Genomic DNA, 57,671 nt, shown 5'->3' on the forward strand with positions numbered 1-57,671 from the left:
GGCTTTCTGTGTACTTGTATATTCCTTCGATATCTGCGGATTCGGCTTCGCCTACGACTAGCGCTTCGTTTGGTGGGAGTTCGATTGCTCCGAATTCGGCAGAACCATCTGTGTCTGAAGTCTTCCCGAATGTACATTTATCTAGAACGAGCGTGTCCGTGCTGCCATTGTAAAATTCCACGAAGTTAAATTGCGTTGAATCACTTTTGTTTGCGTTTAGGAAGAATTCGCTTATAACGATGTCGTTTACGTTTGGCGAACGCTTCATGGCCGGAATTGTGAGTGGAATTTGCACATTCACTTCTTTGGCGATGTCAATGGCAAGTTCGATTTTGCTGCGGAGCGATGCAATTTGAAAACTCGGGATGGGCGTGGTTTCGTCGAGCGTAAAGTCGTCCTCCAGGCTGAAAATTGCTTTGCCGTTTTCGTCCAGCATCGAAAGCGAAATGTGGTACTTGCGATTGAGTTTGAGCTTGTCACTTGTGAATGTTACGTTGTCGGAATCGAATACCATGGGGTAGGTGTACGTATCCTCTTCGCTTGTGAGTTCCATCTCGCCGCTCTTAATTCCCGCGGGGTTCCCAAATCCAATCGGAATCTTCACGTACACAAAACCGATAAGTGCGTGCATTGGAATTTTAAGGCTCACAGCGGAACCCGCTTCGAGCGCTGTCGTGACTTCGCCTTCTTGCATCAAGCTTCCGTTGGCGTAGAGCTTGGCGTTAAATTTCCAGTTGTCGCTTGGGAAAAGGTCGAGGTTGAACGACTTTTTATCAATGGAATGCACGAGGTGGAGCGTGTCCGTGCCGTAGCAGTCTAGAACAAGGCTATCGAGCAGCGGAGTCTCGGTGTAGTCCAGGTTGAGGGCTATGTTTGCCGATTCTCCAATTTGGATGGTGTCAATGGGGGACTCTGCCTGCGAATCGCCGGAGCAGTTCCAGCATGTAAGGGCAGTGAGTGCGGTAGCCGCATAACGGCAGACGTGTTTTTGTATTGTAGGACTCATATAACCTCCTGATATTTGGTTGGTCCTACTTATTTAACACGCGTTTTTGGGCCGTTTGGCCCGGATTTTTATTGTAAAATTTTAGAAACCCGGAGCTAGCGCTTACAAGTGCAGTTTGCTTTTGCCGTTCTCGACGCGGTTGCCTTGCAACTTCGCGGCGCAGGCCTTGTCTTGCCTTAGAATCTTCACGAGTGCACTCGGGCTAAGCCCGAAAGCCGCTGCCGCGGCTTTGGTATCGCCATTCTTTGTCGCCATAATGTCAAAGACATGGGCAACGAACAGCGGAAACTGTGGATTGCTCGGCTGGATATGCCCGTTACTGCCCGGGAACTTCATTTCGACTTCGGGCGGTTCTTCGCGTACGTTTAAGGCGAGTGCCATTTGCATGCGATGGAGCGCATGAATCTTGTTCTCTTTTGCGCTCCTGCTTTCGGAAGACTTAATTTCTAAATTATATTGTTGTAACGAAAGATGGACTCCGGTATTGGTCTTGTTCCTGTGCTGGCCGCCGGGACCGCTGCCTTGGTAGCCTTTCAGGGAACAGGCGCGTAAAAGTTCATCTAGATTCATTTTCAGGTAGGTATCGCGATGCATGTTCTGAAAAATAAAATAGTTCTAGCGCTTTTGGTAAGCGTTTTTGCGATTATGTCCGGTTGCGCCGGGTCTTCTAACGGTTCTGCTAATGAATCAACCGAGACTGCCGCCGTTCGTGACGCGAAAGTTAAAGCCCAGGAATCCCAAAAGCTCGCCATGCTTGAAGAAATGTACGATCTTTTCAAGATGTCTGTCGTGAACCGCGCTCCGCACGATGTCTTGCTGGATTTTTTGACGGACCCGTCGGAAACCTGGCTCGATGAAATCGAGAGCCATGCAAAGACTTACGATGCCGCCGCAATGGATACGTGCCAGTTCTACGAGGCCTATGCCATTGTGCTTTACAGACTTTTCGAGCGCGAACATCTTTGGACCGTGCCTGATTACCGCATGCTCTACTTGCTCCTCTACGATAGCGGCTTCCTGGACGTGGTGGATCGCGTGAAAATGGGTCCGTTCGAAGTCAAGAACGACCGTGGAAGCGTTGGACTTGCCTCAAGCCCCAAGGTGCCGATTATGCTCTTTAACTGGGACGATACCAAGTGGAAACTCGACCTGATTGAAACGCTCCCGCTCATTACAAAGGGCATTGAAGCGACTGCCGTCAAGAAAAACTGGACGGGTGCCAAGCTCGCTCTTTACTGGCTCGACAAAAAGTACCACTTGCAGTATTCACGCTTGGACGAATCGCTCTTGGAACCGATCGGTTTTTAACAGTCTTAATATCAAGGTCTAGAATTTATGCGTAAAATTCTTGCGGTCTGTGCGCTTGTTCTCGTTTCGGCGGCGATGTCTTTTGCGGCTCCCGCATCATCAAAGGCAAAGTCCGCTACTGGCGCGACTAAAATCTATAGCGCTATCGAAGCGAAGGAAGGCTTTGTCGGCGGGCGCCTTTTTGACGTGCTTGATTCTGTTGGCGGCACGGGAACGTGGATGGAATGGGATGTAAACGGCGTCCGTGATCCGTCCTTGGTAAAGATTTTGGACCCGCTTCTGAATTCGACGAATAAGCCCAAGATGATCTGGGTCATCACGGAACGCGATAAGCCTTTACTTGCGGTCCTTTTGCCGAAGGGTGCAGGCGAAGTCCTTGTGTTTTATGAAATCGGAAAGCTCGATGCAAAGCCTGTGGCGCTCAAGTTGAACAATGTGCTCACTCCTGACGTTGTATTTAGGGATTACAGACAAGTTTCTGAAAAGGCGTTTGTACACTTGGACCGTCCGAATCTGAAAATCTCCGTGTTGGACAAGTTTATTCGCTTTACGTATGATAATCCCGATGAAACGCCGCTTCGCTATGATCCGGATTTTGCGACCAAGACTCTTGTCGAAAAACGTGCCGAAGTCAACGACTATCTCGGTTTTTTGAAATACGAGTATTCCATGATGCTCCGCGCTTTTGTCCAGTCCACCCGCGGTATTTTCAACTGGCAGCCATGGCACTGGTACATGGAAAAATGGAACTCAAAATACATGATTTCGGCTAAGGAAATCGAGCAGATGCTCTCCAAGGGTGTGCGTCCCGACTATATTACGGTCTTTAAGGCCAAGGCTTCAACCGGTGAAATGGTCGAAATGCGTACAACGGGGAATGGTTTCCTCGAAATGGTCATTACAAGACCCTAATTTTAACACCCAAAAAGATGTTACCATTTGTCATGCCCGCCGCTGAGCGGGCATCTCCATTTCTGTTTTTTACTATTTTAAAATTCGTGAAATCTATCATCAAAAAATTTCAGATTCTTTTTGTTGCCTGTGCAACAGTTTCTAGCTTGGCGTCTTCTGTTATTGAAGATTCCAAGAAGCGTTTTGTCTTTGACGACGAAGTCATGGATGCTTCGACGAAGTCTTGCGAAGATGGCTCGGGACTGCGCTTTGTTCCTGAAAATGCCTTTTACGTGAGTGACGACGGCGTTCCTGTCCGCCATTACCGTGTGGCTCTCCCTTCTAGCTCAAAGCCTTCGGTCTCGGTGACGAATAATCGCCTCGTGTCTCTTGGTGCATCTCCTTGCAAGTCTACGCCTGCAAAAATCCAGTCTATCGATGTCTCGAGCCCGTTCCTCAAGGATAACTTGTGGATGGTCGATGTGTTTGTTCCGCTTTACGTCAAGGAAGGCGGTTCCATTGCGCTTCGTAAGAATTTCCGCTTGAATGTCGAATTTGCTTCTGCCACGGCTAGCGGTCGAAATCCCGGTGCGCGTGCGCTTATGCAGGTCGTGAACGAAAAGTCCGCTGCGCAGTTTGGTACGCCCGTTGCAAGGTCTGTTTTGCGTCGTGAAGCGAGTTCCGAAATTGACGGCATTGTGCAGCTTGCCGAACTCGTCGTAGGCGATGAGAATATGGCTACGTTCAGCGAAGATGGCCAGTATGCCTTCGGATTCAATGCGGTCCGCACGGCGCTGAGTAAAGTTGGCCGTGGTGAAAGCGATGTCAGGGGCATTCCTGTCGAAAAGCTTTGCATTTACGGGGCCTCTCCGGATACGCTCCCCGATATGGGACCGGGTGCAAAACTCCGTAACCCGAACCAGCTCTTTGAACTGCCCATCAAAGTCGATGACCGCAATTCCAATGGCATCTTCGATGAAGGGGACTCGGTCTATTTTGTTGGCTACGGTAACGCATTCTGGAAACGTGTCGATTCAGAACCGAACGAAATTGAGAATGTGTCCAAGACGAACATGGGATATTTCCATTCGTATTCGCCGTATTCCTATTACCAGCATTTTATTTTAGGCTACAAGCAAGTGGGCAAGGGCGCACGCCTGGAAACGCTTGATGCGCCAAAGTCTACGGGCCGCAACATCGAATGGCTTCGCTATGTCCGCGCTGAAAGGGATGAGCTCTTGCGCGATGCCTATTATGGTCAGGATTGGGAAAAGACGACCGGTAAGGAATACTTCTGGAAATGGCGTGAACAGGGCGAAATCACAGAACTGTCTGCCAAGGATTTAGAGTTTAAGGCAACGACGAGCAACTTGCCGGGGATGGTTTCTGACGGAAAGGGCTTTGTGTCTGTCTCGTTCTTCCCGCTTCGCTCGCAGAGCTCCAGCACCATGTTCTCTGATAGCACCTATTTCAAGCGCTACAGCACGATATACTTTAAGCTTTCTGTCAACGGAAAGATGTATTCCAGGGTCCAGGGGGATGAACTCTACTGGAACGATGGCGACATGTTGCCGGGCGGAAACTTTAGCGTGTCGACGGATGCATTGAAAGAGACTGGAAACGAATATGAACTGACTATCCTCGACAATACTTACCAAAACGACCGCTTTGATGGTTATACCGTGGCTTACCAGTGGGACCCGACAAAGGTTTCTATTGATTCTGCGGAATGGATGTTGCCAGCCTTTACGACTGGCGTTGTTAAGATTCCGGTGGGGAAGGATTCCGACCTTCGCGTGATGAAGTTCAAGGACTTTGCTCCATTGGGACTTTTGAAGGTGACCGACGGTGTGGCTCTCGATAGTATTGGAAAAGACGAAGATGTCCGTTACTTGCTCTATCGTGATAGCGACCGTCGAAAGACTTTGACTTTGAAGGGAATTGTGACATCGTCGGAGAACGCTATCCAGAAGCTTGCCAATATCTCTTCGAAGACGGAATACCTCATTATTACTCCCGAGGAGTTCCTTGCTCCTGCAGAATCCTTGGCTGTGTTCCGCTCTAGCGACAAGTCGGCAACTCCGCTTGTGACTGCGGTTGTCCCTGTTGAAAACATTTACAGGCATTACACGGGTGGTGCGCTCTCGCCGATTGCGATTAGAAACTATATCGCGTATGCCCGTAGCGTGTGCCCGGATTTACGCTTTGTCCTGCTTGCCGGGTCCGGCCATTACGATTACCGCGGAACCAAGCATGGCCCGAACTATATGCCTCCGTTCGAGAAGGAATCTTCGGTGACCGAGGACTTCTTTGGTGTTCTCGATTCGGGAGAAGTTGTTCGTAGTGGCAAGGCGTATGATGTCGATGTTGCTGTGGGGCGCTTGCCGGTTTCTTCTGTTCAGGAATTCAAGAACTATAACGAGAAGGCTAGGGATTACGACGAAATCCAGAGGTTCGACCATGGCGAATGGAGATCGACGTTGTTGCTCGCTGCTGATGACAACAAGAACGGCGTATCAGATGACCCGATGGATCATACCATTTACCAGGAAAACTTGGCGACCATGATTGATACGACCGCCGAAGCTCTTGGCTTTAGAATGAACATGAAAAAGATTTACCTTCTGGATTACGAAGCCGATGCTGCAGGTCAAAAGCAGGAAGCTGCAAATGACTTCTTGAGCATTTTGAACCAGGGCGCCTTGATGACCATATTCTATGGGCATGGATCCAAGGTGGCTTGGGCTTCCGAAGGTTTGCTGAAGCTTTCGTACCTTCCGAAGTTTACGAACAAGAATCGTTATACTGTGCTGAATTCGTACTCCTGTACGGTTGGCCGTTTTGATGAAGGCGATACGAGATCGATGACCGAAGCTGTTGTGCTCTTGCCGCAGGCGGGCGCAATTGCAGCCGTAGGTGCCGCTCGCGAAACATACGCAAATCCCAATGAAATCTTTGCGAAGAACTTTGTGAGCCGCGCCTTGCTCAAGAATGGAAACTATCTGGGTGTGGCTTACATGCAGGCTAAGGACAACGTATTCCTGCATAAGAAATCGGAGCCTACCTATTCGAGCAATGTCTTTAATTCGGAACACTACGTGTTTATGGGCGAACCTGTGGTTCGCATGCCTCTTGCCGATTTGAAAATATCGCTTGACAGCCCGGTTGATTCAGTGAAGGCTTTGGACAAGATGAAGTTGTCTGGAAAGGTCTCTGGAATGTCGTCGGGGAGTATCGCCTTGACTCTTAGGGAAGGGCGTTATACCAAGCGTCTCGATATGATTTCGACATCGCATTATGCCGATGTCAAGTACGATGGCCCGCTTATTTATTCCGAAATTGTCCCTGTCGTGAACGGCCGCTTTGAAACGGAATTTGTGACTCCGAAAAAACTGAATATCGGGGATTCTCTTGCGGAACTGCGTGCCTGGGCTTATTCGTCAAAGGATGTTGCTATCGGTCGCTATTTCGAAAAGAATATCAGGATTACCGGCGTGTCGAACTATGCGGATTCGCTGAACGACAAGACCCCGCCGACGATTAAAATCCAGTTGTGCAATTCGGGTGAAAAGACTTCGTTTGCCGACAATCAGCTAATCAAGCTCCAGACTCCGGCATGCTTGCAGGTTGTTGTCGAAGATGAAACCGCCTTGGATTACCGTGAACAGGCTGATGAAGGTATCTCGTTTGAAATGATTGGGCTTGAAAACCCGTATCATCCGGCTCCGTTCCTGGAACAGTCTTCAAAACGCGCTGTAGCCCGCAAGTCGTTGACAACGGAACTTTATCCGCCGGGAAGCTATATCTTCAGGGTCCGTGCCATGGACGTTCTCGGTAATGTTTCTATAAAGACCGTGGTTGTCGATATTACGGAGAACATGCAAGCTGGCCTTGCCGATGTGTTCAACGTGCCAAACCCGATGGGCAAGAAGGGAACGACGTTCTACTTCAAGAACCTCTCGTCTGATTTGGACCCCGATGTGAACATCTTCATTTACAACCAGCACGGTAGACTTGTCAAGGTTATCAAGAATGCGGTGTCTGGCGTAACGCACTGGGATGGCCGCGATAATTTCGGACGCTTGCTTGCTAACGGACTTTATCACTATGTTGTTCGCAGCAAGACGAAGATTTCGAACGATGATAACTCTTCGGAAACCAAAACGAAGACTAAAACTCAAACTTGGACTAAAAAACAAAAACTGTTGATTTCGAGGTAAATAAATGGAATTACGTGAAAAACCGGGCAAAGTGCAAAAGCTTTTGGAACTTTCCCTCCGCTTTCGCCTGATTTTTGTGTTGTTGATGGTTGGCTTTTCTGTGGCGTTCCTCGCGACAGGCTGGCAACAGATGGCATCGCTCCCGCTGGGGGCTTCTGAAGCGCTTGGCATGTGGATTGCAAAGTTCACAAATGTCATGTCGGCATGGAATTCTGCGCAGTACATTTTTGTAGCCGCGCTTTCTATGGTTGTGCTCTACTTTGTATTTGGCGGTGTGCGCGGCGGCTTTGGTGGCTTGCTTGCTCTTGCGGCGTTTGTGGGCTCGCTATTTGCCTTGGGCGGTGACGAGGACATGCTTCTCATGTTCTTTGGCGTGTTTGCAGGCCTTGCCCTTTTGCTTGTGCTCTTTGCCAAGTGGAGTGTCGCCTGTGCTTTGTTCCCGTTTGCGCTTTCATGGCTCTTGCTCACGGGATTTGTAAGCTGGTTCCCGCTGATGATTGGCAAGGCTTGGCTCATGTGGGCGGTACTTAGCGCTATTGCGTTCTCGGGCGTTGTTGCTAGCGCTTTGGTGGCAGGCAAGGAACTCGGTGAAGGAACGCCCTCTGCTGGCGCTCTCGTGAAAGCGGGCAAGAGAATGCTTGCTCCGGTCATGATTGCTTCGCTCTTGGCTCTCTCGGCACTTGTCATCGACATGAGTGTCGTTGTGGACTGGAAGAGGATTGGCTGTGCCGCACTTCTTTGGCTCTCGTTTAACGTGTGGTTCTTCGGTTTCACTTTCGGAACGATGTCCTTTGCTCCGTGGGAACGCATCCGCTCCGGCTCCCGCCGCGTCAAGATGAGTGACAAGAAAAAGAAATCCACAAAGAAAAAGTAATAACCAAAAAGCGCCTCGGGCTATTTGCTCGGGGCGCTTGTTGTTGGAGTGTGGATGTTTTATTCTTTCTATTTATAAGTTAGATTGTTTTAACGACAAAAGCCCTACGAAAGTAGGGCTTTTTATGGATAAAAAATCCATGTTGAGAAATAGCGTTGAGAATTTCCGTGCGTGTTGGACTATGCCACGTTCATGCTCTGTTCGCGGATGCACTCGATCTCGTTCTTGAGCTCGATGGCAAGTGCTGCGATTTCTGCATTCTGGCACTTGGTGCCAAGCGTGTTCGCTTCGCGGCCCATTTCCTGGAGGATGAACCCGAGGTTCTTGCCCTGGGCACCACCCTTGGCGAGCGCGTCGAGGAACAACTTGTTGTGGCTGCGGAAACGCGTGATTTCTTCGTGGATGTCGAGCTTGTCGGCCATGATGCAGGCTTCTTGCAACAGGCGGACATCGTCGATTTCGGAATCCTTCATGAGCGTATTGATGCGTTCGCGGAACTTGATCTTCCACGTTTCAATGCGTTGCGGATCGAGAACTTCGACCTTGTCGATGACTTCGTTCAGGTGTATCACGCGGCGGGTAAGGTCTACGGCGAGGTTCGCGCCTTCCTTTTCGCGCATGGCGATGACGCCGTCCAAAGCCTTGTCGAGTTCAGCCTTCAAGTGCTTTTCCCAGACTTCGTTGTCGCCGTTGCCGTCCGTGAACTGCAAAACTTCAGGGATGGCAAGCACGTGTTCGAGCTTGATGTCGCCTGCAATGCCGTACTTTTTCTGCATCGCCTTCGTGATTTCTACGAACTTTTCCACGGCTGCTTCGTTGTAGCAAACAGGGATGTTCCCGGCGTTGCCAGCGCCAAGCGTAATCGAAAAGTTCACGGAACCGCGGACGAGCTTGTCCTTGATTTGTGCCTTGAAATCGTTTTCGAGGTAGGCGAAGTTCTTCGGAATCTTGCTCGAAATTTCGAGGAAACGGCTGTTCACGCTACGCACTTCGATAACGCACGTGATTCCTTGCAATGTGGATTCGCTCTTGCCGAATCCGGTCATGGAGATAATAGACATTCTAAACCTTTTTCGAAATTGTCGCGATCACGTGTTCGGCGCCAAAGTTCGCGAGCCCAATGGCGGTCAGGAACTTGCTTATCTTGTGTTCATTCTGGAAGTGCAAGTTTTCAATCTTGAAACCTTCCTTGTTGCACAACGTATAGAAGTCCTTGAGCGTAAGCACGCGGATGTTTGGCGTGTCGTACCATTCGTAGGGGAGTTCCTTCGAAATCGGCATACGGCCGTGGAGCATCAGGCTTCCGCGGGCAGACCAGTGGCCGAAATTCGGGAACGTCACGATGACCTGCTTGGCTACGCGCAAAAGCTCGTTCAAAAGGGCGACCGGGTCGCGAATTTCCTGAATCGTGCGGTTGATAATCGCATAGTCGAAACTGCCATCCTTGAGGTCGGCAATGCCGCTTTCGTCCAAGTCGCGCTGGATGACCGGCACGTCTTTTTCGAGGCAGCCCAAGATGCCCTTGATGTTCTTTTCGATGCCAAAGCCAGTGACCTGCTTTGTCTTTCTCAAGTTGTCGATGAGGTCACCTTCGCCGCAACCGAGGTCGAGCACATGGCTCCCTTTCTTCACGAGCTTGCTGATGCGCTGGAAATCGTTTTGGTCGTGGAATACGGGCACTGCCTGCGTTCCGTTCTGCGGGATAATCTTTGAATCGAGGAAACGGCCTACAGCCTTGCCGAGTTCGCCCACTTCAATCAAGAATCCGTCATGGCCAAATTGCGTGTCGAGTTCGAGGCTCGTCACGGTCTTGCCGGTGTTGAGGAGCGCGCTTGTAATGCGGCGGCTTTCGTGCGGCGGGAAAAGCCAGTCGGTCGAAAGGTTCACGTTCAGGACTTCAGCCTTGATGCCCTTGAATGCGTTTTCGATGCTGCCGTATTCCGTTTCGAGGTCGAATGCGTCGGTTGCATGTGCGATGTGCAAGTAGCTGTTCGCATCAAAGCGGTCGACGAACTTCGTTCCCTGATAACGTAAGTAGCTTTCAATCGGGAGGTTCAAGTCGTACGGCGTCGAATAAGTGACGGCGTGGCTTCTGTTTTCCTGGTCTTGGGCACGCTTGAACTTCTTCTCCATGCCAACGGCAGAGAGGTACGTGATGTGCGCGAGCTTGCGGGCGTTTGCAAGGCCGATGTCCGGTCTTGTCTTACCTTCTTCGTAGTAGTCGCCACCGTGGAAGTTTGGGTCTTGCGTGATGACATCGCGGGCCACCACTTCAAAGCCTAGCGCCTGACTCGAGAATCTGGGAGAGCTTGCAATCACGATGATGCGCTTCACCTGTTCCGGGTAGTAAATTGCCCATTTCATCGCCTGGAATCCACCCATGGATCCGCCGATGACGCTGTAGAATTCCTTGATGCCAAGACCGTCTGCAAGTTCCTTCTGGGCGTGAACCATGTCGCCTATCGTAATGGTAGGGAAGGTGCTGCCGTAGGGCTTGCCCGTGCGCGGGTTGATTGTTGCCGGGCCGGTAGAGCCCTTGCATCCGCCAAGGATGTTGCTGCAAACTACAAAGAATCGGTCTGTATCGATAGCCTTGCCTGGTCCGATGAGTTCGTCCCACCAGCCGGGCTTCTTGTCATTTTCGGTGTACCAGCCGGCGGCGTGCGCATCGGCGGTCAACGGCGAACAAACCCACACGGCGTTATCGCCGGCGGCGTTCAATGTGCCGTACGTTTCGTAACGGATGGTCAGGGCCGGGAGCGTCTTGCCGCTTTCCAGCAAAAAGCCCTGTTCACCATAATCCTTGTTGAAATCCTTGGGGATTACGGGACCAAACGATTTATGCAAATATTCACTCATATGCATAAAAAATAGTAAAATGTTTGGTTCTTGGTCGTTCGTCTCGACCCATTAGTTAAATGTCTTTCGATGATAGCTTTGCGACAATAACATTTATCTATTGTTACTTATACCATTGACTAATGACCAATTACTATTGACCATGGACTAATGACGAACAACTCCTTTGTAAATTCTTTTCGTGCGATTCTAGTCACGATTTTCACGCCCTCATTTTTGTAACTTGTTGATTTGTATATAGTTACGGATCCTGATTGGCGAAAAATGGTCAAAAATTCGGATTTTACAATTGATTTTGTCGGATACAGATGAGACGATTGTGTATGCTTTTTTGATGTTTTTCTTCAATCAAAGTAAGTTTTCGTTATTATATTTCTCACACATCGTGGGCTGATTGTGCCCTCAAGCTTTAACTTAAAGGACTAAAATGAAACGTCTCTCTCTCTTTGCTATGGCTCTCGTAGTCTCCGGCCTCGTTGCTTGCAACCAAGCTTCCGCTGGCGGTTCGTTCAACCAGCAGGCTCGCCTCGACTCCCTTGAAAAGGATTTCAAGCAGGTCAAGGAAGAATTTGAAATCTTCAAGTACGCTCTCGAAAAGCGCGGCATCTCGCTCGAACAGGCACGTGCAGAAATGGAAGCCGACAACAAGGTTTGGGACATCCCGGACGAAGACAGCCCAGTCTTTGGCAACACCAAGAGCCCGAAGCTCACGATTGTCGAATTCACCGAATTCCAGTGCCCGTACTGCTCTCGCATCGCTCCGGCTATGCAGGAACTCAACAAGAAGTACCCGAACGAAATCAAGTTCGTCTACAAGCACTTCCCGCTCAGCTTCCACTCCAATGCTAAGGCCGCTGCCGCTTCTTCTATCGCTGCTCAGAAGCAGGGCAAGTTCTGGGAATACCGCTATGCTCTCGCACCGCACTCCCGCGAACTCTCCGATTCCGTCTACCTCGCTGTAGCTAAGGAAGTCGGCCTCAACATCGAACAGTTCAAGAAGGACATGGTTCTCGATTCTGCTATGAACGCTCGCATCGACAAGGACTTCCAGTTGGGCGTCAAGGTCGGCGTTCAGGGTACTCCGAACTTCTACATCAACGGCAAGCGTCAGGACCGCTTCAGCCCGGATCTCGTCGAAAAGATGTTGAAGGAAGCCAAGTAATTACGTTTTCAGGCGTGCACGTTAAATCGATTGACGTGTGCGCTTTTTAATTTCCAAGTTTGTAATTTAAAATCAAAAACAACAAAAGGATGCACATTATGATTAAGCAATCATTGAAAGTTGCCTCGCTCGCCGTCCTCGGCTTGAGCGTTACAGCTGCAATGGCTCAGCCGAAACGTCCGCATCTGGCTGTGTACAAGTTCTTCGATGAACAGTACCGTCCGGGTGGATACGATTACTCTTACGGCGGCACGAGCAAGGGTGTCACCATCACCAAGTCTGGTGGTTACAAGTCCAAGGCTGCCTTGAACATCAAGTTGGACCCGAAGGAATACTCCGGTGCTTCCATCTGCCTTTACAACGAATTCTTCGACTTGAACAAGTACATGCTCGACTCCAAGGTCGAATTCATGATCAAGGGCAAGCATGGTGGCGAAGCCGTTAAGGTCGGCCTCCTCGACGAAGAAGTCTCTGACGGCAAGAAGACTCAGGTCGTGCTCCCGATGAACAAGTACATCGAAGGCGGCGCTGTGACGACGGATTGGAAGAAGGTTTCCATTCCTCTCGTGGACTTCCCGGACCGTGGTCTCTACTGGGACAACACCCGCAAGTCCGAATTCCCGTCTCGTATCGACTGGGACAAGATTGCTGAAATCCGCTTCTCCATTGACAAGAGCGCTGCAAGCGAATTCGAAGTCTGGGTAGATAACATCGAAATCGTGAAGGGCAACAAGAAGGCAGCCCCGAAGAAGCAGATGGTCTACTGGGATGAAAACAACGACATCATCGACGGTCCGAAGAATCCGGAAAAGCTCGATGGCAAGGCCAAGACGCTCGCTACGTTCTATGACAACCAGGTCAAGGGCTTCTCTTACAGCTACGGTGGTCTCACCGCTCAGCGTGAAGCTCAGTCCAAGACTCCGGGCAACAAGAACGTGCTCGCCATGTACATCGATAACAACGACTGGTCTGGCGTGACCTACTCTCTCGGTGAAGGCAAGTTCATTGACCTCTCCAAGGTTCGCGACAAGGGCGGTCTCTACTTCTGGATCAAGGGTAAGCTCGGCGGCGAAAAGCTTTACGTCGGTATCCTCGACAACCAGGGCAACGACATCAAGAGCCAGACCAAGGTCGGCCTCAACGACTGGATCAAGGTCTCCAAGGATTGGCAGCTCGCCAAGATTCCTCTCAAGCGCTTCACCGACAAGGGTAAGGCTTGGGACGCTAACAAGTCCGCTGAAGTCGCTAAGGACATCAAGTGGGACAAGATTCAGGAAATCCGCTTCTCTGTTGGCAAGGGCGAAAACGCAGGCGAACCGGGCAAGCCGGCTCCTGTGACGGTCTTCGTGGACCAGATCACCTTCACGTCCAACATCGACTGGGTGGACCCGGATCTCAAGTGGGATTCCTTCAAGTCCAACGCTCCGGACTACGTGATCTCCGACTTCGAAGGCAAGTTTGCCAAGGACAAGTGGGAACCGTCCACCGGTCCGAAGTCTCAGCTCAAGTTCAAGGTTGAAAACTGCGCCGAATTCAAGAGCAACTGCTTGAATATCGAACACTACCTCCTTGCTGACTGGGTTGACGTCGTGCTCGACATGCAGAAGAATGGCCGTCCGGCTGCTGACCGTGACTGGACCAAGCACTGGGGCCTCATGTTCGACGTGTACTCCGAGAAGGCTTGGCAGTCCATCACCGTTCAGGTTCAGGATGCTGGCAACGAAATCTTCGTTTCCAACGTCGGTGCTCCGAAGGGCAAAACCACAATCCTCGTTCCGTTCCGTACGTTCGGCAAGTTCCCGTACTATCAACCGCCTAACGCTGTTGAAAACGGTCTCTTCGACCTCAAGGGTGTAACTGCTCTCGACTTCAAGCCGAGTGGTGAAGGTACTGCAGGTGGCTTCAAGGTTGACAACATTCGTTTGACCAACCAGCGCGAAGTCAAGGCTAAGGAACGTCCGGCTGTCATCAAGGTCTTGGTGAAGGGCGAAAAGGATGTCCTCAACCCGAATATCTCTGGTGGCTTGTTCGGTATCAACGCCGCTCTCTGGGACGGCGACATGCTCGACAACAAGAACTTCAAGGTTCAGACTCGCGAATTTGCAAAGCGCATCAACCACGGCATTATCCGTTATCCGGGTGGTCTCCGTGCTGATGACGACCACTGGAAGGAAATCCTCGACAACCACGACTGGATGGTCGATACCGACGAATTCCTCGAATGGTTGAAGAAGACTGGCTCTAACGCCATGTTCACTGTGAACTTCGGTTCTGGCACGGAACAGGAAGCCGCTGCTTGGGTCAAGCACACGAACATCGACAAGAAGGCCGGCATCCTCTACTGGGAAATCGGTAACGAAATCTACGGTAACTGGCATCCGTATTACGAAAAGTATGGTAAGGACGGCGGTACCATCTATGGTAAGCGCGCTCGTAAGTTCATCGAAGCCATGAAGAAAGTTGACCCGACCATCAAGGTGGCTGTGCTCGGCGTTCTCGAAGGCGACTGGAACGAAAAGGTCCTTGCTGAAACGGGTGACATCGCTGACGGTCTTATCGTCCACCACTACCCGCAGCACTACGGTGAAGAAAACGACTTCGCTATGCTCTCTGCTCCGCAGACCCTCACTGCAATCTACGAACGTTTGCACAAGGTCGTCGACAAGTGGACTGCAAAGTTCAACAAGAGCAAGAAGATCGAACTCTGGCTCACCGAATGGAACTCTGTTGACTTCAACCCGGGTCCACAGACCTTGTCTGTCGAAAACGGCTTGTTCGTCGCTGACTACCTCGGTATGCTCGCTACTGAAAACGTCGACAACGCTCAGTACTGGGATATCCACAACGACATCACTCCGGAAGGCGGTGACTACGGTTACTTGACCCGTTCTGGTGAAGAATGCATGAACTGCCCGCGCCCGAGCTACTGGGCATTCCAGATGGCTTCCGACGCTCTCCGTGGCAAGCTCATGAAGACCACCATCAAGGGTGACGAAGACGCTCTCCTGACCGCTTACTGGACTGTAAACGGCAACAAGAAGCAGCTCCTCCTCGTGAACAAGAGCCCGTACAGCGAATTCGACATCAAGCTTGACATTCCGGGCTTCAAGGGCAAGGCCAAGGTCCAGACTTTGGACAAGACCTCCGAAAAGCTTAAGGAAGGCTGGGCAAATGACCCGTCCAAGAAGGCTAAGACTGTCGATATCTCTAAGGGTATCAAGGTCGGCAAGCGCACCCTTACTCTCATCACTTTGGAATAAGGTGTTGAGCTAAGGCTCGCAAACTAGATTCTCGAAATCTTGAAAAGGACTCCGCATTCGTGCGGGGTCTTTTTTATATTTAAATTATGAGACTTTGTATAAACCATTTTGTTTGGATTGTTTTTTGTATTCTGCTTGTATCGCATAACGTTTTTGCGGCAGAAGATACCTTGTGGGCAACGGATTCGTTACGTGCTTATGTGCAAGATGAAAAAACTCGTGCCGAAAAACTCCGCTCTGAAATGCTGAAGGCAATTGTAGAAGACCGCAATGAGGACATTAAGCAAATCGCTCGTGATATCGATGATTTTGATCAGTCGTCAATCGCTTATCCGGTATTCCTTACGAGAGAAAAATACCTGTTGAATTATTTCGTCCATAATTTCGATTTTTGGAGCAATGTTGATTCTGTCGATGTCTTGCGCAATATCGATTATGGTATCAAAGATACTTTGTTTGTGCTTTTGCGTTTCCATTATGAATCGGCGAAAATAGAGAAAACCCTTAAGAATGTTGAAAATAAAAGCGACCGTGCGTTTATCTATATCGTGCTGAATAGCCTGTTTGAAAAGCGCGACTTTGCAATGGATCTCTTGCTAAAAAAATACAAGTCGCATTTGACGAATCAAGAACAGCGGACTTATCTTGTTAATCGCTTTGAGATAAATGATCGTTCTGATGAGGATGTTGATGTGTCAAACACAATTTTTGTTGGTGCTGGAATTGTAAAACCAATGGGCGCTATTGCGGATACATTAAGCGTTATCGGCGTGGATATTAGCTGTGGGCAGGACTGGATCCGAAAAAATCTCATATATGAGTTGCTTGCCACTATACATTTTTTTAATACCAAGAAACCGCAGTCCTGGCGCTTTGTGGATTTGGGATTCGATTTTAACTTTGGCTATAAGTTCGTCAGTAAGAATAAATTCAATTTGTTTGGTGCTGCAAACGTAGGTATTGATTTTAATTATCTTGGAGACTTAAAAGATGAAAGTGGCAAAAATGTGTCTCCGATTCAATTTTATCCGACTTTTGGCGCAAATTTGATTGGTGATTTATGGGCAAGTAGTCACTCGGGAGTACGCCTTAGGGTTGGGGTGAGCAATCTCTGGTCCGATAAGGTCGTGAAGTCTTCGGGGGTTCGGCTGTTTGCGACCATCGAGTGGCTAGTTGATCGAGATAAGGTTATTGAGTAGGGTTCGTGGTGTAAACGATGTACAAGCTTTTCTTTTACTTTTTTTGCTTGATTCTGTTTTCTCACGGTGTGTGCGCTGCGGAAAGCGATTTCCGTAAATCCATGAAGCAGGAACAGGAAACGGTCGAGCTTTATCGAGCGCTGATGACGAAGGCTTTGGCCGAAGACCGTATAGACGACTTGAAATCAATTGTGAAAGAAGCGGAATCGTTTCAGAAAAATGCTAGGGCTTATCCGGTGTTTTATGATATGGAAAAAATGTTGCTCAGTTATTTCGTTAAGGACTATGAATTTTTGAGCAATGTGGATTCTGTAAAGGATTTTGTGAAACATGGATACTATTACGACCCCTTTCGGGACCTGTTGTATGCGAAGTTAAAAGCGCTGATAAATTCCGGAAAGCTCAAAGAAACTCTTAAAGATGTCGAAAACGAAAGTGACCGTGCTTTTATTTACCTCTTTCTGAGAGGTTGTTTCGAAAGCAAGGAAACGATGACGCCGCTGGTTGAAAAGTACAAGTTCCAAGTGACTAAGCGGAAACAGCTTACTTATCTAGTGCGTAGGTTCTGGTTCCGGAAGGAGTTTGATTTGGAACATTTCTTGGCTGCTTCTGTTGGGGGAGGCCTGGTTGTGCCCTTTGGGTCGTTATCAGACAAGGTCAATCTTGGGGGAGCGATGGATGTTGCGGTTGACTATATGAGCGATAAGCACTTTTACGAGGGGTTCCTTCTCATAAATGGAAGCGGTGTTGTTAATCCGGATTCCTTGCAGTTCTTTGATATAGGGTTGATTTTTAATTATGGTTATCGGTTTTTCAAAAAGAAATATCTGAACTTGTACGGTTATGGGAGTGTTGGTCTTGGATTTGATGGACTGAACGCTTCTGAAGAAGAGATGAAAAACGGGAATCTCGATTTGCCTTCGCAAGTCTACCCGTCATTGGGTGCAGGGCTTATTGCGGATGTGTTTTTTACGGAGGTGAAGAAGGATGGCAATGGTTCGCTTCATGGAATTCGTTTTAGGGCAGGCGTAAAGAACGTCTGGGCGCACAATGCTCTGAAGGCATCGGGGGCTCGGCTTTTTGTGTCTATAGAATGGATTGTTCACCAGCACTGCGAGGTCCCGGCCAAGTTCGATTACTCGTTTAGAGAAAATTGGACGGAATGAAAAAGAACACCATCTCATTGAGATGGTGTTTAGTGGATGATGCAGGGGTCGAACCTGCGACCCGCTGATTAAGAGTCAGCTGCTCTACCAACTGAGCTAATCATCCATGATTTGGTCGCCTTTCAGCAATGTCATTTTGCAAAAATCAAAAGCCGCAGTTTCAAAGTTCGTTAGATTCCGCTTTCGCTTTCAAAAACGCTTAGCTTTGTCTGACGCTTTTGTATTTGCAATACCTTGCCTTTCGGTTTGGTATTTAGTGGATGATGCAGGGGTCGAACCTGCGACCCGCTGATTAAGAGTCAGCTGCTCTACCAACTGAGCTAATCATCCATGATTTGGTCGCCTTTCAGCAATGTCATTTTGCAAAAATCAAAAGCCGCAGTTTCAAAGTTCGTTAGATTCCGCTTTCGCTTTCAAAAACGCTTAGCTTTGTCTGACGCTTTTGTATTTGCAATACCTTGCCTTTCGGTTTGGTATTTAGTGGATGATGCAGGGGTCGAACCTGCGACCCGCTGATTAAGAGTCAGCTGCTCTACCAACTGAGCTAATCATCCATAGTCGCTTAGGACGGGCTCAATTTTAGAAATATTGAAAGCGATTGGCAAGGGGAAAGTGCGAATTTTTTGAAAAAATTTAAGCACATTGACATGCTAGGCTTTTCTAGTTAAATTTTCGTCAAAATTTCTTTATCCTGAACATCGGGGAAATCATGAAAAAAGCGTTTTCTGCCCTTTTATTCACGGTCTTGATGGCTGTGGGTACATTTGTTGCCTGTAGCAATGAATCTAGCGATGAGACTCTCCCAAGAGAAATCATTACGGAGGTCAACTCGATTTACGAACTTGGAATATGTGGTGATGAAAATGAAGGCGATACAGTTTATGCCAAAAAAGAAGATGCTGATTACTATTGCCACAGCGAAAACTGGATTCCTGTTTCCAAGAAAGATTCTTTAAGTTCTGCAAAATCATCTAGTAGCAAGGCCAGTTCCTCGTCCAAGGGTAAGGACGAACTCTCGAATTTTACGGAACTCTGTAAGGCTTCCGGTGGTACCGCAAAAGACGGGGCTTGCGTCTGTAACAAGGAACTCTGCGACGTCGGTGCAGTCTGTAACACAATCACGGGTGTCTGCGGAAACCGTAGCAAGCCCTCCGATATATCTTCGGATTCCAAAAAAAGTTCTTCTTCTGTAGCCGCTTCTTCTGAATCTAAGTCTACCTCCTCCTCCTCGGCGTATGCCCCGACCTTTACCGACCTGTGCAAGGCTTCTGGTGGTTCTATGAAAGATGGCGCCTGCGTCTGTAAGGGTGATGTCTGTGACGAAGGTGCCGTTTGCAACACTGTCACGGGTGCTTGCGGAAACCAGGTCAAGCTCAGCTCATCCTCTGTAGCCGCCTCTTCTGAATCCAAGTCAAGCTCTTCCTCGGCATCTGCTCCGACCTTCGATGACTTGTGCAAGGCTTCTGGCGGTACCGCGAAAGACGGTGCTTGCGTCTGCAAGGAAACTGCTTGTGACGAGGGTGTTCTTTGCAATATTAAAAGCAAGGAATGTGCAAACAAAAATGCAATTGAAATTGAATGCAGCGATAGTTTCACGAACTCCTGCTCTAATAGCCCTGCAAATATCGGTATCGTAAAAGAATGTGTAAAAGGTGTTATTGTGAACCGCTCGTGTGGCTTGGTCTCCTGTAACGAAAAGGGCACGGATTGCGGCGAATGCCTCGACAACGTGCAGACCTGCACCGAAGACAAAAACTTCAAGGCGACGGTCACCCGCTGCGAAAAGGGCACGAAGGTGACCGAGAGCTGTAACGGAAAATCCTGCGACCCGCGCGACAACGGTTGCGGCGAGTGCACGAACTACGAACACACCTGTACCAACGATGACGAAGGAAAGGGAACCGTCTACGAGTGCGTCGCCGGCGAAGCTAAGAAAGCCGTTTCCATATGCGGCAACAAGTCGTGCCGTACCGACAAGGCCATCTGCGGCGAATGTCTTAACGGCGAACTGAGGTGCGACAACGACATCAACAACAACGCCATCATGTACAGGTGCGTCGACGGGCAATGGGAAAGGCTCCATAACAAGTTCGACCCGCTCGACAAGGAGTATTACAAATGTCCCGTCGCTTGTAGAGAAGGCTACCCTATAGATAAGATGATAGACCAATGCAACACGGATCAATGTTCTGATTGCGATCCTTGCTGGGGACGTTCCGAAAGTGGATGGGACGATTTCAATCCCTGCTACAACGAAGAACGTTGCAAGCAAATTCTCAAGGACGAAGACCCCGACTATCCGCCGTTCAGAAGTTTCGAGACGAAACAGAAATGGAAGGAACTGATTCCTAGTAAAAAGATGGCCGCAAAAACCGTTCACGGGTACAACTGGATGAATCACAAACCAGTTTCCGATCCTAAAGAACGCGTGGAAAATTTCGAATTCGACCTTACTAACGAGACACGCCGCGTATCGTGCAACGCCCTGGGAACCTACTTCGGAGTTTGCCACAACTCCCTCCAGACCTGCATCAACACAAGTTATCACGAAGGCGGATTCATGGTGGTCTGCTCCAACGGGGAGCTTGTCGACACCGATGGCAACAACGACGGAATCGCTTGCAATTGCGAAATAACGGAAAGCAACGCCAAAGGATGTTGCTACACCAGAAGTGCCTGCTTCAAGTCAACCAACTGGGCTACAGACCGCTGCGCTAAGCCCTCAAAAAAAGACGAAGAAGACGTGCTAAAATGAGCCTTAACTCCAACCGTCTAGACGCTTTTCTTTCGCACCTCGGGGTAGAACGGAATCTATCCCCGGTGACGATTCAAAGCTATCAGGAGGATTTGAGGCATTTTATCGCCTGGCTTGACGAGAACTGTATTGACCTTAAGGACCTGCAGCCCGAAAAGCTGGACGAATTCTTGACGCTTACGGCGGGGCAGGAGGAATATTCCCCGACATCTGTCGCAAGGCATTTTTCGAGCTTGCGCGGGTTCCTCAAGTACATGCAGAACCAGGGCGAGTACGACTACAGCACGGAATCGATGCTTTCGACGCCTAAGCTTGGACATTACCTGCCTCAGTACCTGACTCGTGAAGAAATCGACAGCGTTTTTGAGAGTGCAGCGAACGGTAAGAATCCGCTCCGTGATACGGCTTTGATTGAGCTCATGTACAGTGGCGGGCTTCGTATTTCGGAAGCGCTTGGCATCAAGCTTTCGCAAATTGACCTTGAAAATGAATGGCTCATGCCGATTGGCAAGGGCAATAAGCAGCGTCTTGTACCGCTTGGGAGCAAGGCAAAGGAAAATCTCCGAGCCTGGATTGAAGAAGGGCGCCCTTTAACGCATCCGACAACGGACAATATCATCCTGAATGCGCATGGTAAGCCGATGAGCCGTATGGGCGCCTGGAAAATTGTGCAACTGCATACGATGCACTTGAGCAAACAGGTTTCGCCGCATACGTTCCGCCATAGCTTTGCGACGCACTGCCTGGAGGCGGGTATGGACTTGCGTGTATTGCAAGAACTGCTCGGCCATGCGGATATCAGCACTACGCAAATTTACACGCACGTCGATAAAGACTTTATCAAGCAAGAACACCGCAGTTTCCATCCGAGGGAGATGGGCGGGAAGTAGGCTACTTTTTACTAAAACTTTGTATATTTATCGTATGCGAGTTTGTGTAAAATGTTTTGCTTTTTTGAGTGCTTTCACGCTGTTTTTTGTGTGTAATGTTTTTGCCGAGGCATCGACTTCGCGCGATTCAGTGATGAACTTGTTTGTTCATGATTATAGAGAGTCGAATTTCTTGGATTCGTTAAGCGATCTTGAAAAATATGACCCGTCCGAAATGGTAAGGCAAGATATTGACGATGTCAGGTCTTTGCGCATTTCGATGATGAATGCGCTAGAACACGATGATATTGACAGCTTGAAAAAGCTAGTAGAGGCGGCCGAGGCTTTTGAAAAGTCATCATCAACGATTGTGATTCACGATGGCGAAAAGCTTTTGCTGAAATATTTTTTAGGTGACTTTGAATCTCTCTGTAATTTAGACTTTGTATCGCATTACAATAACTGGTATGAACATATTTATGGAGCGTTCCATCAGGCTCTTTACAATAAAATGCACGAAGAACTGAAGTCCGGAAAGCTTGAAGAAAAACTTGAAAGCATAAAAAACGAAAGCGATAGAAATTTTGCTTTTATTGTGTTGAATGGCTACTTCTGTAATAAGGAAAAAACATCAGCGCTGATTGAAGAACGTAAGTACAAGCTGAAAAATCGCAAACAGCTGGAATACCTTGTGGATACGTATTGGCGAAAAGATGTTTTAGATTCGTCTCGTGCTGCTTCATATTCTGTTGGAGCTTCTTACACAGTTATGTTGGGGAATGTCTCGAAAAAAGTGGATAATGCTTTTGGCTTATACGCCGGCTCCGGTGCGATAATAGACAATTATTATCTTGAATTCTCGATAAATGGCCATGTGGGGGATAACAGCGTTCGCGATTCTCTTTATTTTTTCAATGTCGGGATTGAAGCTAATTTTGGCTATGTATTCCTCAATCAAAAAGATACTCGCTTCAGTGGCTATTTAACAACTGGCGTAGGTGTAAATACATTTTCTTTCAAGGGCGATAATAGTAAAGAGAAAAAGAAAAGCGATTGGCCAACTCAAGTTTATCCATCGTTTGGTGGTGGCTTTGCTTTTGATTTTTTCCCCATTGGTTCGTTTGAAAAAAGGGCGGGACTCCGCTTTAGAGCTGGCGTAAAGAATATTTTTAGCGGTAAGACTGTTCACGCTTCTGGCGTTCGGCTTTATACATCTATTGAGTTTGTGGGGTCTTTGGGTATGCATAAATCGATAAAATTTGATTATCCCAATACGGAGCGTTAATGGTTATGATAAGGTTTTTATTTGCGATTTGCTTGATTCTCTTTTCGTACGGATTTTCTTACGACGATGTCATTGTTGATGCCGGATCTGTGGCGAAAAAGCTGGAAACCGCACCTGTAGCATACTATGGATCGCTGGTCAGTGATAATGGATTTAATCAAGATCAATTAATCAAAATAAATTTTGAAAAAGATTATCCGCAAGTCCATAAATCTTTTGTGGAATGGTCGGAACTAAAGACTGCCCGTATAAAGCGCGATTTAGCAGAAGCTCCTGAAATTGTCCGCAAGACTTTTAATCTACTCTTGAAAAAAGAGTTTACTGGATTTTATATTATCCATAAAATCGTTCGTGTCGATAAAGTTTATAACAAGACTTCGAAGACTTGGGAAAATCCAAAACCTGAGGATAAGAAAAAAGTCCTAACGCAGTTTGCGTATATTGGCCCGGATATTGTAAGGGATTCCTCTTCGTTTAAATTGATAGAACGAGTGTTGACGATCCCTTATATGGGTTCTGAAGATGTTCCGTTGAAACGTGTGTTTTTCATAGACGGCGTCTCGGCTCCGGTTGCTTTTTTAGAGGATCGTTATCTTGAAAATGTACAGTTTTTCCCATATCGCTTGAATTACACTGTTGAACCGAACTACGCTATTGAAATCCGTGAACGTATGGAAAAACTCGTGAGTGATGGGGCGTATAAGGCGGCTACACTTTTGGCCGATTCGGCGGACTTGTCTCTACATTCAAAAGCTCTTTTGAAGTTCTTGAGTGAGGATTATGATTTTATTGCAAATGAAGATTCTCTATCGGATTATTGGGTGACTCAAAATAGCTACAATTACGAGGATGGTTTGGATCATCTTTTAAAATGGGTTGGAAAAAGAATTTATCGTGAAAAATTCAGATGCGAAGATTTGCCAAAGTTCCCTGACCGTGATAATGAATTACTTTGCGTCACTATCGAAAATATTGCTTTAGGGAAGTATCCTGGGGAAACTATCAAAAGAATAAACGGGGTTGGAATTGCTTTAGGTGGAGATTTGGGTATTCCATTCTTGGTGGGCGATTTCCCCGATTATAAACCATTCCTTTATTTTGATGTTGGCTTTGGGGTGCGCATATATGATGTTGTCGTAGCCTTTGAATTTACTAGCCGTGCCATGGATGCAAAATGCGATTCCTGTGGTAATTTTGACTATGGAATCCAATCAAGACTTGGCTATCGCTTATTTGAAACTAAGTATTTTGAAGGCGTTGCATTTGTAAATGTTGGTGGCGCATTTTATGTTGTTCCCGATAAAGAAGATGAAAAGCGAAAGAATAAGCAGGAAGGCTATTTCCGCTATGGGGCGGGCGCGTATGTAGATTTGCTGGTCCCGAGTTTTGTCGGAAAACAAATGCCTGAGGGAGACCCGCTTGCGGGGCGTGTCGCATTCCGCTTGAAGGCGGGATTTCATAATATGAAAGCGTCGAAATATGGCCATGCTGATGGAATTTCTCCCTATATTTCGCTTGGCTTATGGATTCGCGGAGATTTTGTGGGTAGTCGTTAGGGATGAATTCAAAATTTTATATAGTTTTGAGTTTGCTTTGTGTGTTGCTTATGCCGTTCGGTATTTATGCTGCCGCGAACTCAGAAAAAACGGTTTCGCTAGATTCGGTAATGAATTTATTTGTTCAGAATACGGATGAATCGACTATAGAACCTGATTCTGCAGTACTGGCCCAAAGAGCGCTTTACCTGAAATTTTTGAAAGAAAAGGCCGAAGCCGATTCGCTTCGAAGTGCGATGCAAGTTACATTAGCCGAGAAACGCTATGGAGATTTCAAGAAGATTGTTGATGAGGCGGAAACCTTCGAACGGGCTTGCCCTCCGCATCAGGTGATTTGGAATAGTGAAAAACTTTGGGTAAAGTATTTTGCCAATGATTTTGCATTTTTAAGTAATATCGATTCGGTGGATTCTTATAAGCACACCACTTCTCGATATGGCTTTTACGCTGATTTGTTTCGTTCTGAGATTGAATTAGGAATGTTTGATAAAAGCCTTGAAGAAATCGAAAATGAAAGCGACCGAACTTTTATACGTCTTTTGCTTTTGAAAATGATAGATCCCAAGAGTAATATTTCAGATTTGATTTTAAAGAATAAGTCGAAAATTACAAAAACAGATCAAATGCATTATCTTGTTGAAAATTATTGGGATATGACTGCTCTTGATGAACGTAGCTATTTTGGCATTTTTCTAGGTGTTCCTTATTCGCTGTATTTGGGCAATATTTCAAAACACGTTAAGTCTAGCTTTGGAACCAAATACGGCTTGAATGGCTCTTTAGGCTTTGATTTTGTCTTTGATAACTTTTTACATGAATTGAGTATAGACTTTAATTATGGTGGATATAAGGATGTAGATTCTTTATACTTTTATGATTCGAATGTTGATTATAATTTGGGCTATACATTCTTGAACATGGAATACTTGCGCTTATATGGCTTTATATCGATTGGCGTGGGTATAAATCAGTTGTTTTGTGAAAACTATGAAGACGATGCGTGCCCAGATAAAAAAGTGAACCATTATTTTTCGTATGGCGCTGGTGGTATGGCTGATGTACTTTTCACAAAAAGACGTCAAATCCAGTTTGGAGTTCGCCTAAGGACTGGGATCAACAATGTTTGGGCTGATGACCTTTTGAATGCTTCTGGACACAGATTTTACGCTTCTGTTGAATTCCTTTTTCTTTATTATAAAGAAAAGAAACTGAAATTTGAATATTGAAATGGTGAAATATTTGTATGACCATGAGAAAAATAATTGTCTTATTGTTGTTGCTTTTGCTCCATAGCTATGCTGAAGAATCGGTTGCTCAGAAACTAGAAAAGGCTCCGATTGCCTATTATGGCGCGAACCTTGAAAGTGTTCTTTATTCGATAGATGACAAGCAGAAACTTGAATTGAAGTTGGCAAAGAATTACCCTGAAGTTTACAAGACTTTTATCGGTTGGGCCGATTACAAGCAAAAATTGTTGAACGAACGTTTGGATCAAGCTCCCGAAAAATACCGCCACGTATTTGAGAAAAGAAATGCGGCGATGGAACAACATGGATTTTTCCTAGTACATAATTTAGTTCTTGTTGAAAAAATCTATGACAAGAACTCGAAAACATGGATTTCTCCAAAACCTGAAGAGGCTAGAAAAAGCCTGTTTTATATGGCTTATGTCGGTGTAGATATTTCGAAGGATTCTACTTGGAAAATTTCTCAAAGATTGATAAGTCTTTTGCCAAACGATGATAATCAAATTCTTGGTAACGTGGGTAAAAAAAGAATATTTTTCCTTGATGGATTTTCTCAGGAGTGCGATGATTTGACGGAATCGTCAACCTTGGAAAACCTGCATTATCATCCGGTTCGTTTAAAGTACGATGTCCCTGAAAATCCGGCTGTGAAAATCCGAGAAAAGATGCAGACGCTTGTAGAACAAGGTGATTATGAGTCTGCAGCTGTTTTGGCGGATTCGGCAGATTTGTCGCCTCGCTCCAAAATTATCATTAAAATTTTAAATCGTGATTATGAATTTGTTGAGAATAAAGATTCGACAATGTACTATTTGGATAACTATAATGATTTTTATTATGTCGATAAACTAGATTCTGTCTTGGATAGGGCTGTTTTTAGCATGTATGAAAAAGATCCGTATTGCGATATTGTAGAAAAAGTTGCTTTGTATAAAAAGCCTGTGCCGATTTATACTAAAGAGGATAATGCTAATCTAAATAGCTCTATTGATATTGGACGGCCAACTTTGAAGGGTGATTTCCCGAATTATGATCCATTGCTTTATGTAGGAATCAATTTAAATTTTTCTATGGAACCGTGGGTTTTCGGGATTGAATGGACTTTTCACGTCTTAGAGTCTCGATGCGATTCTTGTGGGAAACTTGATATTGGAATTCAGGGATTATTGGGTTTTTTGTGGTTGAAATCTAAATATATAGAAGGTGTTGTCTTTGGTAATTTGGGCTCTGCTAGCTTTGTATATGGGGATGCTTATATCCGCTATGGGGTTGGAACCTATTTTGATTTACTTTTTCCAAGCTATATAGGGAAACCAGTTTCATCAACCAAAGAAAAAAAACGTTATGGTGTACGGTTGAAATTAGGTTTGCTTAATATGAATAATACGAAGCGAGGGCGTGCCCAGGGTATTTTGCCTTATGTTTCTCTTGGCTTTACTTGGCGTTGGGTTTGGGGAATGGAATCGACATTTGAACCATCTTATAGACCGAGAAAGTATAATTTGACTGATCGCTCAACGGAACTGGATTATGTCGATATTGACTGAATGGTGAATTTTCTAAATTAGTGGAATATGAAGCGCCTCCTCGTTTTATTGATGCTTGCATTGTCAGTGGCTGTTTCGGCAACTTGGGCCGGACCGCTTTCTGCTCCGTTTACGCACGACGGGCTGTTTGCAAATGCGTCAATGGGAATGGGGTATGCGTCTTTTGAAAATGCCGATGGTGAGGAATCCTTGACGGCAAATGGTTTCGGTGCAAGGATTCATGGAAAACTTGGTTTTTATGTCGTGCAGGATTTGGCGTTGCATGCGAATTTGGGATACGTGATGTATTCTAATTTCCAAGAGGCGCGCTATGGACTTCCGACTTATATGGATCACGATTTTTACGTGCTGAGTTCCGTTTATTTAGGCGTTGGCGCAACGTATTATGTACCCGGGTGGAACAATGTGTTTATTAGCGGGGCATTGGGCTTGACGGGTTATAACCTGAATTGCCATAAATATTCTGGGAATACGGGGCTCAGTGCGCTTAGCTTTGATATTGAAGTGGGCAAGGACTGGTGGGTTGGTGAACATACCGCTATTGGGGTGTCGCTGGCCTATAATTCGGGTGAATACTGGTCCGATGACGATGGCGTATTCCGCTCGTCTTCCGTGATGCTTTTGTTCTCGGTGACGCTCAATTAAAAAATGCCGGCTTTACAGCCGGCGCGTAATTTAAATGGAGATTCCCGCTCGGAGGCGGGAATGACATCATTCCTAATTCCGAATTAGTCCTTATCTCTCGAGCTTGAAGTAGACTGCTGCAAGAGGCGGAAGCTTGATGTTCAAGCTCCACTGGCGATTCTGCCACGGAATGTCTTGCGTCCAGACTTCACCGAGATTGCCGACGTTAGAGCCTCCGAACATGGCTGCATCGGTGTTGAAAATTTCTTTCCAAGCACCGCGAGCAGGTGCGCCCAAACGGTAATCGTTACGGACAACTGGCGTGAAGTTGAATACGCAGAGAATCATGTTGCCGTGGTCATCTTTACGGACGAAGCTTACGATGGAATTGTCGGCATCGTCGCACCAAATCCATTCAAAGCCGGTGTAGTAATGGTCGATTTCCCACAACGGAGCATTTTCCTTGTAGATGTGGTTCAAGACCTTCATCATTTCGAGGAGCTTGCCGTGGCTATCCCAGCTGACCAAGTGCCAGTCAAGCGAACGCTTTTCGTTCCATTCGCGGAACTGACCGAATTCGTTGCCCATGAAGTTGAGCTTCTTGCCCGGGTGTGCGTACTGGAATGCGTAGGTGAGGCGGAGGTTTGCAAACTTCTGCCAGTTGTCGCCAGGCATCTTGCCGAGCATGGAACCCTTGCCGTGCACCACTTCGTCATGGCTGAAAACTTGTATGAAGTTTTCAGAATAAGCGTAGACCATGCTGAATGTAAGCTGGTTGTGGTGGTACTTGCGGTGGATTGGTTCGTGCTGGATGTAGGAGAGGAAGTCGTTCATCCAACCCATGTTCCACTTGTAGTGGAAGCCGAGACCGCCCTGCTCTGGCGGGCGAGTGATGCTCGGGAAGCTTGTCGATTCCTCGGCGATGAGGATGGCATGCGGGGTCAAGCGACCCATGATGCTGTTCAAGTGCTTCAGGAATTCGAGCGTGTCGTAGTTGATGTTGCCGCCGTCCTTGTTCGGTACCCATTCGCCCGGGCCCTTACCGTAGTCGAGGTAAAGCATGGATGCAACAGCGTCGACGCGGAGACCGTCGCAGTGGAATTCCTTGAGCCAGTACATCGCGTTTGCGATGAGGAAGTTCTTGACTTCGTTACGGCCGAGGTTAAAGATGTATGTGCCCCAGTGCGGGTGTTCGCCCTGACGCGGGTCGGCGTGCTCGTAGCAGGCGGTGCCGTCGAAACGTCCGAGAGCGTGAGCATCCTTCGGGAAGTGGGCCGGAACCCAGTCCAAAATCACGCCAATTTCGTTCTGGTGGCAAAGGTCCACAAAGTGGCGGAACTGGTCCGGCGTACCGTAGCGGCTCGTGGGGGAGTAGTAACCGGTAACCTGGTAGCCCCAGGATTCGTCGAGCGGGTGTTCGGCGAGCGGCAAGAATTCCACGTGCGTGTATCCCATTTCCTTGAGGTACGGGATGAGGCGTTCGGAGAGTTCATCCCAGTTGAGGAAACGGTCCGGATTAGCCGGGTCGCGACGCCAGGAACCGGCGTGGACTTCGTAAATGTTCATCGGAGCGCCAAAGACCTTTGTGGCCCAGTGCGTCTTCATGTAAAGATCATCGCCCCATTCGTAACCGTCGAGGTGTGTTGTGATGGAGGCTGTTGCCGGGCGGACTTCGGCGAGCTTTGCAAGCGGGTCCACCTTCACATGGAGGTTCCCGTCGGCGCCGTGAATTTCAAAACGGTAGAGTTCGTTTTCACCAAGATTCGGAATGAAGATTTCCCAAATGCCCGAGGCACCGAGCATGCGCATCTGGTGACGGCGGCCGTCCCAGCTGTTGAAGTTGCCGACCACAGAAACGGCACGAGCGTTCGGAGCCCAAACGGCAAAGTGTACGCCCTTGAATCCCTGGTGCTCGATGAGGTTAGCGCCGAGCTTGCGGTAAAGTTCGTAGTGCGTGCCTGTTGCAATCAGGTGGCGGTCAAAGTCGCTGAGGACCGGCAAGAATGCATACGGATCGACGAGAGTGTATTCGATGCCGTCGCCCTGCTTGATGATGAGCTTGTAAAAGAACGGCTTGTATTCCAAGTCGAGGATTGCTTCGAAAAATCCAGTGTCGCCAAGCTTCACAAAATCAAATTCTTCAGTGCCGTCGCACGATTCACCGCGGATAAAGCTAGCCTGCGGCTGGTAGGTGCGGATGACGGTCTTGATCCCTCGATCGGTTTCGAGCGGGTGGATACCTAAAATTGAAAACGGGTCTTTAGTCTTGAAGTCCCAAATTGCCTGCATGTTTTCTGCGGTCAGGCTCGTGAAATCGTTCCATTCCATAGATTTTCTCACTTAATGTTTTAACGCAAAGAAAAATAACATAAAATGGGAATGTTATGCGAATAATTGCAATAAAAACCGTAATATTTGGATTATTATTACATTTGTATCGAATGGAGGCTTACAATGGCTGTAGTGATGGAAGAAAATGCAAATCCGATGAAGTTTGAAAAGCTTTTTAAGGTGACGCCCGAGATGATTGATGAAAACAAGCACATGAACAACGTTTGGGCGGTGCAGTGGGTCCAGGATATTTCGATTGCTCATTCGGATTCCGTTGGAGCAACGGATGTGATGTACCAGTTCGGTTGCGGTTGGATGATTCATACGCAGTTTGTGGAATACAAGAATCAGGCGTTCTTGGGCGATGAAATCCGTGGTACGACTTGGGTCGCTGGCTACAGCAAGGTCGCGAGCGTACGCAAGTGCCGCTTTGAACGCGTTTCCGATGGCAAGGTCGTGTTTGAATCCGAAACGCAGTGGGTTCTCATGGATATGAAAAAGGGAAGGCCGTTTGCCATCCCTCAAGAAATCAAAGACCGCTTTCAAGTGAAGTAAGGTTGAATGTCATGCCCGACTTGATCTCTTTGACTACTTGCAGCTTGCTGCTTAGTAGTCATGATCCGCGAATGGGGAGGGCATCTCCTTTATAACTTCGTCCCTTTCACAATGCGATAGAGCGTTTCGAGCTCTTTCGCATTTAATATTTTCGGCACGGGGTAAAGCGGGTTTGCTTCCTTGCTTGCCGACTTCGCGAGTCTTGGAATGTCCTCTGTTTGGATAAATTCTAAGTGCTCCTGAATGTCCATCGAACGGTTCAGCTCGCGAATTTGCATAATGAAGACTTTGGATGCTTCATGGTTGTCGAGCTCTGCCGGGACGGCTCCAATGGCTTTTGCAAAGAATCCGAGGCGCGTTTCGCAAGTTTCACCGTAGAACTCTAGAACGTGGGGGAGAATTACAGAGTTTGCAAGCCCGTGAGGTGTGTGGTACATACCGCCAAGGCTATGTGCAATGGCGTGAACGTAGCCGACGTAAGCGCGAGTGAATGCGTACCCAGCGAGGTATGCCGCTTTCTGCAGGTTTTCACGAGCCTTGATGTTGTGACCGTCGCGATAGGCGTTCTGGATATTTTCGAGAATCAGGCGGCCAGCCAAGATGGCTGCTTCGGCACTTCCGTCGAAATTGCTGTTGCCAATGTAGGCTTCAATGGCGTGCGTGAGCGCATCCATGCCGGTGGTGGCTGTAAGATTTGGGGGTAAACCAAGCGTGATATTGGCATCGAGAATCGCAAGACGCGGAATCAAGACGAAATCGTTAATCGGGTACTTCTCATGTGTCTGCGGATTAGAAATCACGGCGGCCACAGTCGCTTCGCTCCCTGTCCCCGCCGTTGTCGGGATGGCTACGAGATACGGGATCTTGCGAAGAACGCGTAGCGTCCCTCGCATAAACGAAATCGGTGTCCAACGTCTAACAATGCGGATGCCCACGCCCTTTGCGCAGTCAATGGCAGAACCGCCACCAAATGCGACGAGCCCTTTGCATTTGTTCTTGCGATAAATGCGTGCTGCATCGTTGATATTGTCGATGGTCGGGTTGGGGATGGTCTTGTCATAAATGGCGTACTTGATTCCCGCTTCTTCCAAGTATTTCTTGATGTTTTGGAAGTGCTCGCTCTTGGCCAAGAACTCATCGGTAACGAGCAAAACGTTTTCGATGTCGTTTGCCTTGAGGTGCTTGGGAAGTTCGCTTAAAGTCCCTGCTCCGTGAATAAGTTGCGGCTCGCGCCATGGCATAAAGTGTACGCCAACAAAGAACGCTTTTTGGAATGCTCGGCAGGCGAATCTGTAAAGGAAAGATGCCATAAGTGACCTCCTACATCGACTTTAAAAAGCGCAAAGCTTTTTCTGCAAAATTTTGAATTTTAGAACGCAAACAACCCGGAATAATTCCATAGGGCGGGTGGAAAAATGTCACCGCATCGAACCCTTTCTGCTCCATGATATTGCGTTCGTGGCTAAACGTCTTGAATCCGAAAAATCCGTGGTAATTGCCTGTACCGCTCATGCCCACGCCGCCAAAGGGAACTTCCAGATTCTCGATTTGGATAATGGTGTTGTTCACGCAGGTGGAACCTGATGTGGTATGGCTCAAAACGTAATTGATATCGCGTTTGTTTGTTCCAAAGATGTACAGCGCAAGCGGTTTTGGACGGCTTTGCACAAAAGCAATCGCTTCGTCAAGATTCTTATAGGCGATAATCGGCATAATCGGTCCGAAAATTTCGGACTTCATAATTTCCATGTCGGGCGTGACATTTGTCAGTACGGTGACTGGCGTGTAGCAATTTTCGATATCGCTCACTCCGCCGATGACTTGCTTAGCGCCTTTGGCAATTGCATCCTTGATGAGTGCGGCATGGCGCTCTGTGGCGCGCTTGTCGACGATGTGTACAAGGTCTTTGCTTTCGTGACGCTTGGCTTCGGTATCGCCGAATCTGCGTTTGATATCTTCGGCAAAAGCTTCTGCAAATTCCTGAACTTTGTCTTCGGGGCAAAGGGCATAATCAGGCGCAATGCAGGTTTGCCCGCCGTTCAAAGTCTTGCCCCAGGCAATTTGCTTGATATGCTTCTTGACGTTTATGCCGGGGAGCAAAATCGTGGGCGATTTTCCGCCAAGTTCAAGTGTAATGCTGGCGTGGTGCTTGGCCGCCATTTCTGCAATGTGTGCGCCGACCTTCGGACTCCCCGTAAAGAATACATGGTCAAACGGGAGTTCTAATAACTTGTCTCCAATTTCAGCCCCTTCACCTTCGATGAGTGCGATTTCATTTTCTGGGAAATTTTCTTTAAACATCTTCACGAGAACTGCGCTCACGTGCGGTGTCTTGTGCGATGGCTTTGCCATAATCACGTTGCCAGCCGCAATTGCCGAAATAATCGGGTTCACGAGCAACAAAAATGGATAGTTCCACGGCGCAAAAATCAGCACACGACCTTTGGGCTCGTAGTGGAGGCGGCTTTTGGAGGTGGGCAAAAAGAACACGCGACTTGCACTTTTGTCCTTCATCCATTTTTTCAGATGGCTGATGGTGTGGTCGATTTCTTCAATCGTCGGAAAAATTTCGCTGAGCCAAGCTTCGAAACGGGGCTTATGGAAGTCCTGCCAAACTGCTTCGTAAAACTCTTCCTGATGCTTCACGACGGCTTCGCGAAGCTTTTTCAGTTTTTGAATACGCTCTTTGGCACTCGTCTGGGCTATTTTCCAGCGATTTTCCCCTTGAGCATCAAAAATCTTTTTGATATCTATCCCATGTATTTCGTTCATACTCAATAAGATAGAACATATTGGGCAAAAAAGGCGTTTTAGGTGGCGAAAAACAAAGCTTTTTTAAAAATTTTTCTGTTTCATCTATTCATGTATTTTTGTAAATTGAAACTATGGGTTCCATAATTAAGTATAAAGGCAAAGTCCCGCAGGTGGGCGAGCGCGTGTTTATCGCCGAAGGCGCATGCCTCGTGGGCGATGTGAGCATTGGCGATGATTCGTCCGTGTTTTACAATGCGGTGTTGCGTGCCGATTTGGCAGAAATCAAAATTGGCAAGCGTACAAATATCCAGGATAATGTGAGTGTCCATGTTTCGACGGGTGTCGGGGTAAGCATTGGCGACGAGGTGACTGTTGGTCATGGTGCGGTGCTTCACGGCTGTACAATCGAAGATAACGTTCTCGTAGGCATGGGTGCAATTATCATGGATGGAGCCCTTATCATGAAAAATTGCATCGTCGGTGCGGGTGCGCTTGTGACGGCAGGGAAAAATTTCCCTGAAAATTCCCTGATTGTGGGATCTCCGGCGCACATCGCTAGAACACTGACTGCAGAAGAAATTAAGAACGTAAAGATCGGCGTAGAACACTACTTGGACGCAAAGGATGAACTTCTAAAAGATGTATAAGTTCTTTTTCCTAATAAATCCGGTGAGTGGAGGTGGACAAGGAAAGGTTATCCATAAATTTCTTCCTGAAATTATGGAGTCTATGGATTTTAAGGCCGACGAATGGAAGGCTGAATTCACGCGCAAGGAAGGAATGGAAGAGCAAATTTTGACGGCTCTTTCTTCGACGGAAAAACTTGTTGCAGTGGGTGGCGACGGTACGGTTTCGTCGGTTCTTTCGATGATGCTTGTTTCGGCTCATGCTGATAAAGTTCAGATTGGGCTTATCCCGCTGGGCACAGGCAATGACTTGGCTCGCGTGCTTGGTTTGTACAAACCGTTTGCCGATAAGGGCCTCTTGTACTTGGTGCGTAGGCTCTTGATGGCGAAGTCGAGACCATTTGATATTTGGACGGTGAACGGCAAGTATGCACTAGCCAATTATTTCTCCGCAGGTATTGATGCCCGTATTGCGCATGATTTTAACCATGACCGTGCTACGGGGGTTATTTCCTCGAATTCTGTGATTGCAAATAAATTGCATTACGTCAAGCGCTTTTTTGCAGACCGCGCCTATCACTTGAAAAGCGGAAAGATTTCGATGGTCGTCAATACGCCGGAACTCAATGAAACGGTGGATTTGACGGGCCATACGACGGTCATTGTTGGGAACATCCCGAGCTTTGCCAGTGGCGCGAATCCGTTCTTCCAGTCCGACATGGCGGATGGCTATTTGGAAGTGGTCTGCGTGCCGAACATGATGAACTTCTTGCTTGCGATTGCAGTCGGGAACATCCCGGTCATTGGGTACTTCTTGAAAAAGAACTTACTCAAGTCGCGTAAAGTGCGCTCGCTGACGCTTGAACTTGCGGATGACGAATACATCCAGCTCGATGGCGAAGATTTAAGCGGCAAGGTGGGCAACCGCGTTACCATTCAGTTTGCATGTCAAGTTCACATGCTCACGCTAGAGGAATAATGTTTTCGGTTTCTTTATCTGAAATTCTTGAAACGATGAATCTTAAAATGCCTTCGAACGAGGGCGTTTTAAATTTTGAACTGACTGGATTTTCTTCGCTCGATCAGGCGGGACCGCATGATGTCTCATTTTGGACGGGCGACGCCAAGACAGAAACGGGGCTTGCAGGGAATGCCGGTGGCGTGAGCACCAGTGCTTTTGCGGGCGTTACGGCAGGGCTCCTCTTTGTGCCGAGTTTGTACGAAAAGTATTGCGTAGATGGTCGTTCGGAACTCTTGCCGAATGTGCATTTTGTATGCCCGGTTGAAAGTCCGTACCATGCGATGGTGACTTTCATGAAGGAATTTGTGGAACGTCGTGAAGTTTTTGAAGAAACGAAAATTGCTGCTTCTGCACAAGTTCATGCTTCGGCAGTTGTCGAGGGTGTGGTAGGCGAGAACGCTATCATCGGCCCGAATTGCGTGGTGATGAAGGGCGCTACGATTGGCGCAGGTACGATTCTTGAAGCAAATGTGACTGTTTACCCGCGTGTGACAATTGGCGAAGATTGCGTGTTCCAGGCAGGCGTTGTCGTGGGACCTCGTGGTTTTGGATTTTACGAGTACGAAGGCAAGCGCCGTATGGTGCCGCATTTGGCGGGTGTCCGCATTGGGAACCGCTGTAGCTTTAGCGCTAATGACGTGGTTGCGGCGGGCTTTGTCTCTCCGACGGTGATTGGCGATGATTGCCATTTCGATACGTTTGTGCAAGTGGCGCATAACTGCCGCCTTGGAAACAACATCATGATGGCTTCGCAGTCTGGCGTGGCGGGTTCCGTGATTATGGAAGATGACGTCGAATTCGCTGGTGGCGTGCAGTCGGCGGGGCATTTGACGATAGGCAAGGGAGTGAAAGTTGCCGCCAAGGCGGGCGTGACCAAGAGCCTCAAGGCGGGCAAGGTTTACGCGGGCTACCCGGCCGAAGAAATTGACGTTTGGCGCCGCTCCGTCGTGAAACTCCGAATGATGGGCAAGAAATAATTTTATAAATTCCCGTTATCTAAATGAAAAAAGATTCTCGTAAAAGCCCGCGTGAGTGGGAATTTAGTTCTGCGTCTTTGTCTTATGGCAAGGCGAACGTAAAAATTGAAGTCCAGGAGTACAATCCGCAACTGGAGCCTCGCGTCGAATGGCGTGTGGGCGGTCGTGCTTTTTACAGTACCGATTGCGCAAAGTGCTTCACGGATTTGAAGTTCAGCGTGGCCCGTACTGCAATTTATGAATCGGGCGAAGGCACTCATGCGTTGACGCTTGCATCCCCGGAACACCTTGCACCAGTATTCTTGATGTGGCCGTCTCGCCGCTTTGTGGTGGATGTCGCCTGCAACGAAGAAGGTGACAAGGGTTGTGTTGCTGAAGTTCCGCTGATGGACGGCAGTGCGCTTCCGTTCTTTAGCGAATTTCGCAGAAATGTGGGTGCGCCCGAAGAACTCGCTTTTTACGATGTCCCCGTACATGCGGCGTGGGACTTGTTCCGTACAGATGTTGCGGATTCCGCTCAAGCTCAAAAGCCTTACGGTTCCGTGAAAATCACGCCGAGCGAAGCGTTTGAGGTGGAATACATCCTGGAACGAAACGAAAACGGTCGCGTCTTTAAGTCGGCGGCGAATGTTTCCATTTACTCGGCAGAAGACTTGTACAATGTCTTTGTGGCGAGAACTTTTATTTTAAAAAACGAATTTGACGAAGCCCGCAAGGCAGGTTTGCTTGGCGGGGTGGATGAATCCTGTGGGCTCTTGCTCGACAATTCTCCGGAAGCTTCGGCTCTCGTGTTTAGAGTTGCCGATGAACCCGCTCGTCATAAAATCCTCGACCTGTTGGGAGACCTTTGCTTTGCAAAGCCCGCACTCCCGAAAGTTCGTCTGGAAATCATCAACGGTGGTCACTTGAGCCACAGAACAATCTTAGAAAAGGTGTTGCCCTATGCTTTACAATGAAGAACAAGTACATGCCCTCCTCCCTCAGAAGGCTCCGTTTGCTTTCGTGGACGAAATTCAGGAAATCACCGAAGGTGACCAGCCGTCTATCGTTGCTGTTTGGCACGTGACGGGCAAGGAAAAGTTCTTTGACGGTCATTTCCCGAACAATCCGGTGCTCCCGGGCGTGATTCAAATCGAATCCATGGCTCAGGCCGCAACGCTCTTGACGATGATCGCGAAGAAGGCTGATGTCGAAGGCAAGCGCCCGGCATTCATGGGTGTCGAAAACTGCCGCTTCCGTGCTCCGGTGATTCCGCCGCAGGACTTGACGCTTAAGGCTACGCTCGTGATGGCTCGTCATGGCATTTACAAGTACACTGGCGAAATCTGGCAGGGCGAAACGCTTATCTGCAATGCCTCCTTTAGCGCTGCAATGGTCTAATTTAGGCTGTGTTATGACGCGAGCTAACGATAAATTGAACGTGTTGATTTTAGCGGCTGGGCTTGGCACAAGGCTGAGACCTTTGACGTCGGAAATCCCGAAGCCGTTGGTTCGCGTTTATGACAAAAGCATTCTCGAAATCCAGATGGAGCGGGCGAAGTCGCTTGGCGATGTCCGCTTGCACGCGAATGCACATTACCTGGCCGACCAGATTGTAAGCGAAGGCGAACGTCTTGGCTTCGAAAAAGTCTGGGTCGAAACGCCAGAAATCCTCGGAACGGCAGGCCCCTTGCGCCGGATTTATGCGGCGGGGTATCGCGGTGGCCTCTTGATTATGAATGGCGACGCGTACTGCAATTTTGACTTGGGTGCTTTTGTGCGGAATGCACGAAATCGCTGTGAGGCCGCACTCCTGGCGGTCGATTTCCCGAAGGTAAACACGTTCCGCGTGGGTGCGGATGGTTGCCTTGCGGGTGTTGCCGGACGTTTCGGTGCCGACACGGGAACGGCTGCGACGTTCTCTGGAATTTCGTGGTACAGCGATGAAGCTTTGTCTCGAATTCCTGACGGCGAATTTGATATCCGTGAATTCTGGAAACAGGAAATTGCGGCTGGCCGTGCGCCGTTTGTCGATATGTCGCAGTTGCATGCCACGTGGATTGATATGGGATCGCCTGAAGGCCTCATGGCTGCTGTGGAAGCGCGTTTGTCGGAATGTGGTCGCGACAAGAATGAAGCTGTTGTGGAACCCGGCGTTGTCATTCCTGACGGTGTGAAAATTGCGCATTCCGTGATTTTTAAAGGTGCCGAAATTCAACCCGGCGAGACCATCGAAAACGAGATCCGCGGTCGCGGTTTTGTTTGGAAAGTTTAAATTATGAGAAAGTTTAGAGTAGTACTTGTTGAACCGGAACACCCGCACAATGTGGGTTTTGTCGCACGTGCCATGCATTGCTATGCATTGCCGGAACTTTATATTGTCTATCCGAAGCGCGACAAAGTCTTGGACAAATCTTACCATACGGCCGCCAATAGCCATGACATTCTGGATAACGCCAAGGTCGTCCACAAGTTTGAAGATGCCATTGGCGATTGCTCTTGTGCTGTCGCATACAGCCGCCGCATTTTTGCAAGTTCCATCAAGCATACGATGGTGCAGAACTTGTCTGACATGCTCCCGGAAGACGGAACGATTGCGCTTGTGTTCGGTCGTGAATCTTGCGGGCTTGCGCTTGAAGAAGTGAACGCCTGTACGTACCAGTGCGAAATTCCGGTGCCGGGACTCATGAGCTTGAATCTTGGACAAGCGGTCTCGATTAGCTTGTACGAGCTTTGCCGTTCCGGGGCACTCGCGAACGGCGAGGGCCGCGCGAAGCGCACAACGCGAGGCGTTGCCGAAACGGGCCCTGCAACCATTCAGCAGATTGACGGTTTCAAGAAGTTCCTCGACCGCTATCTCACGGGCCAGTATCACGATCAGGCTTGGCGCGATAGCTTCCTTAATACGCTTTTGCAGCGTTTGCACCCGACGCGCAACGAACTTTCGGCTCTGTTCGGTTTGCTCCGCAATTTAGCAGGCAAGCCCGCTCGTTTGGAACATGCCGCTGAAAAGGCTGCAAAGCAAGCGGCGCAGAGCGCTGAACAGGATGAAACGCCGAAAGCCGAAAACTCAAAGAAGTCCAAGTAGCAACACCGCCGGAGATGGACATGTACGAAATCTTGCCCTACAGTCATGAACAGGAATTACGCTGGGATCGTTTCGTCATGGAAAACTCCATGAACGGAACGTTCTTGCAGACGCGCCGGTTCTTGAACTACCATCCTGAAGGACGATTTGCAGATGCATCGTTCTTTGTGGAAAAAAGTGGTATTGTTGTTGCTGTTGTTCCTGGCTGTAGCATCGATGGCAGATTCGTGTCGCATCAGGGTTCGACTTTTGGTGGTCCCGTCATTTCCAAAGATTTTTATTCGGGCAACAAGATTCTTGAAATCGTCAAGGCCATTGATGATTACATTGTCCAAAATTTCAAAAGTGTCAAGCTAAAACCGACCTCTCGCATTTTTGCAACAGTATCGACAGATTTGTTGGATTATGCGCTTGAGCACTCTGGCTACAGTCGCCATACGGAACTCAGCTGCTACACGCCGCTTGTTAAAGGTGTTGATCCACTTGAAATTTGCAAGCGCGAATGTCGTCATAATTTTAGACAAGCTGAAAAATTGAATCTGACATACGGCGAAATTCCCGATAGCGAAATGGAAAAATTCTACGACTTCCTTGTGCTTTCAAAGGCTCGTTACAATACCAAACCAGTCCATTCTTTAGCGGAATTGCGCGACCTCAAACAGAGATTCCCAGAAGATGTTTTATTCCGCGGCGTTTGGCAGAACGGCGAATATTTGTCGGGGATGATGATTTTCAGTTTCAAACAAGCGAAGGCTTTCCATTTCCAGTACCTTGCACCCGATGATTCCAGGCGTGAAACGAATGCCTCAACAGCGCTATTTGTAAATGCGATGCGTGAGGCTGCTCAAGTTGGGTGTGAAAAGTTCTCGTGGGGAATTTCAACAGAAAATGGCGGCGCTTATTTGAACGAAAATCTTTACCGATTCAAGGAATCGTTCGGCGCAACCGCCTGTGTGAACGCTAGATACGAGAAGTAGCTTCTTTCACAAAATCTTTGTACTCGTAAATGTAATCGGATTCGTCATAGTGTTCCGATGCGAGTACCATGCAAACAGCGCCCGAAGAGAAATTCTCGATTTCGCGCCAGTGCATTGTCGGAATGTAAAGCCCGTGATAGGAGCGGTTCAGGGAATATTTGGAACGCCTTTTGCCGTCGTCCAGAATCACGTCAAAGCTACCGCTTGCAGCGATAATCAATTGACGTAGCTTGCGATGCGCATGGCCCCCGCGGGTTGTTCCGCCAGGAACGTCGTACAGGTAGTACAAGCGCTTGATATCAAACGGGATGAGTTCTCCGCCTTCGACAACGCTCAAGTTGCCACGTTGGTCGTGAGCAATCGGGATATCAATTAAACGCGGTTCTTTAAGCTGTTCTTCGTTCCATTCCATGCCCTTAATATAACAAAACCATCTCAAAATGAGATGGCCTGCGTAAAAAAGAACCTGTAAGGTTGTTGTTTTCTGTAAAAACAAATGTGAACTATTATAAATAATAAAAATGTAACGAAATCTTTAATGAAAACGGACGTTTACGTTACATTCTGTTCCGATTTTTCATAGCCATTGCGCTATTTGAAGAACTTTTCGTTTTTTTGAATTTTTCGATATTTTTATGGTATATTCTTTATAGGAAATAAAAATTCATTTAACGTAAACATTATTCCAAGTTGGAATACTAGAAGTTGGAGTAAATAAATCATTACTAAATTCTTGCGGGATGTTCCATTTTGAAATATTCGACTTATTTTAGGTGTAAATATAGGATTGGGTTGACATGAGACTTTTCGATGAACATGTAGTCTTGCGCTTTGCGCTATTGTTAGCGTGTTTTCTGTTTGCAGAAACTATACCAGATATTCTGAACTTTACAGAACACGTCTATAACTTTATACCGTACTTTTTGGCGATAGTTTTTTTGGCGTATGTCGCCTTGTTCTATAAATTCCCGATGGATGGCCGGAAAATCCGTAATGATGTGGATATCCCGGAACCGAAGGTCGTCGAACCGATTCGCGACCTGAAAAAGGACCTCCTTGAAAAAGATGAAATGTTCCAGATGATGATCGATGTGTCGTCGGATGGATTTTGGACGTTCGATGTGGCGTCGGGGAAGGTTTATTGGTCCAATCGCGTTGCCAAGTTGCTTGCCACCGATAGCGCAAGCCTAGAAGATTCCTTTGAACCTTTGAAAAAGCGCGTGATTGAAAGCGACTGGAATGCCTTCCGTGAACAGCTGAATGCCGCTTTGCAGACTTTGGGAACTTTCTCATGCAACCTGACTCTGCTTGACGCCTCCAAGAAAAATGCAAAACTCGTGATTAGTGGGCGTGTTCAAAGTAACGACTCTGGCCGTCCGATTCGCGTGATTGGTTCTTTGACGGAACAGGTTGATACCAAGTCTGCTGAACGCGAACGCTATAATTACGTTTACCAGGATGCGCTTACAGGCGTTTATAATCGCAAGTATTTCCTCGAAAAGCTAAAAACCGATGTCGATATCGCGGCAAAGCGCCCGGACTATGTTTTTGCGGTAGCTCTTTTGGATATCGATAGCTTTGGTGCCATCAACGCTTCGTACTCCATCAATATTGGCGATAATGTTCTCCGCACGATTGCAGACCGTTTAAAATCAATTGCACGCCCCGATGACTGCGTGGCTCGAATTGGTCCTGATGTGTTCGCCGTTATTTTGCACAACATCCAGAGCCGTGACCCGAATGACGACTTGATTCCACTTGTCCGTAATATTCATAACAAAGTTAAGTCTCCGATTTCGCTGGAAGGCAAGGATTTGTACATCAGTGTTTCGATGTCGATTGTCGTGAACCAGGATGTCGATTGCGTCGAAGATATTCTCGCCAATGCAAATGCAAGCCTTCGCGATATGAAGAAGGGCATTAACCATGGCGGTATCCAGTTCTTTAGCGGCGGCATTCGCGAAAAGGCGATGAAGCTTTACAAGCTCGAATTCGAAATCCGCAGGGCTATCCAGGCACAAGAATTTGTGCTGATGTACCAGCCGATTGTCGATATTCAGGCGGGCAACAAGATTGTGGGCTTTGAAGCGCTTGTGCGCTGGAACCAGTCGGAACGAGGCATTATTTCGCCGGCTGAATTTATCCCGATTGCCGAAGAAACGGGCCTTATTGTGCCGATGGGTGCGCTCATCTTGCGCATGGCTTGTAAGCAGACCAAGCAATGGGTGGACATGGGCTATAAGGATATCCAGGTGGCGGTGAACTTCTCGGCAAAGCAGTTCTCGATGGATTCCATGGTCGACGATGTGCGCCGTGTGTTGACCGAAACGAACTTGAATCCGCGCAACTTGAAGCTCGAAATTACCGAATACACGGCCATGTGCGAAGCGGACAAGACGATTGAAATCATGCGTGCGCTTTCGAATATGGGCATCCAGATTTCGATTGATGACTTTGGAACGGGGTACAGTTCACTTTCGTACTTGAAGCGCTATCCAGTGCATACGCTCAAGATGGACAAGTACTTTGTGGATCACGTGGCGGATAACGAAGAAGATGCTTCGTTTGCCCGCATGGTGATTGGCATTGCGAAGTCCTTGAATTTGGATCTCATCGCCGAAGGCGTTGAAACGAAGGAACAACTCGACTTCTTGTACCGCGAAGGCTGCCACTTGATTCAGGGCTTCTACTTTAGCAGGCCGCTCAATACGGATATGGCGCTAGAGTACATGAAGGAACATTACAATGTTCCGACGCAGGGATCCAGCTTCGAAACGGAACCGGAAGCCGTTAAAGCTTAAATTCCGTAACACGTTCTAGTGTTTTCGCGACAGTGATGGTAGAGTTCTTCTACGGGCACGTTTTTTATTTCGGCGAGTTTGTCGGCGATAAACGGGATGTAGCCAGAGTGGCAGGGCTTGCCGCGGAAGGGGACGGGCGCCATGTAAGGGGCGTCGGTCTCCAAAAGCATCTGGTCGAGCGATACGAGCGCTGCTGCGTCTCGGACATTTTGCGCGTTGTTGAACGTGACGATTCCCGTGAATCCGACGAAGATGTTTGCGTCTAGCTGAAGGAGTTGTTCGACGAATTCAGGCGTGCCTGTAAAGCAATGAACGTGAACGTTGCGGTCGTGTAAGTTCGCGGTGCGGAGCACGGCGAGGGCGTCATCATCGGCTTCGCGGAGGTGGAGTACTAGAGGCTTGCCGCTTTCGATACCGAGCTGTAAATGACGCTCGAAAAGCTTGACTTGTGCAGCCTTAGTCTCGGCTCCGTAATGGTAATCGAGGCCGAATTCACCGCAGGCGACGCACTTGGGGTGCTTCAAGAATTCCATCATCCGGGCTTCGTCTTCGGTTGTTTCTGTTTCGACGTACTCGGGATGGATGCCGTAAGCGGAGTAGACGAAGGGATATTTTTCGCTGAGTTCGCGAGCGTGGTCGAAGTCTGCCGGGTCGCAGGCGACATGGATAAATGCTTCGGGCTGTGCAATTTTGGAGGCGGCTGCTTTTTCTTTGGCGGAACTGCGTTCGGTCGTGAAGTTGGCTGTGTGAAAGCGCTCTAAAAGCGCGTCAAAGGATTCGCCCGCATGGCGCTCGTAAGAATCAATATGACAATGAGTATCGATGAACATTTGGTGAATTCGGAGCGTGATTGTCATTCCCGCCCCGGAACAGAGTTCGGGATAAACTCCAGCGGGAATCTCCTTCTCTTTTAATGAAATGGAGGTGCCCGCTCGGTGGCGGGCATGACATATTTAGTAGTTAACCTCTAATATCTCGTAAACAATCTTTCCGCGGGGGGCTTGGACTTCGACGGTGTCGCCGGCTTTTTTGCCTTGCAAGGCTTCGCCGATGGGGGACTTCATGCTGATGCGGCCCTGGAGCGGGTCGATTTCCTTGTCTCCGACGATGCTGTAAACTTTTTCGCGCTTGGTCTTCTTGTCGACCATCTTGACAGTGGCGCCAAAGCGGATGGAACCGTCCTTGGTGGCGGCGTTTTCGACAATCTGTGCGCCATCCAAAATGCGGTCGAGTTCACGCAAGCGGCGGTCAATTTCGCGCACGCGCATACGCCCGTAAGTGTAGGCGGCATTCTCACTACGGTCGCCTTCGGCAGCGGCGGCTTGCACCTGGTTGATCATTGCCGGGCGTTCGACATATTTGAGATGTTCCCATTCTGCCTTGAATTTTTCAAAGCCTTCTTTCGAAATCAAGTGTTTCATGCGGTAAAAATTAAAAAATTTGCTGTTTATGGTTTGTAACATCAAAAAACTTTAATCGTCATTCTGAGGGGCTTGCCCCGAAGAATCCTGTTGCTTATCGGTAGCTTTACTGGATCCTTCGCTAGCGCTCAGGATGACGCGTAAGCACATTGCTTAGAATGACGTAAGGATATGACTACTCTAATAGAATCAAATAATCTATATTTGAAAAAAACTTTGTTTGAGAGAGTCCTATGATGTTGAAGAATTTATGGTGTGGAAAGATGTCTTTGCGTGGGTGCGTGGCTGTTGCGGCTGTTTCTGGTTTGCTTTTGCTTGCTGCTTGTGATGAAGATAGCGGTACTAGCGCTCCGATTAACAATGAGTCTGAATCCAGTAGCAGTACAGATTCGTTGAATTCATCTTCTAGCAGTAGCGAGGAATCCAGCAGTGGCGTTGAAGAAGTGTCCTCTAGCAGTCAGGACGGATCTTCGAGCAGTTTATCTGCTGCGCTGAATTGCTCAGTTCTTTTAGAGGGTGAGACCGGCTGGAGCTGGGACGTTCCCAAAGAATGTCGCTTCAACCCAAACATCACCTACGGCACCATGACCGACTCCCGCGATAATAAGGTTTACAAGACTGTGAAAATCGGGAACCAGGTGTGGATGGCTGAAAACTTGAACTATGCTGATAGTGTCAAAACTCCGAGCTTGTTGGAGCGCAGCTGCTGTTATGACAACAAGGCTGAAAATTGTGCCGTGACTGGTCGCCTTTATACTTGGGCGGCGGCGATAGACTCGGTGAAACTCGCGACCGACGCCGACAATCCGCAGGACTGCGGTTTCGACAAGAGCTGGAACTGTACGCTCCCGGCAAAGGTGCAGGGCATTTGTCCCGATGGCTGGCACTTGCCAACGCAAGAGGAATGGATCACTCTGTTTGCCGAAGTAGGTGGGGAATTAGGGGCTGGTAAGATTCTCAAAGCTCAGACGGGATGGGATGGTACAGACAGCGTGGGATTTTCTGCCCTCCCTGCAGGAGGCCGGGGCAATGGTGGCCAATTTGGCGCTGATGGCAATTCCGCTTACTTCTGGTGCTCTAATTCTGCGGGTTCGTTCTACGCCTCTTACATGTCCTTGGACTACACCGTGTATGCAGGCCTAGAGCCTGGCCTCAAGGAGGCCGCCTTTTCAGTTCGTTGTCTGAAGGATTAGCCGGGGCGTTACGGGGCTGGCGATTGAAGCCCCGTTCGAGGGGGTGATGGAAGACCCGGCGTTTTTATTGTAACAGGGATTGGCGACCCCGGCACGGTGGCCGGGGTGACAATGTAAGCCGGGGCTGCAATCAGGGGGAGGCTTCCCCCTTTTATAGTCTTTGGTCCTTCGTCTATATTTACTATCTTTGGCTCGGTTATTTAAGAGGTGATATGGTTAAATTGAGAAGGAACGAATCGAAGTACAAACGCTTAAGCCGTATTTATTACAATAGGATGTTTCCGAGGCGTCAGGATGCCATGCGTGTGGCGTGGTCTGTGGCGGCGGGCGTCTTTATTGGTATTTGGCCGACGATTGGTGTTGCCATTATTTTGACGGTTGCGTTCTGTGCCTTGTTCCGCCTTCCGAAGGTTCCGGGGATTGTCTCGTCGTTTGTGGCAAACCCGCTGACTCAGTTCGGCTTTTTCTACCCGACGGGTTATATGCTCGGGTGTAAGATTGTCCATCCGGAGGCGATTAAGTTTGACTTTTTGGAAGAATTCCAGGGGCTTTCGTTCAAAAATTTCACGACGGTGATTGGGCATTTGTGGAATGATGCTGCAGACCACCTGTTGGCGTTCATGATTGGCATTACAATTGTCGCTGCTATTGGCGGCGCCATCTTCTTTTTTCTAGCTTATTTCATCGTAAGTTACAGGAAGAAAAAATGGATTGCGGCAAAGACGGGTTATATCCATAACTTGATTGCCGAAGACGAAGTTTTAATCAAAGAAGCACACAAAGGAAAGAAACCTATGATGCACATCTATCCGTTCAAGGCTTTGCGTCCGGTGAACCCGGCTGAAGCTGAGACTATCTCTGCGCTCCCTTACGACGTGATGAATCGCGCCGAAGCCAAGGCTATGGCTGAGGGCCTTCCGCACTCCTACTTGCGCGTGACGCGTGCCGAACTCGAACTTCCGGATTCTGTCGACGCTTACGATCCGAAGGTTTATGCCCACGCTCGTGAAAATCTCGACAAGATGATCGAAGACGGCGTGATCGCTTTCGACCCGAAGCCGTGCCTCTACGTTTATCGCCAGACGATGAACGGTCGCGAACAGTACGGTCTTGTGTGCTGCGTTCCGGCTGCCGACTACTTCAACGGCACCATCAAAAAGCACGAACTTACCCGCGCTGACAAGGAAGAAGACCGTTTGCGCCATGTGCTCGCCACGAACGCCAATACGGGTCCGGTGTTCCTCACTTACCGCGACAACGGCCAATTCGATATCTTCGGTGCTGTGACCAAGCGCAAGCCTGTTTACGACTTCGTGAGCAAGGGCGACGGCTTTGGCCATACCGTTTGGATTATCGACGACGATGCCGAAATCGAAGCTATCCGCAAGTCCTTTGAATCTGTTCCGGTAAGCTACATCGCTGACGGTCACCACCGCAGTGCTGCTGGCGCTCGCGCTGCCAGCTACCGTGCTGAACAGAATCCGAAGAACACGGGCGACGAAGAATACAACCGTTACCTCGCTATCCTCTTCCCGAGCACCCAGCTCAAGATTTTGGACTACAACCGCGTGCTTAAGGACTTGAACGGCCGTACGCCGGAACAGCTCATGGAAGAAATGAAGCTTGTGTTCGACATCGAAGAATTGCCGAGCATGCAGAGCCCGAGCAAGCAGAATCAGGTGAACTTCTACATGGGCGGCAAGTGGTACGCTTGCACGTTCAAGGACAAGTTCCTCAAGAATCTTGGCCCGGTCGACAGCCTTGACGTGGCTCTCCTCCAGAAGCTCATCTTGAAGCCGCTCTTCGACATCGACGATCCGCGTACTTCCAAGCGCATCGACTTTGTCGGTGGCATCCGCGGCCTCGGCGAACTTGTGAAGCGCGTCGATAGCGGTGAATGCGCCTGCGCATTTGCTATGTATCCGACCACGCTCGATCAGCTCATGAGCATTGCCGACGCTGGCGAAATCATGCCGCCGAAGAGCACTTGGTTCGAACCGAAGCTCCGTGACGGTCTCTTGGTCCACACGCTCGACTAATTGCTAGTAAGCCGCGCCGAGATGCGCGGACTTTCTAAAGTGAAATTGGGAAATCCTCGAATCAATCGGGGATTTCCTTTTTTGATTGAATGACTCTTTTTATATTTGCGGCATGGCATCACAGACGATTAAAATTCAGTATCTTGACGAATCGATTCCTAAGCTTACCTATGTTGGCGGCAAGTCCGACTGGATTGACCTTGCGGCGGCAGAAACTGTGACGCTCAAGGCGGGCGAGTTTCGCCTGATTCACTTGGGAGTTGCGATGAAGTTGCCCGAAGGCTACGAGGCGCATATCGCTCCGCGCAGTTCTACGTTCAAGAACTTCGGCATCTTGCAGGCGAATTCTGTGGGCGTTGTTGATTCTAGCTACTGCGGCGCAAATGACTGGTGGAAAATGCCCGTGTACGCGACACGCGATGTCATCATTGAAAAAGGGAGCCGCATAGCGCAGTTCCGCATTATGGAAATACAGCCAACGCTCACGTTCGTGGAAGGCGCGCTTGATGGCGCCGACCGCGGTGGCTTTGGCTCTACTGGAATTTAGTTTTTAGAATGTGTGCTTCCACTGGAAGCCTAGGGCGTAGAAGTACCATTCTCGACCTGTCTTGGTCATGAAGGGTTCGTGCGCATCGTCTTTGTATTTTTCAAGGAAACTGCGACGGCCCCTAAAGTCGGCTAGCACATACAAAATGTCCTTTTGGCTGAGCTTGATTTCGGCCATAGGCCAAATATCGATGGTCATAAAGTCGCCTTCGTAATTGCGCGAGAAGTTGCCGTAATCGCTTGCTTGGTAATTGCCCCAAAGTGTTGTACCGACACCAACCGTTGAGACCTTGAGCGGCATCTGGTAGCCCAGGAAATATTCCTGTTCGTACACCCATCCGCTAGCCTGGCCGTAGGTGTTTCTCCATGTCCAGACGGATGATTTTGTACCCGTCATTTTTTGGTAACCGACTTTGTATGAGGCTGTTGCGACGACGTGGTGCCAATCGCCTTCCCAAACAGCAGCCAAGTCGAACATAAAGCAACCGCTTGCCCAGGTATAAAAATACCAGTGGGCAAATGGGGTCAAGTTCTCGTATTTGGGCTTGGATTCGTCAAGCTTGGCGAGACCTTGTATGTCATCGGTGAGCCCCCAGCCTGTGCCTATGATTCCGCCGATAGCGAATTCGAGGAATGCAATCGGTGAAAATGTTACAGACGCTAAAGGTGCAACGGTGACAGGGGAGAGTTCTACCCCGAGGTTAAATGTTAAATGGTTGTCTGCAGTAAGTTCATCGGAACCCTTTAAAAAAGGCATGGTATAGGTGGCGTTAAATTCTGTGACGAGTTCGACGCCATCGTAAATACCGCTGAGCCCTGCAAAGTGCGAAGAACCCGTTTTGGGGGTTGTCTCTGGATAATATCCTAGCGATGTCAACAATGAATAATTTAATGGCGATTTCTCTTTTGACGATGTTTCTTCGGCAAAAAGTGCAGTACTGCAAACGGTCATTAATAAGATTGAAATAAACTTATTCATACAAAACATCCTTTAATCCAAATAGCCCCCCCCTTGCGGGGGTAATAATAAATTAGTTAAAACGAAACTTTACCCTTGAAAGTCAAGCTGCTGAAGTCTCGGTATAGACCGTACGTGCCATCTCTGCCTTGGGTTCCTTTAATATAAATGTCGCCAATCATACTGAGCGTAATGGCGTCATTGAGCTGGTAATCCACTTCAACTTCGCCTGCTGCAGAGCAAGCGCAAAATTCAAGTGCACCAGAGCCAGAAACGGTAAGCGTTTCGTTCAAGAACGACTTTTCGACGCTGAGCGTTACCTGATGTTCGTATCGCTTGCGGTCCAAGTAGTTCTTGTAGTTGAAAACGTAGTCCGAAATATACTGTGCCGTAATGGTCAAGCTACCAATAATCGGGAAGGAGTAAGTCCAGTCGACACCGACAAGGCTTAAGAGCTGGTCCCTGCGCCTGCTTGTGTAGCTATGTTCTTCATTGAGGCTTTTTTCAATCTGGTAATCGGCAGATGTCTGGATATGGCGCTTAGGGAAGTAAGCTGTTTCCAAACGGAATACGAAGTCTCCAACGGGGATTGCCGCATCGGCACCGACCATAGCCATACGTCTGTATTTCCCTGAAACGGTGAATCCTTCAAGGTTTGGATCGTCATTGGCATCTTCGTACATCAGAGGGCTGTATTTGAAGAATGGCGTGTCGTCCCAACCGTAGAATCCGTACAGCGACAAGTCCATCACAGAAGTGTAGAGGCTTGCGCGGAGCGCGTATTCGCTGTTGGAAAGACGCTTCTTGGGTAGATCAAAATTGTCGTAGTAATACGGACTGTAAACATCAAGTCCATCTACGTTACTCGGGAATACGCGCGAGCGGAGAGGGTTCTTCGATGCTATCGGGAGAATACTCGGTGTAAAGAACGGAATGTAATACGCATCGACTTGTGCTTTGTCTGTCAAAACAGACAGGCGGACTGCATCGACTCCGAGCTTGGATTCGTTGTAGTCATTTGCGACGACGCTTGATTCATCAAAGGGACTCACGACATCTGTAATCTGGATGTCGTCGGCTTTACCCCACGAGACAATCTGGCGACCGATACGGAGCGCAAATATTCCGGTTTTCCAGTCGATGTAGGCTTCTCTCAGCTTCAAGGCGAAGGAACCGTCATCGGCGACGAATCCGGACATTCCGTTTGATGCTTGGGTACTGATGGCGTCGTGGACAAATTGACCGTTCACGTAAACCATCCCCTCGTCAAAGAACGTTTTTATGGTACCGTCGAAAATCGTCTGGCCAAGCACAAAATCGTGTTTTAAGTCGTTAGAGTTGGCAAGGGTTACGCCAGCTTTGGTCGTAAGGCTTCCGTTAAAAGTGGTTTCTTGCGCATAAAGCGAAGGTGCGGAAAAGTGGGTGATTGCCGCTAATGCAATAGCGGGGGTTATCGCCGTTAAAAAAGAATGCTTATTCATACTTCCTCCTTTTCTTTGCCAAAGGGCTTTGCTACATGTAAAAGAGCGGGGGTGATCGTGTAGTCGGCAACCAAAGCACTTGAAAGACCGACGATAATGAGAACTCCGAGAACCGCCAAGAAGTGCATGGGGCTGAACAGGTAAACGCTGAACATGGAGCACAGAATAACGGTTGTCAGGAACATGGTGGCTCCAATTTCGCGGAAGGTCGTTTCCATGGCCTTTTCGCTAGAACCCATTTGTTCATATTTCATTTTCAGGTGTGTTGTCAAATGGATTGTATCGTCAACTGCAATACCTAAAATCATGGGCATCACGGTGATGGTGCTGAAGTCAAGGGCATAATTGAAATACCCCATGACGCCACCCACGAGAATGACCGGAGCCACGTTCGGAATCATGCCGATAAGACCGAGCTTAAGGCTAGAGAAGGCGAAAACGAGCATAATGGCGATGATGACAAGTGAGAATCCGAAGGATTTCAGGCCGCCAAAGATAATGCGGTTGCTCATTTCGGAATAGCGGATCATGTCGCCAAGCAAGGTGCATTTGGCGCCAGGGAAAAGCTCGGTGAGTTTTGCCTTCAACGCTTCCATATTGGCAAGAGCTTCTTCTGTGGCGAACTGCGTCATGTCTACGCTGACAACGGTTGTCTTGAAATCGTCATCCATGACATCGCTGAAGTCGTTGTGCATTTCGATAGAAGAAAGTTCCATCAGCTGTGCAAGTACGTATTCATCTTCAGGGACGGTGTACATTGAATCCTTGCCCTCGTTGAGGGCGCGGTTCATTTCTTTCAGGATGCTTGTCGCCGAGGAAACACGTGCCTTTCCGCCCGACCATTTGGTGAGCGAGAGTGTGCCGAGATAATCTTCGAGCTGCACGAGCGCTTTCATGTTTTCGGGCTTCTTGAAAGCGCCTTCTTCATCGTAAGAAATCATCACCGTGTAACTGTACTGGTTGCCGAGTTTTTGTGCCAACATTTTTTTGACTTCTTGAATGTATGGCATCTTGTCGCCTGTGATGGTCAGGTAATCGAGCTGTGCCGTGATTTTGAACATCCCCGGAATGAATGCGGCGATAACCAATGCGCTAATGACAATGAATGATTTCTTTCTGTCGTGGACAAACTTAGACCATCTCGAAAAAGAGAGATCCAGTTTTGTAGCTCCGTTCACTTGAGTAGCTCTGGGCGCGCGGTCCTTGCCGAACGAGAGCAGAATCGGGATGAGCACGGTAACGTAGATGTAAATTGCGAGCACGATAAAAGCGGATGTTTTACCCATCCATTCGAGAGGCTTCATGTTCACAAACAGGAAGCTGATAAACGAAGCCATGGTTGTAAGAACTGTGAACAGTACCGGCCATCCGCATTCCTCGACGCACTTGATGGCAGATTCCTTGCGCTTGCCCGTGCGTCTAAAATGCAATTTGAACATCTTGATGTAGTGTACGGAATAGCCGACTGCAAGAGCCATGCCAAGGACAACCGGTAAAGTCACAAGAGCGGAGTCCGCTTTTTCTCCAAAAAACGACATTGCACCAAAGACTGTGGCGATAGCGCTGATCGTTGCCACAGCCGGAACAATCACGCCAAACACGTTGCGCAGGCAAATTGCCAAGAACAAGAGCATCACGACAATGCTGCAGAGGACTCTTACACCATACTCGGGAACTTCGTAACGGTCTTCGTTGGCGCTGTCGTATGGCATACCACCACCGTAAAGCTTGAATCCTTTGTTCTGGAATTCTTCGCTTTCGATGATGTTCATCAGCTTGTAGCCGATGTCTGTTGAAACTTCGGTGTTGTCCCCACCGTACTTTTCTTCGAGCTCTTTTCCTTTGAACGGATGGAGCGAAAGGGAAATCCACGTTTCTTTGCCATCATCGCTGACAAGCGAATTGATGAGCGCATTCGTCTTTTCGCTTCCGCGCATCACGAGGTCGCGTGCTTTTGCAAGCCCCGCGGAATCCGAAGGAATACCGTTTTCATAGGGCTTTACAATCGAAAATCCTTCGTCATTGCCGACAGGAATATCGACTTCGACAATGGAGGTCAGGCGGTCTGCAAACGGAATTTCATCACGCATGCGGTTGCCGATTTTTTCGATGACCTTCAGCATGTCTTCGCTAAAGACATCGCCTTCACCTTGCTTTACTACAAGAACGCCAATCCCGTTCAGGTTTCCGAAGGTTTCTTCATATTTCTTTGTGTTGATGGTGATTTCATCGGAGTTGCCGAACCAGCCTTCTTCGCCCAATGCGAGCGAAAAATTGCTCAAGCCTAAACAGCAAACGACTGTGACTATAAGCAATGCGGCAAGAATCTTCCAGCGGTTGCGAATTTGCGCCTGTCCGACCTTGCCGAAAAATTCGTTGAACTTTTCGACTTTCATAATTAGCCGTCCTTTTCTATCTACTTAATCTGTTCACGTTCAAGAGCGCTTACAGTGAAGTAGCTTTCGTTGACCTTTTCATCGTATTTGAGGTTCTTGACTTCGTAGATGGTCTTGTGGTTTGTCTGGACGTTAGTCATTGTCTGCTTGAGCGTGGTCCAGTAGCCGTTCACCTGTTTGATATCGTCTGCGGTAAGCGTTTTCTGCAAGCGGTTCTGCTTGTCGAAGTATTCGCCCTTCATTACGACGTAGGTCTTCTTGTTCACCCAGGAGACGCGGCGGCTGACTTTAGCCTTCGGGTCTTTGGCCTTGGCTTCCAAAATCCAGCAGTCGATGCCGTTCACTTTTTCTTCGCCAAGGAGGGCAAAGTTGTCCTTGGAGAGGCTGCGGGTGCCGAGATCGTCGTACGTGAAGTCGGTTCCCTGGAAATCGTCGTCCTTGTTGGAGCCAGAAACGCGGCGTACCTTTTTCATGGCTGGGATATAAATCCAGCTGTCGCTGTCGACGGTGGAGCCGTCGGCCTTATCTGGATAGTCGTAGGTGAGGTAGCTGATGCCAGCCACGTCGCGCGGCGTTTTGAACATGAGAACGGTCTTGTCGGTTGTGCCGTCTTTCATGGTGTAAGAGACTAATTCGCGGTTACGTGTCTTGCCGTTTTTATCAATCAAAGTTACAGATACAAGTCCGGAAGATGTTTTCCCGGAAGGTAAGTCATGGACTTTTTTGGCGATTTCATTTGCAGTCTGTGCAAAGCTAGTTGTGAAAAGCAGAAAACTTACGCTAAGAGCGCTCAAGAAAAGATTTTTCATATTTTTCTCCTTCAAAAAATGAAAGGCGGTTTTATAAGAATCGCCTTACTTCTTTGTAAGAAAAATATATCAATTTGTGCAGTCGAGGAACATTTTCTGTAAAAATATAGTCCGAATTGTATTATATGGGCGCTTTTTGTGTTCTAGAGCACGTTTTTCATACCTACTAATTTTACATGAATTTCACTGTTTACTTCCTACTTCCTACTTTCGACTTTCCTATATTTTCCACGCAAAAATTTTTAACAAGGATTATTTTATGGCAAAGATTGCTATTCTCGGTTACGGTAACCTCGGTCGCGGTGTGGAATGTGCTGTGAAGCAGGCTCCGGATATGGAACTCGTGGCTGTTTTCACTCGTCGCGATCCGTCGACGGTGAAGATCCAGACGGCTGGCGTTCCGGTGTTGAACGTCTCTGAAATGGAAGCATGGAAGGACAAGGTTGACGTGCTCATCATTTGCGGTGGCTCTGCTACGGACCTGCCGGTGCTCACCCCGAAGTATGCTTCTATGTTCAACGTGATTGACTCCTTCGACACGCACGCCAAGATTCCGCAGCACTTCGCTGCTGTTGACGCTGCTGCCAAGGGCGCAAACAAGATTGCTATGATCTCTGTCGGTTGGGACCCGGGTATGTTCAGCTTGAACCGCGTGTATGCTCAGTCTATCCTTCCGGAAGGCAAGGACTACACGTTCTGGGGCAAGGGCGTTTCTCAGGGCCACAGCGACGCTGTCCGCCGCATCAAGGGTGTGAAGAATGCTAAGCAGTACACCTGCCCGGTGGAATCTGCTCTCGAAGCTGTCCGTAGCGGTTCCATGCCGGAACTCACCACTCGCCAAAAGCACACCCGTCTCGTTTACGTGGTTGCCGAAGAAGGTGCTGACAAGGCATACATCGAAAATGCCATCAAGACGATGCCGAACTACTTCGATGAATACGATACGACCGTCAACTTCATCAGCGAAGAAGAATTCAACAAGAACCACAGCGGCCTCGCTCATGGTGGTTTCGTGATCCGTACCGGCAAGACCGGCATGAACAAGGAACACACGCACGTGATCGAATACAGCCTCAAGCTCGATTCCAACCCGGAATTCACGACGAGCGTTCTCGTGGCTTACGCACGCGCTGCTCTCCGCATGAAGGCTAACGGCCAGACTGGTTGCAAGACTGTTCTCGACGTTCCGCCTGCATACCTCAGCTCCTTGAGCGACGAAGAATTGCGCGCTCATTGCTTGTAGTCGCCTACGGCTCACGGCTTGTAATAAGACTGTGTATGCCGACCCCGTCCCGGCACAGAGGCCGGGATGACAATTTGGGGTGACATTGCAAAAGAAATTGCCTCGGGTTTAACCCGAGGCTTTTTGTATAAAGGATACGCTGATAACTGCGCCGAAGGCGTATTAATCGTGAATGGTGTTCTTGAGGCTTTCGATCAAGCGGGCAAAGCTCGGGTCGGTTTCCATTTCTTTCTTGACGCTCTTGATGGCGTGCACGACGGTGGAGTGGTCCTTGCCACCAAAACGGGAGCCGATGCTCTGCAAGCTGATGGGGGAGAGTTCGCGCATGAGGAACATGGCGACTTGGCGAGCCTTCGAGATTTCCTTGGTGCCGCGGCCCGGTTCGATGAGCTTGGTTTCGGGAACTTCGTAGTGCTGCGACACGGCGTGGAGTACGGCGTCAAGGCTTACGCGACGACGCAGCGTCGGGGCGATTTCGGTGACGACTTTCTGTGCGATGTTCATGTCGATGTCGTGGCTCATAAGGCTCGACTGGAGCGTGAGCTTGATGATGGCGCTTTCGAGGCAACGCACGTTGCTTGCAATATTTTCAGCAAGGTAACGGATGACTTCGTCGCTGATTTCGAGGTGGCGTTCTTCGGCCTTCTTGTGGAGAATGGCTTCGCGCGTTTCGACGTCAGGCGGCTGGATGTCAACGGTTAAGCCCCAGGAGAAGCGGCTCACAAGGCGGTCGGAGAGGTTCTTGACTTCGGCAGCGGGAGCGTCAGACGTAAGCACGATCTGCTTGCCTGCCTGGTGCAGTGCGTTAAAGATCAAGAAAAATTCGTTTTGCGTTTCGTACTTGCCCGTCCAGTTCTGGATGTCATCGATCAAGAGAATGTCTACTTCGTTGCGGTAGAAGTCCGACATTTCGGTGATGCGCTTTTCTTGCAGGCACTTCATGTACTGCTGCGAGAAATCTTCGGATGTGAGGTAAATCACACGCTTGGTCGGGTCTTCTTCGAGAATGTAGTTACCGATGGACTGGAGCAAGTGCGTCTTGCCAAGACCGGAAGAACCATAAATAAATAGCGGGTTGTACTGCGTTCCATCCGGATTCCTGGCGACGGCGAGGGCGGCGTTGAAGGCGAGCTGGGCCTTGTCACCCGGGACGAAGTTTTCGAAACGGAAGCTGCCAGAAAGCGGAACGCTCGGCTTGATAAATTCGCGGAAAGAGTTGTCGGAGGAGCTTGCTTGCGGCTGGTAAACGTCTTGCGGCTGGAATTCAAATTCTACCGGAGCATCGTCGTGGGAGACGTCTTTCCAGGCGAGGCGGATTAGGTCCTTGTAAGCGGCATAGACTTTGACATCAAGTCCGGGGGGCACTGCGATAACGGCGTGTCCAGGGGTTTGGCTTACAAGCTTGGTCTGTGCAAAATATGTCTTGAATACCGTATCCGACAGCATTCCGTGGAGGTAGTTCAAGCATCTTTCCCATTCAACCTGCATCTTCAATCCTCATCCGATTAATAATCTATCAACAACTAGGCGTTATAATTTAGCTAATTCTTTGGGATGTTGATAGATTGGGAGTGAAATAAACCTAAAAAATTTCTTACTTCTTTGTAAATGAAAATTAACGTGCGCGTTTGGGCCTCCGTGCGTTGGCGAGAATCGCTTAAATTTTGCAAATTTTCTAATTTTTGCTATGATGGTAATAAATACGCTTGTGGAATACAGTTTTTGGACGCCCGTTTTGCTCTGGGTCGGTCTCCATTTTTGGTTTAGGAATGTCTCGTACGTCGTTTTTTTGAAAAAACAGCTCGATCGGGGCGAAAAATGGGCTTACGTGTTGAGCGGATTTGTGAAACACCCGGGGCACGTGAGTTTCTTGCGTTTATGCGATTATCTGTTTACGCTAGTGACGTCGTTTGCTACAGCATCGGCTATTGTATGGACTCTCCAAAAGATTGGGCTTGGTGCTAATGCTTATTATGGATTTATCTCCGTGATTGTTTTTATATGGGTTGCTCATTTGATGAAGCGCAGGACGGAACTCAAGCTTACAGACTTGTTCCAGTCGGCTTTTTATCTGGAGTACCGTTGGGTGAATTATGGGATCCAGCGCAAGGGTATTGCGATGTCGGATGAAAACGTGCGTGACCGTGCGGGATTGAGTTATGCGCATAAGCTCCGCAACGCCGAAGACCATGGCCGTTTTTGGAAGTACGTAAAGTCGATGGCTGCGTCTAAAAAGGTGCCGCCGGAAATGTTTGAGGTGTACTAGCTCATATGATTGATAAATTGGATTCTTTAGATGTGGGCGAGAAGGTGCTCGAAGGCAAGGCGGCGTGGAAGTACGCCGAAGATATCTTGCAGTTGGTGTCGCGTACGTTTGCGCTGAACATCCAGGTTTTGCGTGGCAAGTTGCACCGCAGTATTTTGCTTGCGTACCTTTATTTGCGCATTGCCGATACGGTCGAAGATGACCCGGACATGAAGGCGACCGAAAAGGACCGCGTGCTTGCGCTGTTTGCTGATGTGTTCAAGACGGGCGAACTTGAGACCGAGAAAATTCGTACGTTCGTAGCTGCACTCCCGGAATCTTGGCATGGCTCTGAAGACCCGAACAAGGATCTTTGCTCGAAGTCCGAAGTCGTGGTGCCGCT

General features: G+C 48.5%; 46 protein-coding genes, 3 tRNA genes and 1 pseudogene (2 of these 50 running past the window's edge). 32 read left to right on the forward strand and 18 right to left on the reverse strand.

What is annotated here, in order from left to right:
* A protein-coding gene (locus B7982_RS00295; RefSeq protein WP_088659056.1) for a hypothetical protein crosses the window boundary here: on the reverse strand, nt 1-1,006 show its 5' portion. It extends 242 nt beyond the left edge of the window; 1,006 of the gene's 1,248 nt are visible here — the first part of the coding sequence; its start codon is at nt 1,004-1,006; its stop codon lies beyond the left edge, outside the window.
* Between the two features lie 102 nt (nt 1,007-1,108).
* Nucleotides 1,109-1,600 carry a peptide chain release factor-like protein gene (locus tag B7982_RS00300; RefSeq protein ID WP_088659057.1) on the reverse strand — a complete coding sequence of 164 codons (492 nt, stop codon included), beginning with the start codon at nt 1,598-1,600 and terminating at the stop codon, nt 1,109-1,111.
* 51 nt (nt 1,601-1,651) lie between these two features.
* Here B7982_RS00300 and B7982_RS00305 point away from each other — a divergent pair, with 51 nt between their 5' ends.
* The 4 genes from B7982_RS00305 (at nt 1,652) to B7982_RS00320 (ending at nt 8,299) form a co-directional block, all read left to right on the forward strand.
* Nucleotides 1,652-2,314: a hypothetical protein gene (locus B7982_RS00305; protein ID WP_233138288.1), complete on the forward strand. Its 663-nt coding sequence runs from the start codon at nt 1,652-1,654 to the stop codon at nt 2,312-2,314.
* A 27-nt stretch (nt 2,315-2,341) separates the two neighbouring features.
* Nucleotides 2,342-3,226 (forward strand): hypothetical protein, encoded by an 885-nt coding sequence (locus B7982_RS00310; protein ID WP_144065894.1) that lies wholly within the window; start codon nt 2,342-2,344, stop codon nt 3,224-3,226.
* 86 nt (nt 3,227-3,312) lie between these two features.
* Nucleotides 3,313-7,425 carry a C25 family cysteine peptidase gene (locus B7982_RS00315; protein WP_088659060.1) on the forward strand — a complete coding sequence of 1,371 codons (4,113 nt, stop codon included), beginning with the start codon at nt 3,313-3,315 and terminating at the stop codon, nt 7,423-7,425.
* A 4-nt stretch (nt 7,426-7,429) separates the two neighbouring features.
* Entirely contained in the window at nt 7,430-8,299 is an 870-nt protein-coding gene (locus tag B7982_RS00320; protein ID WP_088659061.1) for a hypothetical protein, read from the forward strand.
* 179 nt (nt 8,300-8,478) lie between these two features.
* Here the strand turns inward: B7982_RS00320 and B7982_RS00325 are convergent, their stop codons facing one another.
* Both B7982_RS00325 and B7982_RS00330 read right to left on the reverse strand, forming a co-directional pair.
* On the reverse strand, nt 8,479-9,360 hold the full coding sequence (locus B7982_RS00325) for a YicC/YloC family endoribonuclease (RefSeq protein ID WP_088659062.1): 882 nt from the start codon (nt 9,358-9,360) through the stop codon (nt 8,479-8,481).
* A gap of 1 nt (nt 9,361) precedes the next feature.
* On the reverse strand, nt 9,362-11,158 hold the full coding sequence (locus tag B7982_RS00330; RefSeq protein ID WP_233138289.1) for a homoserine O-acetyltransferase: 1,797 nt from the start codon (nt 11,156-11,158) through the stop codon (nt 9,362-9,364).
* Between the two features lie 427 nt (nt 11,159-11,585).
* Here B7982_RS00330 and B7982_RS00335 point away from each other — a divergent pair, with 427 nt between their 5' ends.
* The 4 genes from B7982_RS00335 to B7982_RS00350 all read left to right on the forward strand — a co-directional run bounded on the left by B7982_RS00335 (nt 11,586) and on the right by B7982_RS00350 (nt 17,945).
* Complete coding sequence (locus B7982_RS00335) at nt 11,586-12,320, forward strand: thioredoxin domain-containing protein (RefSeq protein WP_088659063.1); 735 nt, start codon at nt 11,586-11,588, stop codon at nt 12,318-12,320.
* A gap of 98 nt (nt 12,321-12,418) precedes the next feature.
* Nucleotides 12,419-15,580: a carbohydrate binding domain-containing protein gene (locus tag B7982_RS00340; protein ID WP_088659064.1), complete on the forward strand. Its 3,162-nt coding sequence runs from the start codon at nt 12,419-12,421 to the stop codon at nt 15,578-15,580.
* Nucleotides 15,581-15,666: 86 nt separating this feature from the next.
* Nucleotides 15,667-16,779: a hypothetical protein gene (locus B7982_RS00345; RefSeq protein WP_088659065.1), complete on the forward strand. Its 1,113-nt coding sequence runs from the start codon at nt 15,667-15,669 to the stop codon at nt 16,777-16,779.
* 101 nt (nt 16,780-16,880) lie between these two features.
* The gene (locus B7982_RS00350; protein ID WP_158212945.1) at nt 16,881-17,945 is read left to right on the forward strand and encodes a hypothetical protein; all 1,065 of its coding nucleotides are present in this window, start codon (nt 16,881-16,883) and stop codon (nt 17,943-17,945) included.
* A 33-nt stretch (nt 17,946-17,978) separates the two neighbouring features.
* Here the strand turns inward: B7982_RS00350 and B7982_RS00355 are convergent.
* The 3 genes from B7982_RS00355 to B7982_RS00365 form a co-directional block, all read right to left on the reverse strand.
* Nucleotides 17,979-18,051, reverse strand: a tRNA-Lys gene (locus B7982_RS00355).
* A gap of 151 nt (nt 18,052-18,202) precedes the next feature.
* A tRNA-Lys gene (locus tag B7982_RS00360) sits at nt 18,203-18,275 on the reverse strand.
* Between the two features lie 151 nt (nt 18,276-18,426).
* A tRNA-Lys gene (locus B7982_RS00365) sits at nt 18,427-18,499 on the reverse strand.
* 155 nt (nt 18,500-18,654) lie between these two features.
* On the opposite strand from B7982_RS00365, the gene B7982_RS00370 reads away from it, so the two are divergent.
* From B7982_RS00370 to B7982_RS00400, 7 genes are all read left to right on the forward strand, one after another.
* Nucleotides 18,655-20,700: a hypothetical protein gene (locus B7982_RS00370; RefSeq protein ID WP_088659067.1), complete on the forward strand. Its 2,046-nt coding sequence runs from the start codon at nt 18,655-18,657 to the stop codon at nt 20,698-20,700.
* On the forward strand, nt 20,697-21,590 hold the full coding sequence (locus tag B7982_RS00375; RefSeq protein ID WP_088659068.1) for a tyrosine recombinase: 894 nt from the start codon (nt 20,697-20,699) through the stop codon (nt 21,588-21,590). The genes B7982_RS00370 and B7982_RS00375 overlap by 4 nt, the downstream gene beginning before the upstream one ends.
* 64 nt (nt 21,591-21,654) lie before the next feature.
* Nucleotides 21,655-22,854, forward strand: coding sequence for a hypothetical protein (locus B7982_RS00380; protein ID WP_233138290.1), 1,200 nt, complete (start codon nt 21,655-21,657; stop codon nt 22,852-22,854).
* On the forward strand, nt 22,854-24,410 hold the full coding sequence (locus B7982_RS00385) for a hypothetical protein (RefSeq protein ID WP_233138291.1): 1,557 nt from the start codon (nt 22,854-22,856) through the stop codon (nt 24,408-24,410). The genes B7982_RS00380 and B7982_RS00385 overlap by 1 nt, the downstream gene beginning before the upstream one ends.
* Before the next feature lie 50 nt (nt 24,411-24,460).
* A complete protein-coding gene (locus tag B7982_RS00390) occupies nt 24,461-25,636 on the forward strand; it encodes a hypothetical protein (RefSeq protein WP_158212946.1) in 1,176 nt (391 codons plus the stop codon).
* Between the two features lie 23 nt (nt 25,637-25,659).
* Nucleotides 25,660-27,204: a hypothetical protein gene (locus B7982_RS00395; protein WP_144065895.1), complete on the forward strand. Its 1,545-nt coding sequence runs from the start codon at nt 25,660-25,662 to the stop codon at nt 27,202-27,204.
* A gap of 27 nt (nt 27,205-27,231) precedes the next feature.
* Nucleotides 27,232-27,849 carry a hypothetical protein gene (locus B7982_RS00400; RefSeq protein WP_088659072.1) on the forward strand — a complete coding sequence of 206 codons (618 nt, stop codon included), beginning with the start codon at nt 27,232-27,234 and terminating at the stop codon, nt 27,847-27,849.
* 90 nt (nt 27,850-27,939) lie between these two features.
* Here the strand turns inward: B7982_RS00400 and glgB are convergent, their stop codons facing one another.
* Entirely contained in the window at nt 27,940-30,156 is a 2,217-nt protein-coding gene (glgB, locus tag B7982_RS00405) for a 1,4-alpha-glucan branching protein GlgB (protein ID WP_088659073.1), read from the reverse strand.
* A 126-nt stretch (nt 30,157-30,282) separates the two neighbouring features.
* Between glgB and B7982_RS00410 the strand changes: the two genes are divergently transcribed.
* Entirely contained in the window at nt 30,283-30,714 is a 432-nt protein-coding gene (locus B7982_RS00410) for a thioesterase family protein (protein ID WP_015732505.1), read from the forward strand.
* Nucleotides 30,715-30,803: 89 nt separating this feature from the next.
* Here the strand turns inward: B7982_RS00410 and B7982_RS00415 are convergent, their stop codons facing one another.
* Both B7982_RS00415 and B7982_RS00420 read right to left on the reverse strand, forming a co-directional pair.
* Nucleotides 30,804-32,024, reverse strand: coding sequence for an iron-containing alcohol dehydrogenase (locus B7982_RS00415; protein ID WP_088659074.1), 1,221 nt, complete (start codon nt 32,022-32,024; stop codon nt 30,804-30,806).
* 10 nt (nt 32,025-32,034) lie between these two features.
* Nucleotides 32,035-33,486, reverse strand: a complete 1,452-nt coding sequence (locus tag B7982_RS00420; protein WP_088659075.1) for an aldehyde dehydrogenase family protein — start codon at nt 33,484-33,486, stop codon at nt 32,035-32,037.
* 113 nt (nt 33,487-33,599) lie between these two features.
* On the opposite strand from B7982_RS00420, the gene B7982_RS00425 reads away from it, so the two are divergent.
* From B7982_RS00425 to B7982_RS00460, 8 genes are read left to right on the forward strand one after another with little or no spacing between them, the layout of a single operon-like run.
* Nucleotides 33,600-34,115, forward strand: a complete 516-nt coding sequence (locus B7982_RS00425) for a gamma carbonic anhydrase family protein (protein WP_088659076.1) — start codon at nt 33,600-33,602, stop codon at nt 34,113-34,115.
* The gene (locus tag B7982_RS00430) at nt 34,108-35,073 is read left to right on the forward strand and encodes a diacylglycerol kinase family protein (protein WP_088659077.1); all 966 of its coding nucleotides are present in this window, start codon (nt 34,108-34,110) and stop codon (nt 35,071-35,073) included. The genes B7982_RS00425 and B7982_RS00430 overlap by 8 nt, the downstream gene beginning before the upstream one ends.
* The gene (locus B7982_RS00435) at nt 35,073-36,092 is read left to right on the forward strand and encodes a UDP-3-O-(3-hydroxymyristoyl)glucosamine N-acyltransferase (protein WP_233138293.1); all 1,020 of its coding nucleotides are present in this window, start codon (nt 35,073-35,075) and stop codon (nt 36,090-36,092) included. The genes B7982_RS00430 and B7982_RS00435 overlap by 1 nt, the downstream gene beginning before the upstream one ends.
* A gap of 23 nt (nt 36,093-36,115) precedes the next feature.
* Nucleotides 36,116-37,048: a UDP-3-O-acyl-N-acetylglucosamine deacetylase gene (locus B7982_RS00440; RefSeq protein WP_088659079.1), complete on the forward strand. Its 933-nt coding sequence runs from the start codon at nt 36,116-36,118 to the stop codon at nt 37,046-37,048.
* A complete protein-coding gene (gene fabZ, locus B7982_RS00445; RefSeq protein ID WP_014545193.1) occupies nt 37,035-37,472 on the forward strand; it encodes a 3-hydroxyacyl-ACP dehydratase FabZ in 438 nt (145 codons plus the stop codon). The genes B7982_RS00440 and fabZ overlap by 14 nt, the downstream gene beginning before the upstream one ends.
* Before the next feature lie 13 nt (nt 37,473-37,485).
* Entirely contained in the window at nt 37,486-38,346 is an 861-nt protein-coding gene (locus B7982_RS00450; protein WP_088659080.1) for a sugar phosphate nucleotidyltransferase, read from the forward strand.
* Nucleotides 38,347-38,349: 3 nt separating this feature from the next.
* Complete coding sequence (locus tag B7982_RS00455) at nt 38,350-39,159, forward strand: RNA methyltransferase (protein ID WP_088659081.1); 810 nt, start codon at nt 38,350-38,352, stop codon at nt 39,157-39,159.
* Between the two features lie 20 nt (nt 39,160-39,179).
* Complete coding sequence (locus B7982_RS00460; protein ID WP_088659532.1) at nt 39,180-40,136, forward strand: GNAT family N-acetyltransferase; 957 nt, start codon at nt 39,180-39,182, stop codon at nt 40,134-40,136.
* On the opposite strand, the gene B7982_RS00465 is transcribed toward B7982_RS00460, so the two are convergent.
* Nucleotides 40,120-40,548, reverse strand: a complete 429-nt coding sequence (locus tag B7982_RS00465; protein ID WP_088659082.1) for an FdtA/QdtA family cupin domain-containing protein — start codon at nt 40,546-40,548, stop codon at nt 40,120-40,122. The two genes, B7982_RS00460 and B7982_RS00465, sit on opposite strands and share 17 nt — an antisense overlap.
* A 385-nt stretch (nt 40,549-40,933) precedes the next feature.
* On the opposite strand from B7982_RS00465, the gene B7982_RS00470 reads away from it, so the two are divergent.
* Complete coding sequence (locus B7982_RS00470; protein ID WP_088659083.1) at nt 40,934-42,937, forward strand: EAL domain-containing protein; 2,004 nt, start codon at nt 40,934-40,936, stop codon at nt 42,935-42,937.
* Here the strand turns inward: B7982_RS00470 and B7982_RS00475 are convergent.
* Nucleotides 42,934-43,767 carry a TatD family hydrolase gene (locus B7982_RS00475; RefSeq protein WP_088659533.1) on the reverse strand — a complete coding sequence of 278 codons (834 nt, stop codon included), beginning with the start codon at nt 43,765-43,767 and terminating at the stop codon, nt 42,934-42,936. The genes B7982_RS00470 and B7982_RS00475 overlap by 4 nt on opposite strands.
* A 123-nt stretch (nt 43,768-43,890) precedes the next feature.
* Nucleotides 43,891-44,358: a transcription elongation factor GreA gene (gene greA, locus B7982_RS00480; RefSeq protein ID WP_173565131.1), complete on the reverse strand. Its 468-nt coding sequence runs from the start codon at nt 44,356-44,358 to the stop codon at nt 43,891-43,893.
* A 233-nt stretch (nt 44,359-44,591) separates the two neighbouring features.
* Here greA and B7982_RS00485 point away from each other — a divergent pair, with 233 nt between their 5' ends.
* The 4 genes and pseudogenes from B7982_RS00485 (at nt 44,592) to B7982_RS00495 (ending at nt 48,137) form a co-directional block, all read left to right on the forward strand.
* Nucleotides 44,592-45,551, forward strand: a complete 960-nt coding sequence (locus B7982_RS00485; protein WP_088659085.1) for a fibrobacter succinogenes major paralogous domain-containing protein — start codon at nt 44,592-44,594, stop codon at nt 45,549-45,551.
* Nucleotides 45,552-45,763: 212 nt separating this feature from the next.
* A pseudogene (locus tag B7982_RS15185) lies at nt 45,764-46,246 on the forward strand (DUF2062 domain-containing protein); the annotation flags it as partial.
* Nucleotides 46,247-46,345: 99 nt separating this feature from the next.
* Nucleotides 46,346-47,590: a DUF1015 domain-containing protein gene (locus tag B7982_RS00490; RefSeq protein ID WP_369833062.1), complete on the forward strand. Its 1,245-nt coding sequence runs from the start codon at nt 46,346-46,348 to the stop codon at nt 47,588-47,590.
* A 112-nt stretch (nt 47,591-47,702) separates the two neighbouring features.
* Nucleotides 47,703-48,137, forward strand: a complete 435-nt coding sequence (locus tag B7982_RS00495; protein ID WP_088659087.1) for a dUTP diphosphatase — start codon at nt 47,703-47,705, stop codon at nt 48,135-48,137.
* 3 nt (nt 48,138-48,140) lie between these two features.
* Here the strand turns inward: B7982_RS00495 and B7982_RS00500 are convergent, their stop codons facing one another.
* Genes B7982_RS00500 through B7982_RS00515 form a run of 4 tightly spaced genes read right to left on the reverse strand, consistent with a single transcriptional unit; the run spans nt 48,141 to nt 53,780 of the window.
* Nucleotides 48,141-49,115 (reverse strand): hypothetical protein, encoded by a 975-nt coding sequence (locus B7982_RS00500; protein WP_144065896.1) that lies wholly within the window; start codon nt 49,113-49,115, stop codon nt 48,141-48,143.
* 56 nt (nt 49,116-49,171) lie between these two features.
* Complete coding sequence (locus B7982_RS00505) at nt 49,172-50,575, reverse strand: DUF1302 family protein (RefSeq protein ID WP_088659089.1); 1,404 nt, start codon at nt 50,573-50,575, stop codon at nt 49,172-49,174.
* Nucleotides 50,572-52,971: an RND family transporter gene (locus B7982_RS00510; RefSeq protein ID WP_088659090.1), complete on the reverse strand. Its 2,400-nt coding sequence runs from the start codon at nt 52,969-52,971 to the stop codon at nt 50,572-50,574. Before B7982_RS00510 ends, B7982_RS00505 begins: the two co-directional genes overlap by 4 nt.
* Nucleotides 52,972-52,991: 20 nt before the next feature.
* Complete coding sequence (locus B7982_RS00515; RefSeq protein WP_088659091.1) at nt 52,992-53,780, reverse strand: outer membrane lipoprotein-sorting protein; 789 nt, start codon at nt 53,778-53,780, stop codon at nt 52,992-52,994.
* A 259-nt stretch (nt 53,781-54,039) separates the two neighbouring features.
* Here B7982_RS00515 and B7982_RS00520 point away from each other — a divergent pair, with 259 nt between their 5' ends.
* Complete coding sequence (locus B7982_RS00520; protein ID WP_088659092.1) at nt 54,040-55,023, forward strand: diaminopimelate dehydrogenase; 984 nt, start codon at nt 54,040-54,042, stop codon at nt 55,021-55,023.
* Nucleotides 55,024-55,185: 162 nt separating this feature from the next.
* Here the strand turns inward: B7982_RS00520 and dnaA are convergent, their stop codons facing one another.
* Nucleotides 55,186-56,511: a chromosomal replication initiator protein DnaA gene (dnaA, locus tag B7982_RS00525; protein ID WP_088659093.1), complete on the reverse strand. Its 1,326-nt coding sequence runs from the start codon at nt 56,509-56,511 to the stop codon at nt 55,186-55,188.
* Nucleotides 56,512-56,710: 199 nt separating this feature from the next.
* Between dnaA and B7982_RS00530 the strand changes: the two genes are divergently transcribed.
* Both B7982_RS00530 and B7982_RS00535 read left to right on the forward strand, forming a co-directional pair.
* Nucleotides 56,711-57,289: a hypothetical protein gene (locus B7982_RS00530; RefSeq protein ID WP_233138294.1), complete on the forward strand. Its 579-nt coding sequence runs from the start codon at nt 56,711-56,713 to the stop codon at nt 57,287-57,289.
* Between the two features lie 5 nt (nt 57,290-57,294).
* Nucleotides 57,295-57,671: the beginning of a squalene/phytoene synthase family protein gene (locus B7982_RS00535; protein ID WP_014545217.1), read on the forward strand. Its footprint extends 706 nt past the window's final position; only the first 377 of its 1,083 coding nucleotides appear in the window; it begins with the start codon at nt 57,295-57,297; the stop codon falls past the right edge of the window.

Source organism: Fibrobacter sp. UWB2, assembly GCF_002210425.1.
GTDB classification, from domain to species: domain Bacteria; phylum Fibrobacterota; class Fibrobacteria; order Fibrobacterales; family Fibrobacteraceae; genus Fibrobacter; species Fibrobacter elongatus.

Coding starts and splice junctions, on each gene's coding strand:
- B7982_RS00500 (WP_144065896.1), bottom strand. CDS start 49,115: ATGAATAAGTTTATTTCAATCTTATTAATGACCGTTTGCAGTACTGCA.
- B7982_RS00385 (WP_233138291.1), top strand. CDS start 22,854: ATGGTTATGATAAGGTTTTTATTTGCGATTTGCTTGATTCTCTTTTCG.
- B7982_RS00320 (WP_088659061.1), top strand. CDS start 7,430: ATGGAATTACGTGAAAAACCGGGCAAAGTGCAAAAGCTTTTGGAACTT.
- B7982_RS00505 (WP_088659089.1), bottom strand. CDS start 50,575: ATGAATAAGCATTCTTTTTTAACGGCGATAACCCCCGCTATTGCATTA.
- B7982_RS00530 (WP_233138294.1), top strand. CDS start 56,711: ATGATGGTAATAAATACGCTTGTGGAATACAGTTTTTGGACGCCCGTT.
- B7982_RS00400 (WP_088659072.1), top strand. CDS start 27,232: ATGAAGCGCCTCCTCGTTTTATTGATGCTTGCATTGTCAGTGGCTGTT.
- B7982_RS00410 (WP_015732505.1), top strand. CDS start 30,283: ATGGCTGTAGTGATGGAAGAAAATGCAAATCCGATGAAGTTTGAAAAG.
- B7982_RS00465 (WP_088659082.1), bottom strand. CDS start 40,548: ATGGAATGGAACGAAGAACAGCTTAAAGAACCGCGTTTAATTGATATC.
- B7982_RS00470 (WP_088659083.1), top strand. CDS start 40,934: ATGAGACTTTTCGATGAACATGTAGTCTTGCGCTTTGCGCTATTGTTA.
- B7982_RS00415 (WP_088659074.1), bottom strand. CDS start 32,024: ATGGCATCTTTCCTTTACAGATTCGCCTGCCGAGCATTCCAAAAAGCG.
- B7982_RS00520 (WP_088659092.1), top strand. CDS start 54,040: ATGGCAAAGATTGCTATTCTCGGTTACGGTAACCTCGGTCGCGGTGTG.
- B7982_RS00425 (WP_088659076.1), top strand. CDS start 33,600: ATGGGTTCCATAATTAAGTATAAAGGCAAAGTCCCGCAGGTGGGCGAG.
- B7982_RS00455 (WP_088659081.1), top strand. CDS start 38,350: ATGAGAAAGTTTAGAGTAGTACTTGTTGAACCGGAACACCCGCACAAT.
- glgB (WP_088659073.1), bottom strand. CDS start 30,156: ATGGAATGGAACGATTTCACGAGCCTGACCGCAGAAAACATGCAGGCA.
- B7982_RS00435 (WP_233138293.1), top strand. CDS start 35,073: ATGTTTTCGGTTTCTTTATCTGAAATTCTTGAAACGATGAATCTTAAA.
- B7982_RS00335 (WP_088659063.1), top strand. CDS start 11,586: ATGAAACGTCTCTCTCTCTTTGCTATGGCTCTCGTAGTCTCCGGCCTC.
- B7982_RS00350 (WP_158212945.1), top strand. CDS start 16,881: ATGAAGCAGGAACAGGAAACGGTCGAGCTTTATCGAGCGCTGATGACG.
- B7982_RS00450 (WP_088659080.1), top strand. CDS start 37,486: ATGACGCGAGCTAACGATAAATTGAACGTGTTGATTTTAGCGGCTGGG.
- B7982_RS00475 (WP_088659533.1), bottom strand. CDS start 43,767: ATGTTCATCGATACTCATTGTCATATTGATTCTTACGAGCGCCATGCG.
- B7982_RS00340 (WP_088659064.1), top strand. CDS start 12,419: ATGATTAAGCAATCATTGAAAGTTGCCTCGCTCGCCGTCCTCGGCTTG.
- B7982_RS00460 (WP_088659532.1), top strand. CDS start 39,180: ATGTACGAAATCTTGCCCTACAGTCATGAACAGGAATTACGCTGGGAT.
- B7982_RS00515 (WP_088659091.1), bottom strand. CDS start 53,780: ATGAAAAATCTTTTCTTGAGCGCTCTTAGCGTAAGTTTTCTGCTTTTC.
- B7982_RS00305 (WP_233138288.1), top strand. CDS start 1,652: ATGTCCGGTTGCGCCGGGTCTTCTAACGGTTCTGCTAATGAATCAACC.
- B7982_RS00495 (WP_088659087.1), top strand. CDS start 47,703: ATGGCATCACAGACGATTAAAATTCAGTATCTTGACGAATCGATTCCT.
- B7982_RS00510 (WP_088659090.1), bottom strand. CDS start 52,971: ATGAAAGTCGAAAAGTTCAACGAATTTTTCGGCAAGGTCGGACAGGCG.
- dnaA (WP_088659093.1), bottom strand. CDS start 56,511: ATGCAGGTTGAATGGGAAAGATGCTTGAACTACCTCCACGGAATGCTG.
- B7982_RS00395 (WP_144065895.1), top strand. CDS start 25,660: ATGAGAAAAATAATTGTCTTATTGTTGTTGCTTTTGCTCCATAGCTAT.
- B7982_RS00430 (WP_088659077.1), top strand. CDS start 34,108: ATGTATAAGTTCTTTTTCCTAATAAATCCGGTGAGTGGAGGTGGACAA.
- B7982_RS00325 (WP_088659062.1), bottom strand. CDS start 9,360: ATGTCTATTATCTCCATGACCGGATTCGGCAAGAGCGAATCCACATTG.
- B7982_RS00330 (WP_233138289.1), bottom strand. CDS start 11,158: ATGAGTGAATATTTGCATAAATCGTTTGGTCCCGTAATCCCCAAGGAT.
- greA (WP_173565131.1), bottom strand. CDS start 44,358: ATGAAACACTTGATTTCGAAAGAAGGCTTTGAAAAATTCAAGGCAGAA.
- B7982_RS00390 (WP_158212946.1), top strand. CDS start 24,461: ATGCCGTTCGGTATTTATGCTGCCGCGAACTCAGAAAAAACGGTTTCG.
- B7982_RS00370 (WP_088659067.1), top strand. CDS start 18,655: ATGAAAAAAGCGTTTTCTGCCCTTTTATTCACGGTCTTGATGGCTGTG.
- B7982_RS00420 (WP_088659075.1), bottom strand. CDS start 33,486: ATGAACGAAATACATGGGATAGATATCAAAAAGATTTTTGATGCTCAA.
- fabZ (WP_014545193.1), top strand. CDS start 37,035: ATGCTTTACAATGAAGAACAAGTACATGCCCTCCTCCCTCAGAAGGCT.
- B7982_RS00375 (WP_088659068.1), top strand. CDS start 20,697: ATGAGCCTTAACTCCAACCGTCTAGACGCTTTTCTTTCGCACCTCGGG.
- B7982_RS00310 (WP_144065894.1), top strand. CDS start 2,342: ATGCGTAAAATTCTTGCGGTCTGTGCGCTTGTTCTCGTTTCGGCGGCG.
- B7982_RS00440 (WP_088659079.1), top strand. CDS start 36,116: ATGAAAAAAGATTCTCGTAAAAGCCCGCGTGAGTGGGAATTTAGTTCT.
- B7982_RS00490 (WP_369833062.1), top strand. CDS start 46,346: ATGATGCACATCTATCCGTTCAAGGCTTTGCGTCCGGTGAACCCGGCT.
- B7982_RS00300 (WP_088659057.1), bottom strand. CDS start 1,600: ATGCATCGCGATACCTACCTGAAAATGAATCTAGATGAACTTTTACGC.
- B7982_RS00485 (WP_088659085.1), top strand. CDS start 44,592: ATGATGTTGAAGAATTTATGGTGTGGAAAGATGTCTTTGCGTGGGTGC.
- B7982_RS00345 (WP_088659065.1), top strand. CDS start 15,667: ATGAGACTTTGTATAAACCATTTTGTTTGGATTGTTTTTTGTATTCTG.